The organism is Paraburkholderia sp. AV2 (assembly GCF_054968425.1).
Map to the genome: position 1 here is coordinate 1 of NZ_JBANLK010000007.1, position 55599 is coordinate 55599.

Below are 55599 nucleotides of genomic sequence, written 5' to 3' on the forward strand. Positions count from 1 at the left end.
CCCGCTGGTTCCGGCGGGCGGCGCGCCCAAAACCCCGCGTTTGCCGCGCAAAAAACAACCCCGCGGGGGGGCAGCGAGCTATTCGGGCCACCCCGGCGTTTTTTCATGAGAGGCGGGCGCCCGTTGCGCTTTACAGACCGCCCATGCACATGTACTTCACGACGACATAGTCGTCCACGCCATAGTGCGAGCCTTCGCGGCCGAGGCCCGATTGCTTCACGCCGCCGAACGGCGCGACTTCGTTCGAGATCAGGCCGGTGTTGATACCCACCATGCCGTATTCGAGCGCCTCGGCCACACGCCATACGCGGCCGATGTCGCGGCTATAGAAGTACGCGGCGAGACCGAACTCGGTATCATTCGCCATCCTGATGACTTCCTCGTCCGACGAGAAGCGGAACAGCGGGGCGAGCGGGCCGAACGTTTCGTCGCGCGCGACCTTCATGGCAGGCGTCACGCCCGTGAGAACGGTCGGCTCGAAGAAGCCGTGGCCGAGCGCGTGGCGCTTGCCGCCCGTCGCGATCTGGGCGCCTTTCGCGAGCGCGTCTTCGATGTGCGATTCCACCTTCAGCACGGCCGCTTCGTTGATGAGCGGGCCTTGCGTCACGCCCGGCTCGGTGCCGAGGCCGACCTTCAATTGCTCGACGGCGTCGCGCAGCTTCGCGGCGAACGCGTCGTACACCTTGTCGTGCACGTAGAAGCGGTTCGTGCAGACGCAGGTCTGGCCGCTGTTACGGTACTTCGAGGCGATGGCGCCCGCGACGGCCGCGTCGAGATCGGCATCTTCGAACACGATGAACGGCGCGTTGCCGCCCAGTTCGAGCGAAACCTTCTTGACGGTCGGCGCGCACTGGCCCATCAGCAGGCGGCCAACGGGCGTCGAGCCCGTGAACGAGAGCTTGCGCACGGTGGCATTGCTGGTCATTTCGCCGCCGATGGCCTTCGGGTCGCCGGTCACGACGCTGAACACGCCGGCGGGCACGCCCGCGCGCTGCGCGAGCACGGCCATCGCCAGTGCCGAGAACGGCGTCGCTTCGGCCGGCTTCACGACGATCGGGCAGCCCGCTGCGAGCGCCGGGCCTACCTTGCGCGTGATCATCGCGGCCGGGAAGTTCCATGGCGTGATCGCGGCGCAGACGCCCACCGGCTCCTTCGTGACGACGATGCGGCGGTCGCTCGCGACTGTCGGAATCGTGTCGCCATAGATGCGCTTGCCTTCTTCGGCGAACCATTCGAGGAAGGAGGCGGCGTAGCCGATTTCGCCCTTCGCTTCCGCGAGCGGCTTGCCCTGTTCGGTGGTGAGGATCAGCGCGAGGTCGTCCGCGTGTTCGAGCATCAGATCGTGCCACTTGCGCAGGATCGTGGCGCGCTCCTTCGCGGTCTTCGCGCGCCAGGCGGGCCAGGCGGCGTTGGCGGCCGCGATGGCGCGGCGCGTTTCGGCTGCGCCCATCTTCGGCACCGTGCCGATCAGCGCGCCGGTGGCGGGATTCGTCACGTCGAATGTGGCGCCGTCTTCGGCCCCTTGCCATTCGCCGGCGAGGAAGGCCTTGTTTTGCAGCAGCGATGCGTCTTTCAGGTTCATGGTTGAACTCCCGACAGCTTGCGATTTATTTGATCAGCCATGCGAACGATGTGCGTGTGGCCAAAACGGTGGACGGCACAGCGGCGCGCGCCGGTGTACCGTCCGTTTCCTTCAGCGAGGTTTCCGTTCGACGTGCTCAGGCGGCGACGCCCACGGCTTCCTTGACCGACTCTTCGAGGATCGCGAGCGCTTCGTCGAAGACGTTGTCCTGGATCGTCAGCGGGAACAGGAAGCGCACGACGTTCGAGTACACGCCGCACACGAGCAGCAGCAGGCCGCGTTCGAGCGCCGCCGTCTGCACGCGCTTCGTGAAGTCGGCGTCCGGCTCGTTCGAACCCGGCTTGCAGAACTCGACGGCGTTCATCGCGCCCGGGCCGCGCACGTCGGCGATCTGCGGCACTTCCCCCTTCATCGCGTCGAGCCTGGCCTTGAGCTTGTCGCCCAGCTTCGTGGCGCGCTCGCAGAGCTTTTCTTCGTCGATGATGTCGAGCACCGCGTGCGCCGACGCGACGGCCAGCGGGTTGCCCGCGTACGTGCCGCCGAGGCCGCCCGGCGCCGCCGCGTCCATGACTTCGGCGCGGCCGACCACGCCCGACAGCGGCATGCCGCCGGCCAGGCTCTTGGCGATCGTCATGAGGTCCGGCGTGACGTCGTAGTGCTCCATCGCGAACAGCTTGCCGGTGCGCGCAAAGCCCGTCTGCACTTCGTCGGCGATCAGCAGGATGCCGTGCGTGTCGCAGATCTGGCGCAGGCCGCGCACGAAGTCGGCGGGTGCCTGGTAGAAACCGCCTTCGCCCTGGACCGGTTCGAAGATGATCGCGGCAACGCGCTTCGGATCGATGTCGGCCTTGAACAGCGTTTCAATGGCCTTCAGCGAGTCGGCGGTCGTGATGCCGTGGACCGAGTTGGGGTACGGAGCGTGATAGACGTCCGCCGGGAACGGCCCGAAGTTCAGCTTGTACGGCGCGACCTTGCCCGTAAGCGCCATGCCCATCATCGTGCGGCCGTGGAAGCCGCCGGCGAAGGCGATCACGCCCGGACGGCCGGTCGAGGCGCGCGCGATCTTGACGGCGTTTTCGACGGCTTCGGCGCCGGTCGTGAAGAAAGCGGCCTTCTTGGCGAAGTTGCCCGGCGCGCGCTTCGCGACCTTCTCGGCCAGCGAGACGTACGACTCGTACGGCACGATCTGGTAGGCGGTGTGCGTGAAGCGGTCGAGCTGTTCCTTGATCGCGGCAACGATCTTCGGATGACGGTGGCCCGTGTTGCACACGGCGATGCCGGCCGCGAAGTCGATGAAGCGGCGGCCTTCCACGTCCCACAGTTCGGCGTTTTCGGCGCGCGCGGCGTAGAAGTTGCACATCACGCCCACGCCGCGCGGGGTGGCGGCGTCCTTGCGGCTTACCAGTTCAGCGTTTTTCACGATTCATCTCCTTCGCAGACGATTTCTGGGTATCGGTGGTGGGTATGCAGGCCGCCGTGAGGCGGGAAGCGGGCAACAGGCGGCCGATGAAGCGACTATACTCACATTTGGCTCCAAGTTTCAGAGCCATTCAATGAAATTCTTGGGAGCCAATTCGATGCGAGCGAGTGTCCTCTCCGACTGGCTGGCCCAACGGCTCGACCATGGAAGCACTCAGCCGGTGTACCGGCAGCTCCACCGGCTGCTGCAGCAGGCCATCCTTTCGCGCGAACTGCCGGCCGGGGCGCGCGTACCCTCGTCGCGGCTGCTGGCGGCGGAGCTGGGCATCGCGCGCAATACCGTTACCCAGGTCTACGAGCAGCTCGCCCTGGAAGGCTACGTGATCTCGACGACCGGGCGCGGGACCTATGTGGCCGACACGTCGCCGGACGAGATCGTCGGGGCGAATGAACCGGGTTCCGTAGGGTTGGATCGAATAAAGGGCGCGAGTGCGATGACGGGCGGCTTGCCCGGTTTCATCCAGGCTGCGCCGGGTGTCGTTTCGCCGGCTGCCGCGCGAACGGCGGCGCCTTCCACCGGCCTTGCCGCGTCCTTCGCCGGGCCCGCTACGCAGGGCGTCACGCGTGCGTCGCGCGAAGCGGCCCGGGCGCTGTCCGCGCGCGGCGCGCGGCTGATCGCGGACGCGGGCGTCTCGAAGCGCCAGGGCGGCGCGTTCATGCCGGGCGTGCCCGACGTCTCGCGCTTCCCGTCGCGCGTCTGGACCCGCCTGCACAACAAGTACTGGCGCAGCCTGCGTCCCGATCTGCTCACCTATGCGCCGGGCGGCGGGCTCGCGCTGCTGCGCCATGTCCTGGCCGACTATCTGCGCACGGCGCGCTCGGTGCGCTGTGCGCCGGAGCAGATCATCATCACGACCGGCATTCACCAGTCGGTCGACCTGGCCGTGCGCCTGCTGACCGATTCCGGCGACGTGATCTGGACCGAGGACCCTTGCTACTGGGGCCTGCGCAGCGTGTTGCAGGTGTCGGGGCTGAACCCGCGCCCGATCGCCGTGGACGGCGAAGGCATCAACCCGTCGGCCGGGGACTTCGCCGTGCCGCCGAAGCTGATACTCGTGACGCCCTCGCATCAGTACCCGCTCGGCATGGTGATGAGCCTCGCGCGCCGCCGCATGTTGCTGGAGTACGCGCGCCAGCACCAGTGCTGGATCATCGAGGACGACTACGACAGCGAGTTTCGCTACGGCAGCCGCCCGCTCGCGTCGCTGCAGGGCCTCGACACGGCGGGGCAGGTGATCTACGTGGGGAGCTTCGGCAAGACGCTGTTTCCGGGCTTGCGCGTGGGGTATCTGGTCGCGCCGGAGGGGCTCGCGGAAAGCTTCGCGACCGCGAGCGCGGAGCTTTACCGCGAGGGCCAGTTGCTGCAGCAGGCGGTGCTGGCTGAGTTCATCGCGGAAGGGCACTTCACGTCGCATATCCGCAAGATGCGCGGGCTTTATGGGCAGCGCCGCCAGGCGCTGCTGGACGCCGCCACGAGCCGCTATGGCGACGCGCTGCCCGCGATGGGCGGCGACGCCGGCCTGCACGTGGTCATGCAATTGCCCGAGGGCTGCGACGACCGCGCCGTGGCGGAGGCGGCGCTCGCGCGCAACATTGTCGTGCGGCCTTTGTCGGGCTATTACGCGGAGCGCGCGCGTGCCGCGTCGGGTCTGCTGATCGGCTATGCGTGCGTGCCTGACGAGGAGATCGCCCCGGCGTTCGACACGCTCGGCGAAGCGATCGACGCGACGCTGCCGCTGTTCGCCTGAGCTTTGCCTGAGGTCTGCCCACGCGGCGCATCGCCGAAGCCTGTAGTCATGCGAAGGAATTCCGGCATGTGACAGGCGCGTGACGCCGCGGATCTGTCATGCGCAATGCGTCCCCAAGGCGCTATATTGTGGGCGGCGTACGTGCCGCCGCTGTTCCTTTCGACAACCCTTCCATCATTGCCCACCGAGTGCATCGATGCGCCAGGCCCTGAGCTTTCTGCCCGACAGCTTTGCCGAGTACGAGGATCTCAAGGCGATCCTCGATGCGGGCAGCCGCTGGCTCTCGATACGCAGCGCGGGCGAGGTGGAAGTGCACGGCCGCTCGTTCGAGCTCTACGCCGCGAGCATCGGATCGAAGGATCCTTGCGCGCCCGCCATCGGCTTTTTCGGCGGCATACATGGGCTGGAGCGGATCGGCTCGCAACTCGTGCTCGACTACATGCGGGCGCTCGTGGGACGGCTGGCCTGGGACGAGTTGCTCATGCAGCAGCTCGAATCGATACGGCTCGTGATGGTGCCCATCCTGAATCCGGGCGGCATGTGGCTCGCCACGCGCGCGAACCCGAACGGCGTGGACCTGATGCGCAACGCGCCGCAGGACGCCGACGAGCGCGTCCCGTTCCTCGCGGGCGGCCAGCGCGTGGGCTCGTGGCTGCCGTGGTATCGGGGCAAGCGCGGCGCACCGATGGAAGTGGAGGCGGCGGCGCTCCTGAAGATCGTGGACGAAGAGCTGGCGTCGCGCACGCTCAGCTTCGCGCTCGATTGCCATTCGGGCTATGGCTGGAGCGACAGCATCTGGTTCCCGTACGCGCGCACGCGCAAGCTCATGCGCCATCTGCCCGAGATGTACCTGCTCAAGACGATGTTCGAGCGCGCGCATCCGCATCACGGCTATGCCTTCGAACCGCAGAGCCACCAGTATCTGCTGCATGGCGATCTCTGGGACTGTGCCTACGATCGCGCACCCGCGGAGAACGTATTTCTGCCGCTCACGCTCGAACTCGGCTCGTGGCTGTGGATCAAGAAGAACCCGCGCCAGATTTTCTCGCGCCAGGGCATGTTCAATCCCGTCATGCAGCATCGCACCGCGCGCGTGCTGCGGCGCCATGCGAATCTGTTCGAATTCCTTACGCGCGCCGCGTATTCCGCGCGGTGCTGGCTGCCCGAAGGCGCGCAGCGCCAACAACTGCTGCAAAGCGCGATCGGGCATTGGTACCGGCAGCCGGGCGCATGAGCGCGGGCCCCTGGATCCTGCTGCGCGGTCTCACGCGCGAGTCGCGCCACTGGGGCGCGTTTGTGCCGATGCTCGAAGCGGCCACGGGCGGCGTGCTGCCCATCGACCTGCCGGGCAATGGCACAGCAGCGCAGGTACGCTCGCCCGCCCGGGTGGAGGCATTCGTCGACGCGGTGCGTGCCGAGATCGAGCGGCACGGCGTGCGCGCGCCGTACCGCGTGCTGGCAATGTCGCTGGGCGGCATGGTGGCGACGGCCTGGGCGCTGCGTTATCCGGGCGAAATCGAACGGCTCGTGCTCGTGAACACGAGCATGCGGCCATACAGCCGCTTCTACGAGCGCCTGCGGCCGGCTGCCTGGCCGTCGCTCGTGCGCGTGGCGCTAGACTGGCGCGATGCCGAGGGGCCGGCCGAGGCCCTGATCCATGCGCGCACCTGCGAACGTCGCGATACGCATGCTGCCGATCTCGGCGCATGGCGCGCGATCCGCGCGGGCACACCGGTTAGCCGGGCGAACGCGCTGCGCCAGTTATGGGCCGCCGCGCGCTATGCGGCGCGAGGCGTGCCGCATGGCGCAGTACTCGTGGTGTCGGCACGCGGCGATCGTCTCGTGAACCCCGTGTGCTCGGCACGGCTCGCACGCGCGTGGAACGCGCAGCACGTGGCGCATCCGTGGGCAGGACACGATCTGCCGCACGACGATCCGCAATGGCTCGTGGCTGCGCTGCTCGCGCTGGAGGAGAAAGGGTTGCCGGGCACCGCGGTGGGCGCATCGCGACCCGTTGGCTCATAATAGGGCGCGTGATTCCGCTTTACTCAATTGCCTTATCCCGCCTTATCGCGAACGACTTCCGCCTATGAACGCAAGCACTTCCCAAACCGGCGCGGCGCCGCGCCTCACGAGCCTCTCGCATGGCGGCGGCTGCGGCTGCAAGATTGCGCCGGGCGTGCTCTCCGCGCTGCTCGCGCGCAGCACGCCGCTTACGGCCGCTTTCCCGAACCTGCTGGTGGGCACCGAGACGGCGGACGACGCCGCCGTCTACAAGCTCAACGACGAGCAGGCCATCGTCGCGACCACCGACTTCTTCATGCCGATCGTCGACGATCCCTACGACTTCGGCCGCATCGCCGCCACGAATGCCCTTTCGGACGTCTATGCAATGGGCGGCAAGCCGATCCTCGCGCTCGCGCTCGTGGGCATGCCGATCAACGTGCTGCCGCATGACGTGATCGCCCAGGTGCTACGCGGCGGCGAGGACGTTTGCGCTGCCGCGGGCATTCCGGTCGCGGGCGGTCATTCGATCGACTCGGTCGAGCCCATCTACGGCCTCGCGGCGCTTGGCGTCGTGCATCCGGATCGTGTGAAGCGCAACGCGTCGGCGCGTGCGGGCGACCGGCTCGTGCTCGGCAAGCCGCTAGGCGTGGGTGTGCTCTCCGCGGCGCTCAAGAAGGACCGGCTCGACGCTGCGGGCTATCAGGCCATGGTCGCCGCCGCGACGAAGCTCAACACGCCGGGCGCGAAGCTCGCCGCGCTCGACGGCGTTCATGCGATGACCGACGTGACCGGCTTCGGCCTGCTCGGCCATACGCTGGAGATCGCGCGCGGCGCCAGACTGACCGCGCGCGTGCGCTATGCCGACCTGCCGTTCCTGCCCGGCGTCGAGGCGCTTGCTGCCGACGGCGTGTTCACGGGCGCTTCGGGCCGCAACTGGGCGTCGTACGGCGAGAGCGTGACGCTGGGCGCGAGCCTGCCGCTCGTTGCGCAGGCGCTGTTGACCGACCCGCAAACCTCGGGTGGCCTGTTGATTTCGTGCGCGCCCGACTGCGTGAACGAGGTGCTCGCGATCATGCACGCGGACGGCTTTGCCGAGGCACGCGTGATTGGCGAAATGAGCGTGGAACCGGGCCCGGCCCGCGTCGAGATCGTATGAGTGCGGAGTCGCCGAAGGCGATTTTCTATGCGCTCGCGGCGAACGCCGGTATCGCGGTTTTCAAGTACGTGGCGGCGGCGTTTACCGGCTCCGGTTCGATGTTCGCGGAGGCGATCCACTCCACCGCCGACTGCGGCAACCAGTTGCTGCTGCTCTTCGGCCTGCGGCAGTCGCGCAAGCCGCCTTCGCCGCTCCACCCGATGGGCTCGGGTCGTGCGATCAACTTCTATTCGCTGCTCGTTGCGCTGCTGCTGTTTTTCGTGGGCGGCGCGTTTTCCGTGTACGAGGGCATCCATCGCCTGATCGTACGTGAGCCGTTGCAATACGTATTTGTGGCGCTCGCCGTGCTCGGCGTTTCCGTGATCCTGGAGGCGCTTTCGCTCTACGGCGCGCTGCGCGAGATCCGGACGGGAACCCCCACGAAATCGCTATGGCGCTGGGCGCGCGAGACGCGCGAATCCGACCTGCTCGTCGTGGCGGGAGAGGACATTGCCGCGCTCGCGGGCCTCGCCATCGCCTTCGCTGCGGTGCTGCTCACCGTCATTACGGGCAACCCGGTGTGGGACGCATGCGGATCGATCGGCGTGGGCGTGCTGCTCATGCTCATCGCGTGGTTCATCGCGCGCGAGGTGAAGTCGATGATCGTCGGCGAATCGGCGAGCCCCGAAAGACGACGCGAGATCGAAGCGTTTCTGCGCGGCCGGCCCGAGATACGCAGCATCATCAACCTGATTACCCTGCAATGGGGTAAGGACGTCGTCGTGGCCGTGCAGGCCGAGATGATCGACTACGCGCAAAGCCGCGCGATGGTCGAAGCGATCAACGTGATCGAGGCGGATCTGCAGGCGCGCTTTCCCGAAGTGCGCTGGGTGTTCTTCGAGCCGGACTTCGAGGACCGCTACGACCGGCGGACCTGAGACTGCCGTGCGTCGGTCGTTGGACTTCAGTGCCGGAACGGCGTCCAGACAGCCGTCGTCGTATCCCAGTAGTCGAGTTCCGAAGACGGCGCGGTCTTCGCGACCACATGCCTGTTCGCTTCGTTATCCTGAGTAATGCCCGCCGTACGCCAGCTTTCCGCCGTGCCTATGCCCTCGGCGAAGGCAGGCGCGCTCGCGGCCAGCGCGAGCACCGAGGCGGTTGCGAGAGTGCGTTTCATGATCTGCTCCTGTAGCGAGGGCCGCGAGCCGGTTGGAAGACAACCGGCCCGCGGCGACAGGAGCTAATGTAATTAAGCGCGTCGCGGCGATAAACGGCGCAAACGCGAAATGAATTGTCGAAAATCCGGAACAATCATCGCGCGCCTTTTTGCGTGCATTAGGCGACCCACTCTGAAACCACCGGCGTTTCATGACTCGGCGCCGATTCGCGGTCCTCGGGCGTGCGCATGGTGCAGGTCTTGTCGAGCGACGCGCGGCCGGAGAGGAGCGGGCAGCGGTCGAACACCTCGGCAATCCAGTCCACGAATACGCGCACTTTCGGTGACAGATGGCGGCTGTGCGGGTAGACGGCCGAGATGGGCATGGGCAGCGGCTTGAAGCCGGGCAGCACCTCCACGAGCTCGCCCGACTTCAGATACGGCAGCACCTGGTAGCGCGCGGGCTGGATCAGGCCGAAGCCTTCGACGCCGCAGGTGACGTACGCATCCGCGTCGTTGACCGACACCATGCTCTTGAGCTTGACCTCCACTTCCTTGCCCTCGACGAGGAACGCCCAGTCGATCACGCGCCCGGTGCGGCTCGAGAAGTAGTTCACCGCGCGGTGGCCTTCCAGGTCTTCGAGCGTGTGCGGAATGCCGTGCCGTTCGAGGTAGTCGGGCGACGCGCACGAGACGCCCTCGAAGAGGCCGATGCGCCGCGCCACGAGCGAGGAATCCTGCAACGCGCCCACGCGCACCACGCAGTCCACGCCTTCCTGCAGCAGATCGACGGGGCGGTCGGAAAGCCCCAGTTGCAGATCGATATCCGGGTAGCGCGTGTGGAATTCGCACAGCGCCGGGATTACGATCAGGCGCCCGATCGAGCCGGGCATGTCGATGCGCAGTTTGCCGTGCGGCTTGCGGTTGCCGTTCTGGAACGTTTGTTCGGTCTCCTCCACGTCGGCGATGATGCGCACGCAGCGTTCGTAATACGCGGCGCCGTCCGGCGTGAGCGAGAGGCGGCGCGTGGTGCGATGCATGAGCCGCACACCGAGAAACGCTTCGAGATTCTGGATGATCGTCGTGACCGAGGCGCGCGGCATGTTGAGCGTTTCGGCTGCGCGCGTGAAGCTGTTGGTGTCGACGACACGGGTGAACACCTGCATGGCCTGAAGGCGGTCCATTGCCACTCTCCGAAAGAGTTCGGCTGCACCGCGCGCTACGGGCAAAACCGCACCGCGCGCAAAAAGAAGAGACAGATTGTTCAGGTGCGCCGAATTGTGTTGCCGGATTATAGGCATTTATTTGAAAGTCTGCCGAACCCACAATTCGCACCATTCGAATCACTATCGCGCTTTGCGCCATTTCGACATGGATGCTTTCAAGCCTGCGCCGACACTGGGGGTCGCGTCCGACGACACGGCCGACAGCGTGCACGGCAGTGTGCCGTCGGCGTTTGCCACGCCGGCTTCGGCTGCCACGGCCAACGGCACGCGTGCGCTCCTCGCGACGGACGTGACGATCGAAGGCTACGCGCAGCAGATCGGCCTGCGTCTGTACCGTCCCGAGGGCGCACAGGGCCTGCCGGTCCTGCTCTATTTTCACGGCGGCGGCTTTGTGCGCGGCACGCTCGACGATGCCGACGAAGCCGCGCGCTACCTGGCTGTGCAATTGCCCGCGCTGGTGGTTTCGGTGGACTACTCGCTTGCGCCGCAGTTTCCGTTTCCCGCCGCGCCGGAAGATGCCCATCGCGCCGCGCTGTGGATCGTCACGCGCGCCCGGGCGTTTGGCGGCAACGCGAAGCGCGTGATCACGGCGGGGCACGACGCGGGTGGTCAGATCGCGAACGTGCTCGCGTTTATCGGGCGCGATCGCGGCGACGTGCGGTTCGTCGCACAGGCGTTGTTCGCGCCGATGCTCGACCCGAGCCTCACGCGGCTCGGCGACGAGCGGCGTCTTGGCTCGGACATCACGGCGGGCGAATGCGCCGCGTGTTATCGGGCCTATCTGCCCGAGGCCTCGCAGCGCATGCATCCGTACGCGGCGCCGCTCGAATCGTCGCGGCTCGCGGGGCTGCCGCCCACGCTCATCGTCACGGCGCAGAACGACGTGCTGCACATCGAGGCGGAAAAGTACGCGAGCCGGTTGATCGACGCGGGCGTGCGCACCCAGGTGGTGCGCTATCCCAGCGTCTCGCACGCGCAGATCGCGGCGTATCCCGCCGCGCTCGGCGAAGCGGTGCGTTTCTTCAAGTGCTGCTTTGAAGCCGGTGCACAACGATAACGAACATGGATTCACTCAATTTGGAGCTCGACATGTCACTGAAATCGCATTCCCGTACGCGTATCGCGATGGCGGCGCTAGCCGTCGTCGCGGTCGCGGGGCTCGGCACCCTCGTCGCCATGCGGCTCGACGTGCATTCCGCCGTCGCGGCCGAAGCGTCGCCCGCACCCGAGGTGGACGTTGCCGCCGTGGTCCAGCGCAATGTCACCGACTGGCAGGTCTACTCCGGGCGTCTCGCCGCCGTGGAGAAGGTCGATGTCCGCCCGCAGGTATCGGGTACGATCGTTTCCGTCGACTTTCGTGACGGCGCGCTCGTCAGGAAGGGCGACACGCTCTTCGTGATCGATCCGCGTCCGTATCAGGCCGCCGTCGATCAGGCCGCCGCGCAACTGGCCGCGGCCCAGGCGCGCAGCGGTTACGCACAGAGCGACTGGGAGCGCGCGCAGCGGCTCATTGGCGACAATGCGATCGCCAAACGCGACTACGACCAGAAGCAGAACGACGCGCGCGAGGCGAGCGCGAACGTGAAGGCCGCGCAGGCAGCGCTCGAGGCCGCACAGATCAACCTGGGCTACACGCGCGTCGTGGCGCCGGTGGCGGGGCGCGTGTCGCGGGCGGAAATTACCGTGGGCAACGTGGTGTCGGCCGGCGCGGACGCGCCGCCGCTCACGACGCTGGTGTCGGTCTCGCCAATCTACGCCGAATTCGACGCCGACGAGCAGACCTATCTCGACTACATCAGCCACATGAAGGATGGTTCGAAGGTGCCGGTGGATCTGGGCCTCGCGAACGAAAGCGGCTATTCGCGCCAGGGCACGATCGAGTCGGTGGACAACCGCCTCGACACGTCTTCGGGCACGATCCGCGTGCGTGCGCGCTTCGACAATGCCGATGGTGCGCTCGTGCCGGGCCTCTACGCGCGGGTGAAGGTGAGCGGGAGCGCACCGCACCCGGCGCTGCTCGTGGACGACGCCGCAATCGGCACCGACCAGGACAAGAAGTTCGTCTATGTGCTGGACCGCGACAATCACGTGACGTACCGCCCGGTGCAGCTCGGCGGCCTGCAAGGCAATCTGCGCGAAATCGCGGGCGGCTTGCAGCAGGGCGAGCGCGTGGTGGTGAACGGCACGCAGCGCGTGCGTCCGGGCGAAGTGGTGAGCGCGCACATGGTGCCGATGAACGGCGACGCCAATGGCGATGCGCTGGCTGCCGCGCCGCAGGGCGCGTCCGCGGCGGGCGAGACCCTGCAGTCGCAGGCCGGCACGAAGCACGACAAGACCTCCTGACGCCGGGCGGCGGGGGGGCGCGCTTGCCGGCGCAGCCCGCCCGTCCCCGCATGCCATTTAGTGCTACTAAGCGTCAATTCGAAGAGCGACCCATGAACATATCGAAATTTTTCATCGACCGGCCGATCTTCGCGGGCGTACTGTCCGTGCTGATCCTGCTGGCCGGGGTGATCGCCCTGTTCCAGCTACCGATTTCCGAGTATCCCGAGGTCGTGCCGCCTTCGGTGGTGGTGCATGCGCAGTATCCGGGCGCGAACCCGAAGGTGATCGCCGAAACCGTGGCGGCGCCGCTCGAAGAGCAGATCAACGGCGTCGAGGACATGCTCTACATGCAGTCGCAGGCGAACAGCGACGGCAACCTCACGCTCACGGTCACGTTCCGTCTCGGCACCGATCCGGACAAGGCCACGCAGCTCGTGCAGAACCGCGTGAACCAGGCGCTGCCGCGCTTGCCGGAGGATGTCCAGCGTCTTGGCATCACGACGATCAAGAGCTCGCCCACGCTCACGATGGTCGTGCACCTGATCTCGCCGAACAACCAGTACGACATGACCTACCTGCGCAACTACGCGCTCCTCAACGTGAAGGATCGTCTCGCGAATATCCGGGGCGTGGGCGAGGTGCAGTTGTGGGGCTCGGGCGACTACGCCATGCGCATCTGGCTCGATCCGCAGAAGGTGGCGCAGCGCAATCTCACCGCGCAGGATGTGGTCAACGCCATTCGCGAGCAGAACGTGCAGGTGGCGGCCGGCGTGATCGGCGCCTCGCCTAGCGTGCCGGGCACGCCGCTGCAGTTGAACGTCAACGCTCAGGGCCGTCTGCGCACCGAAGGCGAGTTCGGCAACATCATCGTCAAGACGAATCCGGATGGCGGCGTCACGTATCTGCGCGACATCGCGCGCATCGAACTCGCGGCCTCCGAATACGGGCTGCGCTCGCTGCTCGACAACAAGCCCGCCGTGGCGCTCGCGATCAACCAGGCGCCGGGTGCGAACTCGCTCGCGATCTCGGACCAGGTGCGCGCGGCCATGAAGGAGCTCAAGGAGGACATGCCGGCGGGCGTGGACTACCGCATCGTCTACGACCCCACGCAGTTCGTGCGCGCGAGTATCGAGGCGGTCGTGCACACGCTGCTCGAAGCGATCGCGCTCGTGGTGATCGTCGTGATCGTGTTTCTGCAGACCTGGCGCGCGTCGATCATTCCGCTCGTCGCCGTACCGGTGTCGATCGTCGGAACGTTTTCGCTGCTGCTGGCGTTCGGCTTCTCGATCAACGCGCTCTCGCTGTTCGGCATGGTGCTCGCCATCGGGATCGTGGTGGACGATGCGATCGTCGTGGTGGAGAACGTCGAGCGCAACATAGAGCGCGGGCTATCGGCGCGCGACGCCACCTACAAGGCCATGCAGGAGGTGAGCGGCCCGATCATCGCCATCGCGCTCACGCTCGTCGCCGTGTTCGTGCCGCTCGCGTTCATGAGCGGTCTCACCGGTCAGTTCTACAAGCAGTTCGCGATGACCATCGCCATTTCCACGGTGATTTCGGCGTTCAACTCGCTCACGCTCTCGCCCGCGCTTTCCGCGCTGCTGCTGCGCGGCCACGGTGCGAAGGAGGACTGGCTTACGCGCGGGATGAATCGTGTGCTGGGCGGCTTCTTCCGGCGCTTCAACAAGGTGTTCCATCGTGGCTCGGAGGAATACGGGCGCGGCGTGAACGGCGTGCTGCGCCACAAGGGCGCGATGCTGATGGTCTACGTCGTGCTGATCGGTGCGACCGTGCTGATGGCGCGCGTCGTGCCGGGGGGCTTCGTGCCCGCGCAGGACAAGGAGTATCTGATCGCGTTCGCGCAATTGCCGAACGGCGCGTCGCTCGATCGCACCGAAAACGTGATTCGCGACATGAGCGCCATCGCGCTCAAGCAGCCGGGTGTCGAAAGTGCCGTCGCGTTCCCGGGGCTCTCGGTGAACGGCTTCACGAACAGTTCGAGCGCGGGCATCGTGTTCGTCACGCTCAAGCCGTTCAAGGAGCGCCATGGCGAGGCACTGTCGGCGGGGGCGATCGCGGGCGCGCTGAACCAGCAGTACGCGCAGATCAAGGACTCCTTCATAGCGGTATTCCCGCCGCCGCCGGTGCTTGGTCTCGGCACGCTGGGCGGCTTCAAGATGCAGTTGGAGGACCACGGCGCCGTGGGCTACGAAGCGCTCAACCGCGCGACGCAGGACTTCATCAAGCGCGCCGCGACGACGCCGGAGCTTGGCCCGACGTTTTCGAGCTACCAGATCAACGTGCCGCAGCTCAACGTCGATCTGGACCGCACAAAGGCGAAGCAACTGGGTGTTTCGGTAACGGACGTGTTCGACACGATGCAGATCTATCTGGGCTCGCTCTACGTGAACGACTTCAACCGCTTCGGCCGCGTGTACCAGGTGCGCGTGCAGGCGGACGCGCCGTTCCGCCAGAACGCCGACGACATTCTGCAACTGAAGACGCGCAATGCCGCGGGCGAGATGGTGCCGCTCTCGTCGCTTGTGACGGTGACGCCTACGTACGGCCCCGAAATGGTGGTGCGCTACAACGGCTACACCGCCGCCGACGTCAACGGCGGCCCGGCGCCCGGCTACTCGTCGGGCCAGGCGCAGGCGGCGGCGGAACGCATCGCGGCCGAAGTGCTGCCGCGCGGCGTGAAGTTCGAATGGACCGACCTGACGTACCAGCAGATTCTCGCGGGCAACTCGGGCATCTGGGTGTTTCCGATCAGCGTGCTGCTCGTGTTTCTCGTGCTGGCCGCGCTCTACGAGAGCCTCACGCTGCCGCTCGCGGTGATCCTGATCGTGCCGATGAGCGTGCTGTGCGCGCTGACCGGTGTGTGGCTCACCCAGGGCGACAACAACATCTTCACGCAGATCGGTCTGATGGTGCTGGTGGGTCTCGCTTCGAAGAACGCCATCCTGATCGTGGAGTTCGCGCGCGAACTGGAGCACGACGGCCACTCGCCGCTCTCGGCCGCCATCGAGGCGAGCCGCCTGCGTCTGCGGCCGATCCTGATGACGTCGATCGCGTTCATCATGGGCGTCGTGCCGCTCGTGCTTTCGACAGGCGCGGGCTCGGAAATGCGGCATGCAATGGGTATCGCGGTGTTCTTCGGGATGCTCGGCGTGACCGCATTCGGCTTGCTGCTTACGCCGGTGTTTTATGTCGTACTGCGTACGATTGCGGGCGGCAAGATTCATGTCGCGCAGAAGGACAGCGCGCGCGCGGCGCTGCCGACCGTCGACGCTTGAGGGAGAAAAAGAACATGATGAATTACTCGCATTCAGGCAGCGCGACGTGGCTGCGCCGCACGCGTCTGGCCGCCGGCGTGGCGCTCTTCGCGTGGCTCGCGGCGTGTTCGGTCGAGCCGCCTTATCACGTACCGGACGCCGCTGTTCCGGCGGCGTTCAAGGAAGCGCAGCAACCCCCCGCGGGCCCGCACGACGTGGGCACGTGGACACCCGCGCAACCGGCCGACGGCGCGCACCGCGGCCAATGGTGGACCGTATTCGACGATCCCACGCTGAACGCCCTGGAAGAGCAGGCCCAGGCCGCGAACCAGGATCTCAAGGCCGCGGCGGCGCGCGTGCAGCAGGCGCGCGCGGTGACGCAGGCGGCGCGGGCGTCGTGGTTCCCGTCGATCGATGCGGGCTTCGGGCCGACTTATGAGCGTCTCTCGCCGGCCTCGCAGTATCTGCCGCAGAACGCCGACGTGCCCGCGCAGACGCTCTGGCGCGCACAGGGGACGGTCTCGTACGAGGCGGACCTGTTCGGCCGCGTGAGCTCGAACGTGAACGCCGCGCGAGCGGACGCGCAGCAGAGCGAGGCGCTGTTCCTTTCGGTACAGTTGGCCTTGCAGGCCGATGTCGCGCAGAACTACTTCCAGTTGCGCCAGTTCGATTCGGACGTCGATCTGTACCGCCGCACGGTCTCGCTGCGCGAGGATGCGCTCGCGCTCGTCCAGCGGCGCTTCAAGGAAGGCGACATCAGCGAGCTCGACGTTGCGCAGGCGCGCAACGAACTGGCGAGCGCGCGTGCGGATGCCGTGGGCGTCGCGCGCCAGCGCGCCGCTTCGGAACACAGCCTTGCGATTCTGCTGGGTAAGGCGCCGGCCGACTTCACGTTCCCCGAAACGCCGCTCGCGTCCGTCAACGTGCGCGTGCCGCCGGGCCTGCCCTCGACGCTGCTGGAGCGTCGCCCCGACATCGCCGCCGCCGAGCGTTCGATGGCCGCGGCCAATGCGCGCGTCGGGCTCGCGAAATCGGCGTTCTTTCCCAAGCTCGATATCACCGGCCAGTTCGGCTACGAGTCGGCGACGCTCGGCGACCTCTTCATGTGGTCGAGCCGCGCGTTCCTGCTCGGACCGTTCGCCGGTACGGCGCTCACGCTGCCGCTCTTCGACGGCGGCCGCCGCAAGGCCAATCTTGCTCAGGCGCGCGGAAAGTACGACGAGGATGTCGCGCAGTATCGCCAGCAGGTGCTCGTGGCGTTCCGCGAAGTGGAGGACAACCTCTCCGACCTGCGCCTGCTCGACGACCAGATTCACGAGCAGGACGAGGCCGTGAACGCCTCCGAGCGCTCGGCGCATCTCTCGAAGACGCAGTACGAAGAAGGCGAGGTGAGCTATCTGAACGTGATCGACAGCGAGCGTTCGGTGCTGGTCGCGCAACTGCAGGCGAGCCACCTGCAGGGCGACCAGGCGGTGGCGACGGTCAACCTGATCCGCGCGCTGGGCGGCGGCTGGGGCGACATCAAGGCCGACGATCCCAAGCGCGACGGCGGCGCACCGCCTCCCGCACCGCTGGCGTCGCGCCAGGGCTGAAGCGCTTGTACACTTGAGGGACCGATCGCGCGGCGCGTGCCGCGCGGCTTCTTTTCCTCGAGGATCGAACCGTTGGAGTTCCGCCTACCCACCACCGCGACGGCGCCGTTTTGCCCGTCGGAAGTGCAGGGCAGCGTCGCCGTTTCGTCGGCCGCGCCATTCTGGAAGAAGTTCTGGCAGTTCGCGGGCCCCGGCCTGCTGGTTTCCATCGGCTACATGGATCCCGGCAACTGGGCCACCGACATCGAGGCCGGCTCGCGCTATGGCTACAGCCTGCTGTTCGTCGTGGTGCTGTCGAGCCTCGCGGCCATCGCGCTGCAGTGTCTCTCGATGCGGCTTGGCATCGTGACCGGGCACGATCTGGCCGAGCTCTCCCGCACGCGCTACTCGAAACCCGTCGCGATGGGGCAGTGGGTGCTCGCGGAGCTTTCGATCATCGCGTGCGATCTCGCCGAAGTGCTGGGCGGCGCGCTTGCGTTTCATCTGCTGCTGGGCTGCTCGCTGATGGCGGGCGTGGCGCTCACCGCGTTCGACACGCTCATCGTGCTCGGCTTGAAGGGCAAGAACTTCCGCACGCTCGAAGCGATCATGGCCGGGCTCATCGCGACCATCGGCGTGGGCTACGTGATCGAGCTCGCGCTCGTGAAGCCGCACTGGCCCTCGGTGTTCGCGGGCGTGGTGCCGTCGTGGCACGCGATCTCGACGCAGGAGCCGCTTTATCTGGCGATCGGCATCCTCGGCGCCACGGTCATGCCGCACAACCTCTATCTGCATTCGTCGATCGTGCAGACGCGCGCCGTGAAGCGCGACCCCGCGAGCATCGCGCAGGCCATCGGCCTTTCGCGTCTCGACACCATCGCTTCGCTCGTCGTCGCGCTGCTCATCAACGCCGCCATCCTGATTCTCGCCGCGGCCGCCTTCAATGCCACGGGCCACAACCAGGTGACCGAGATCGAAGACGCCTACAAGCTGCTCGCGCCCATTGTCGGCACGGGCGCGGCGGCGGTGCTTTTCGCGGTCACGCTGCTCGCGTCGGGCCAGAGTTCGACGTTCACGGGCACGGTAGCCGGACAGGTCATCATGGAAGGCTTCCTGCAGATGAAGATTCCGTGCTACCAGCGCCGGCTCATCACGCGCGTGCTCGCGCTGATCCCGGCGTTCGCGGGCGTGGCGCTGCTCGGCAACGGGGCGGTGGGCAAGCTGCTCGTCGCAAGCCAGGTGGTGTTGAGTCTGCAACTGCCGTTCGCGCTCTGGCCGCTCATCCGCATGACCGACGACCGCGCGCTGATGGGCGCGTTCGCCAACCGGCTGCCCACGCGCATCCTGGCGTGGGTGCTCTTCGTCGTGATCACGGTCGCGAACCTGTGGCTCGTCTGGCAGACGTTCAGTGGAAATTGAAGCGGCGGGATGGAAACAGCGGGATTGAAGCGGGCGGAAAGGCAACCAGCAGCGGAAGGGAAAGCGCTTTACCGTCCGGCGGAGTGGGTACGCCGGACGGCTTCGCGTCTTGGTCTCACGTCCGGGTGATCCCGGATCTGCTCTCCTCGCTAGGCAGCCTCGGCGATGCCATCCGGCGTTACGACTTCCGGAAGGTCGCTTTCGGTCTGCGTTGCGCCCCGTCGCGCCGCAGCGGCCTTTTTCGTCTTGCCGGCGCGCGAAGGCGGCTGGCATGCGCCGCACACGACGTTGTGCTGCAGGTCGTGGCGGTGCGCGACGAATTTGCCGCCGCAGCGGCAGCAAGGCGTCAGCTGCAGAATATCGGCATCGAAAAACCGCACCAGGGTCCAGGCACGCGTGAGGTCCAGCACGGGCTCGACCTCGCTGTGGCGGCAGTGTTCCACGTACAGCCGGAACCCCTTGGTAAGCGCGTCGAGATGCGAGCAACGCGCTTCGTTCTTGAGGAACAGGTACGTGTTGTAGAACAGCGAAGCGTGAATGTTCGCCAGCCACGTCATGTACCAGTCCGCCGAGAACGGCAGCATCCCCTTCGGCGGCGATACGCCGCGAATCTCGCGATAGAGGCGGATCATGCGGTCGCGCGACAGGGAAAGCTCGCTTTCGAGCACCTGCATGCGCGCGCCCAGCTCGATCAACGCGATCGCGCGGAAAACTTCCTGGGCGTCTTCGGTGAGGCTGCGCCGCGTGGTCATGACGTCGTCCTCAGGCGAATTGGCCGGCGGGTTGTCCTGCAAGCAGGATGGCCGCGTGAGTGGTCGCCACGTCGGTATGCTTCGTGGTCTGCGTAAGCGCGGACAACATCGCATGATCGTCGAAGCGGAAAAAACAAAGGAGCTGGTCGGAAGCGGCCAACCTGACGATCTGCGCGAGCGACAGTCCGCCAAGCAGATCGGCCAGTTCCGACGACAGGCCCAGCCGGAACATGCCGACGGGCTTGTCCTCACGCAACATGCGTTGCGCAAGCATCAGGTACGACAAATTAATTTCGCGGATAGATTCCAGCGTCTCGCTGCTACGGTCCATTTCTCTCTTCCGAAGCCCCGAATTATTAACCCCCCGGCGTTTTCCGCCGTTGTATTTGTCTGGTCTGTTTGCCGGCCCTCGCTCGTGTGTGTTCGGCGGAGCCTGACTGTTTGATACAAGGTGTTACAACTCGTAACACCTTGGGCCGAATTGTATGAGGGCTTATCTCGGAAATCAATCCCTGTCATAAAAAAATAATGAGGGAGCCATGTGCAATTTCGGTAATTTTTTCTTGTACTTGTTCTGCATCAAATTGCGGCTTCTCACAAACCCAAATTGGGCCGGGATTCGGCGCGAAACCTTGTCAATTGGTGGAGTTTAGGGGTACTCGATGCATGCGCAACGAATTGCGCCGCGCTGGATCCGGGCGCATGACGTAAATAAACTTTTTGAAAGGATTTACGAGGTGAGGTAAGAAATGCCGGATGCAGAATTAATAAGTCGGAAGATTTAAATGTAACTGGAGATCCGACCCTCTGATACAGATTCCCCGCGATGGGGACCGGCTCAGGCGGCGTCGTGGAAGGCTAGCCCCAAAGTGTGACGCTGCCCTGCGCGAATCCGGCTCACGCCGTGGCGCAACGTTGCGCGTGCCGCGCCACGCACGCCTTGCAGCGGGCGATGGTGGACTGCGAACAGCACGGCGTCTCCCTTTTCGAGCGGCACCACTTCCACGCGCGACTGGCGCCGCGCCCGCTGCTCGGTCAAGACGAACTCGCCGCCGCTGAAGTCGGCGCCCGGCGTGCTCAGCAGGACCGTTGCCTGGACCGGGAAGACGTGCTCGCCGTAGAGATCCTGATGCAGGCAGTTGTAATCGCCGGGGCCGTATCGCAGCAGCAGCGGCGTGGGGCGCTGCTGGCCCGCCGCGCGGCAGCGCTCGGCGAACCCGGCGTGGGTTGGCGGAAAGCGGGTGTCGAACCCGAGCCAGTCGGCCCAGCGGTTGGCCAATGCGACGAGGCGCGCGTACAGCAGGCCGCGCAATTCGGCTACCGGATCGGGCAGCGGGTAGGCGAAGTACTTGTACTCGCCGCGGCCAAAACCGTAGCGCGCCATGACGATCCGGCTGCGAAACGGCGCCTCGCGGTCGTAGAGCGCGGCTAGCGCGTCGCACTCCGTGTCGTCCAGCAGCTTGGGGATCAGCGTGTAGCCGCGTTCGGTGAGTTCCTCTTCCATGACGTCCCAGGGCAGGGCGTCGAGGCGCGACGCAAGGGTGGGGTCCGGCTGGACGGGCGGGCGCAGGGCGGCGAGAGACATGTCGGCTCCGGGGCAGGGTGGGTAAGGCGGCATGGCGCTAGTGTCGCGCTCACGCCGTGCTGCGCGCACTCCGGGTCTTGCTCTGCCATTCGCGGGACGGGCCTGCCCGGCTCATCGCTCAGCCGGATGTCGATGCGCGCAGCGCCGCGGCGGTTTGCGGATCGGCCGGAAAGAACGCCTCGATGGCGAGTTCCGAAAGCGTGATATCGACGGGGGTGCCGAACACGGTCGTCGTGCTGTAGAACGACAGGTCGCCCAGCGATGTGCGCACGCGCAGCGGCACGGCAATATGGTGGCCGGGCGCTTCGGCGGCGTCCTGCGGGTCCGGTGTGCCGGGAGGCGGCGGGTAGGCCGCCAGTTCGTCGTGGAGCGACACTAGCGCCGGGTCGGCGCTCGCGTCGATCTGGCGTTGCAGCCGCGTGAGCAGATGGGCGCGCCACGCCTGCCAGTTGAGGATGCGCGGCGCAATGCCCTCGGGGTGCAGCGAGAGGCGCAGCGCATTCGCGGGCGCGGCGAGCAGTGCCGGGGAGGCATGGCCGATCAGCGGCGCGAGCGCGCGATTGCTGGCCACGATGTTCCAGTGACGGTCCACGGCCACGGCCGGATAGGGTTCGTGCCCATGCAGCACCAGCTCTACCGCCTCGCGGGCCGCCGCCAGTTGCGGATCGTCGAGCCCGCGCTCGCGGTAGAGCGGCGCATAGCCTGCCGCGATCAGGAGCGCGTTGCGTTCGCGCAGCGGCACGTCGAGCCGCTCGGCGAGATGCATGACCATCTCGCGGCTCGGCTGCGAGCGGCCCGACTCCACGAAGCTCAGGTGGCGGGCCGAAATGCCGGCTTCGACGGCGAGCAGCAACTGGCTCATGCGCCGGCGCTGGCGCCAGTCGCGCAACAGATCGCCGACACTGCGGCGGCCGAGGGCCGCGGACGGCGCCGCGACGAAAGGGGCGAGCGTGTTCATGTCGTGGATTCCAGGTGCGCAATGCCCGCGCGGCGAGGAGGGATAAGGCCAAATATGGCGCGTGCAAATCGCCTAGAATATAACTCTCGATGTGTGTGGCGGCGTGGCGAGGAGAGATTGCCATGAGGGAAACCGTAGCTGCTTATCTGCTGGGCCCAGTCGTGATGCTGGTGGTGTGCGTCGCCATGTGGGCCGTGGCGCGCCGTACGCGGGGCGAGCTCGAGGAGCGCTTTGCCCGGTGGATCGACGCCCATCGCGGCCATGGCATGCGCCACAAGCATTGAGCGTGCCAGGCCGAGACCTTGAGCACGAGGCGGCGAAGCGCAACGCGCGGTCAGCCGCAATGTCTCGCCCATTTCCCCGGTTACTGTGGCTCCTGGCGGTTTTGCCGCGTGCGCAAAATACCTGGGAGTACGAATGATTGCGCAGGCAGTCATGACCACGACGGCCGACGGCCTGTTGACTGGATTGGAGCCGATTGGCATGGCAGCGGGCATCGCGCCGGCGCTTTCGCCCGCGCGGCCCATCGGCGCGCGGGCGCATGCGTGAAGGGATGTGGCGGGAATTGTCTGCGGTGGGCGGGAACTGCGCGCGGATGCGAAGGTCATTCCGTCATCGCATACCGGAGCCCTTCATGACACGACCCGCTGATTCCCTGATCGTCTTCATCGCCCGTCTCGCGCTCTCGATCCTGTTTCTCTGGGGCGGCTGCATGAAGCTGCTGGGTTATGCGGGCTTCGTGGCATGGCTGCATACGAGGGGCGTGCCCTATGCGGCTTTTGCCGCGCCGGTGGCCGTGGCGGTCGAACTGATCGGCGGCTTCGCGATCGTGTTTGGCGTGCGCACGCGTGCAGTGGCTTTCCTGCTGGCCGTGTACGCTATTGCCACTGCGGTCGTCGGCCACGACTTCTGGAACATTACCGACGCTGCATTGCAGCAGGATGCTGCCGTGCACTTCTGGAAGAACGTGGCGATTGCGGGCGGCCTGCTGCTGCTGGGCGTGACGGGGGCGGGACGCGCTTCCGTCGACGGCCTGCGCGCGCCGCGGGGCTCGCTGCGCGGCTGAGGCCGCCGGCGCCGGACTTCCACAGAGCGAACAAGGAGCGGGCCTTGATACAGAACTTCGACTTCAACGTGAACGGCAAGACCGAGCAGCTATGCGCGAGTCTTGCCGAAGACGGCTCGAATCGCGTGCTGATTAGCTACGCGGCTACGGCGAGGACGCTCGTGATCCTCGACGCCTCCGGCCTGCTCGGAGCGCTCAAGGCCGAACTCGAGGAGCCCGACCGTTTGATTGCCCATGCCATCCGCAAGGCCGAGAACGAGGGGCTGATCGAACGCGCGGTGGCGAGCGGAGAAATTCAGGAAGCGTCGCTTTAGGCCTCGTTTCGGCGATTCGGTACGAGTCGGCGCGCGCTGCTCCGATTTCGCTTCGCCGCTATCCATCGAGCCGCGACGTTTCGAGCCGCGGCGTTTTCTCCATCCGCGCCGGCGGATGCGCTGCCTCGGCTCTCACGAACCACGCCAGCCCCGCCGCGGCCAGCAGCAGCGCCGTCGAGACGAGCGTTTCGGCGTGCAGGCCGGCCACGACCTGGACGGCTCCGCCGCTGCCCGTCAGGGCGCCGAATGCCGCCACCCCCACCGCGCCGCCTGCCTGCCGCGCCGTGTTGAGGAATGCCGAGGCCGTGCCCGCGCGGGCCGGCTCGACGCTCGCGAGCACGGCGGTCGTCATGGCAGGCACGGCCAACCCCATCCCTAAGGGAATCAGCAGACACGCCGCCATCAGGGCGGCGAGCGCCGTCGTCGCGCCGATGAGGCCAAGCAGGGCATAGCCGCTGCCCGCCACGAGTGCGCCGACGATCATGGGCGCACGCGTGCCGAAGCGCGCGACGGCGTGGCCGCTGGCGATGTTCGAGAGCAGGAACCCGGCGGTGAGCGGCACGAATGCGAGCCCGGCCTGCAACGGCGTTTCGCCGCGCGCGTGCTGCAGGTAGAGCGCGAGCACGAAGACGGTGCCGTAGTAGGTGAGATTCACGCAGACGCCGAACAGCACGGCCGCGCTGAACGTGCGGTGGCGCAGCATGCCGAGCGGCAGCATGGGATCGGCGATGCGCGATTCGAGGAAGACGAACGCGCAGCCGGCGAGGAGCGCCAGGGCAAAGCCTCCCGCCACGGCCGGATGCGCGAAGCCGAGCGGCCGCCATTCGATGACCGCGCCCGTGAAGGCCGTGAGCGCGACGACGGCAAGCAGCTGGCCGCGGACGTCGAGGCTGCGCGGGGGCGCGCTGCGTTGCGGTTGTGGATCGGCGGCGTTGGCTGCGAGGGTCCGTCGCGGTGCGGGAATCCACGCCAGCGTTGCGGCGAGCCCGGCCGCGCAGAGCGGGAGATTGACCAGAAAGATGCTGCGCCAGCCGAACGCCGCGATCAGCAGCCCGCCCGCGACTGGCCCCGCCGCGATCGAAATCGCTCCCGCCGCCGTCCAGAAGCCCACGGCGCGGGCACGCAGCGAGCGGTCGTGGCGGCATGCCTCGTTGAGGAGCGCCAGCGAGTTCGGCAGCATCATGGCGGCGCCCGCGCCCTGCACGGCGCGGGCTGCGATCAGCATGGCCGGCTGGGCGGCGAGACCGCATGCGAGCGAGGCGAACGCGAACACCACGAGCCCGGCGGCGTACAGGCGCCGCGCGCCGTAGCGGTCGCCCAGCACGCCGCCGGAGAGCATTAGCACGGCGAAGGCGAGCGTATAGGCGTCGACGATCCACTGCAGGCGGGCGACGCTCGCGTGGAGATCGGCCGCGAGCCGCGCGAGCGCGATGTTGACGATGGTCACGTCGAGTTGCGTGACGACGAAGCCCACGCTGACGGTCGCGACAATACGCGCGAGCGCGGGCGTGAAGCGGACGAGAGGGCGGTGGTCGAGTTTCATGCGTCCTATGTTAGGACCCGGGTTGGCCGCGACGTTTCAGCGCGACGTGAAGCGTCGAATTCGGCGCGGGTCGGACCCGGCTGGCGATTCCGACTTTAGGAATCGTCTTATGGGCGCGTTTTGCACATCTCCACAGAATTGTGCCAACACCCATCCAACATCCCATACCGACCAACTCGACCCATACGGGGGCTCACTTATGCGGATCGCGATACTGCAGCGCGATGCGGCTCAACGGAGCCAGATCGAGCGCGTGCTCGCCCAGGGCGGTCACACCTGCCTGCCCTTCAGCGACGGCTTTGCGCTGACCAAAGCGCTTGCCGCGTCGACGGTCGACATGCTGGTGCTCGACTGGCAGGGCTCGCGGCTATCCGGCGCCGAAGTGCTCAGGACCGTGCGCGCGGTGAACGGCAGCCATATTCCGGTGCTGTTCGCGTCGGAGGACGCTTCGGACGACAGTATCGTGCGAGCCTTTTCCGTGGGCGCCGACGACTATGTCAGCCTGCCGGTTTGCGCGCCGGTGTTCGGGGCGCGCGTCAATGCGCTGCTGCGTCGCGCGTTTCCCGACCGTTTCGAGCATGCCTCGTTCGACGCGGGGCCCTACCACTTCGACATGCGGCACCAGTCGGTCACGGTAAACGGCAAGACGGTGCTGCTTTCCGGCACCCAGTACCGGCTCGCGTCGCTGTTCTTTGCCAACGTCGGCCGGCTGCTGTCACGCGACCATATTTATGCGATGGTCTGGGGCCGCGAGCTGCAGACCTTGACACGCACGATCGACAGCCATGTGTCCCGTCTGCGCGTGCTGCTGGAAATCGACGACGAGAGCGGCTACCGGTTGCAGCCCGTCTACAAGAGCGGCTACCGGCTGTTGCGCCTGCACGGCGGAGGGCGATCGCTCGCACGCGCCGCGGCCTGCGTTGCCGCATGAGCGCCGCAGATGCCACAGGCATAAAAAAGCCGGCGGTGCGTCTTGCGCACCGCCGGCTTTCTTTGGGATTCGGGCGGGGACGTCAGCGGGCGAGGCCCAGTCCCTGCAGCACGGCGTTGCCTTCCTGGGTCAGGCGGATCTGCGCGGCGCCCGCGGCTTCGGTTGGTACCGTTTCCACCAGCCCGGCTTCCTGAAGCGTCGGGATTTCCGGCTTGGCGTGCGCGTCGATCGGCGCGTGCAAGAGCAGCAGCAGCGTAGCCAGTTCGTGGTGGCTCAAAAGCCGGCGCAGCATCGTGCGTTTTGCGGGCTTCGCCGCAACGGCGCTCACGTTGTTCAATGCGTCCTGCTTCGTCGATTCGAGCCTGCTCACGGGCACCTCCTGCTGCGTTTCTCTTCTGGTCAGCGGATGATGCGGACCAAGACTTAAGCGATTCTTAAAACGGCCTCTCGAAAATGTGTCGCCGTGCTACACGACGTTACAGCGCGTGCCCGGATGTAACGCGCCGCCCTCTCAGGGGGCGCAGGTCTTGCTGGCGGCCTCGATCCAGAGATTGGACGCGTGGCGCTTGCCGGCGTAGAAGCGGTACGTCGTGGCCCCGTTGTCGGCGCGGATCTTGATTACGTTCGAGTCGCCGAAGTCGAGCATCTGGCCCTCCGGCAACGGCGTGGTCTGGAAGCTTGCGCCGTGCCGCGACGCCTCGACCGTCAGACAGGCGATCACGTCCTGGACCGACCGGTTGGTCGTCGTATCGATCACGGGCTGACCGGAATCCGGATTGCTCTGGAACCAGGCACAGGCGCCCAGTGCGAGCGAAAGGGCAAGCGGCAAGACAAGCTTCTTCATATCTCTCCTGTGGAAATGCGCGCGGCATGTCGCGTGGGGCTCGGGTGGCCCGAAAGGTGGCCGGAAAGCAGCCCGAAATTATATCGGCAGCATGCGGCGTGCCGGGTTCTGCCGCGTCCGGGTTTTTCGCTCCGACAGGTTGTGCGGGCACGAGTGTTGCGGCCTCGCGACTGTCAGATTGCGGGTGAGCAAGCAGTCACACAACTTCTTACTTTGCGAGATAGACTATCTGAGAGGTGCCGTTCCGTGATCTGGCGAGACGTCAGGGAGAATACACATGAACCGCCCGTCGATCCGCTTTCCTCTTCGTACTGTCGGCGCGGGCTCGCTTTTGCGATGGGTCAAGTGGGGATTCGTTGTCGGGTTCCTCATGGCCGTCGTCATCATTGCGCGCCTGATTCAGATCGAAATCGACACATCGCGTCTGCAGGCGCGATATCTCTCCGAACTCACGCGCGACATCGGCTACACGGTCGAGAGCGGCCCGAGCCAGCGCATCCGTTTTCCCACTACCCATGGCCCTTATGACGTGCGGCTCGGCTACGCCGAACTGCCCGCATTCGAGCAGCGTCTCGATGCCCGCGGCTTTGTTGTCGCGGAGCAGGCGCGTGATTCGGAGCGCATGCTTTCGCTGGCCGACGAAGGTCTCTTTCTCCCCTATGAAGAAAAGGATCAGGCGGGCGTCGTGCTGCGCGATGCCGACGGCACCATGCTGTTCCATACGCGCTACCCGCAGCGCGCGTACGAGAACTTCGCTGCCGTGCCGCCGCTCGTGCGCGATTCCCTGACGTTCATCGAAGACAAATACCTGCTCGCCGAAGATCAGCCGAACCGCAATCCGGCCATCGACTGGGGCCGCTTCAGTCACGCGCTCGTCGACCAGGGCGCGCGTCTCGTGAACCGTCATCAGCACATGCCGGGCGGCAGCACGCTCGCCACGCAGATCGAAAAATTCCGCCACTCGGACGGCGGCCGTACGGCGACGCCGCCCGAGAAGCTGAGGCAGATCGCGTCGGCTTCGGTGCGCGCCTACCTGAACGGCCCGCAGACCATGCCGGCGCGCCAGCAGATTCTCGTCCACTACCTGAATTCGGTGCCGCTTTCGGCGAAGCCGGGCGTCGGCGAGGTGAACGGTCTCGGCGACGGTCTCGCCGCCTGGTATGGCCGTGACTTCCGCGACGTCAATCGCATCCTGAGCCAGCCGGTCACGGCCGCCACGCTCGACGAGCAGGCGCTCGCGTTCCGCCAGGTGCTCTCGCTCCTGATCGCGCAGCGCGCGCCGTCGTACTTCCTGCAGCACGACAACGCCGCGCTCGCGAAGCTCACGGATAGCTATCTGCGTCTGCTGGCGAGCGGCGGCGTGATCACGCCCGCGCTGCGCGACGCCGCACTCGCGACGCAACTGACGTTCGACACTTCGCCGCCGCCGCCCATGAATGCGACGGCGTCGTATGCCGACCGCAAGGCCGTGCTCACGTTGCGCACGCAACTGATGCAGACGCTCGGCCTGAAGACGCTCTACGACGTCGACCGCCTCGACCTCACCGCCACCGCGACGCTCGACGACGGCGTGCAGCAAGCCGTGAGCCAGCGTTTGGCCGACGCGACGACGAAGGACGGCGCGCGGGCGGCGGGGCTCGTCGGCTTCGAGATGCTGCAGCCCTGGGACGACCCGTCGAAGATCGCGTACAGCTTCACGCTGTTCGAGCGGCGCAACGGCGAGGATCTCGTGCGCGTGCAGACGGATAGCGTGAACCAGCCGTTCGACATCAATTCGGGTGCGCGTCTGAATCTGGGCTCGACGGCGAAGCTGCGCACGCTGATCACCTACCTGCAGATCGTGAGCGACCTGCACGCGAAGTACGGCTCGCTCGACAAGAAGGCGTTGAGCGCGATCCAGCCCGATCCGAGCGACGCGCTCTCGCTCTGGGCGCTCGACTATCTGTCGAAGACGGACGACCGCTCGCTGCAGGCGATGCTCGAAGCGGCGGTGCAGCGCAAGTATTCGGCGAATCCGGGCGAGACGTTCTATACGGGCGGCGGTGCGCAGACCTTCAACAACTTCGAGTCGAGCGACAACGCGCAGATTCTCACGGTGCAGCGTGCATTCCAGCATTCGGTGAACCTGGTGTTCGTGCGGCTGATGCGCGATATCGTCCACTACGAGATGATCCAGACGTCGGGGCCGCCTTCGCAATGGCTCGATGATCCAAACGTGCGCCGCGCCTACCTCACGCGTTTCGCCGACGGCGAGAGCCAGGTGTACATGAAGCGCTTCTACACGCGCTACCAGGGCATGAGCATCGACGACGCCGTCGCGACCCTGTTGCAGCACACGCGCAAGGGTCCTGCGCGCATCGCGACGGTGCTGCGCAGTACCGTGCCGGACGGATCGCAGGCGTGGTTCAACGCGCAGATGCGCGCGCAACTGAAGGGCACGAAGTTCCAGTGGCTCGCCGACGATGACCTCGCGAAGTACTACGAAAAGTACGCGATTGACCGTTTCAACCTCAACGACCGCGGCTATATTGCGGGCGTGCATCCGCTGGAACTGTGGCTCGTGAACTATCTGCGCGAGCATCCCGACGCGACGCTCCCGCAGGTCCAGCAGGACAGCAGGGACGTGCGGCTCTACACGTACAGCTGGCTCTTCAAGACCCGCTACTACGCGACACAGAACCGCCGCATCCGCCGCATGATCGAACTGCACGCCTATGACGCGATCGGCAAGTCGTGGCGCGAGCTCGGCTATCCGTTCGACAACATCACGCCGTCGTACGGAGCGGCCATCGGTGCGTCGGGCGACCGGCCCGCGGCGCTGGCCCAGTTGATCGGCCTCGTGGCGAGCGACGGGCAGAAGCTGCCGACGCATAGCTTCGAATCGCTCGACTTCGCGCGCGGCACGCCTTACGAAACGCGCTTCGTGCACGCGGACGTGAAGCCGCAGCCGCTGATCTCGCCGGAAATCACGCAAGTCGTGCGCGAGCTGCTGGACTCAGTGGTGCAAGGAGGCACGGCGAAGCGTCTTGCCGACGGCATGACCTTCGCCGACGGGCATACGCTGCCCGTGTACGGCAAGACCGGCACCGGCGACCAGCGCTTCAATGTCTATGCGTCGGGCGCGCGGCTGATCGAGTCGCGCAAGGTGAACCGCTGCGCGACGTTCGTGTTCGTGATCGGCGACCGCTTCTACGGCACGATCACGGCCTGGGTCCACGAGCCGTATGCGGCGCGCTATACGTTCACGAGCGCGATGGCGGTGCAATTGCTCAAGTCGATGGCGCCGGCGCTGCAGCCTTTGCTCGACCAGCAGGCTGCGCCGGCGTCGGCCGGCGCGGCGCAGTCCACGGCGAGCGTGGTAAAGGGCGGGGCAAAGAGCGGGCCGATGCAGGTGACGCTGTCTGGCTCGCAGCCGGTTACGCTGCGTCAGATATCCTGGCAGGTGATCTCGGGCGATGCGGACCGGTAGTTACGCGCGCGCTGGATAGCGGGCGAAAGAGAGGCGCCGAAGGGCGCCTCTCTTGCATTGCGAAACTCAGTACGCGCCGGCAGGCGGCGGGGGCGGCGAGCCCGGGGGCGGAGGCGGCAGATAGCGCTGCGCTTGCTGCGGCGGTTGTGTCGTCACCATACGGCCCTGAACGGGAATACGGTTGCCGTTCGCATACATGCACTGCATATACGCGTAGTCGTAGCGGCGTTGCACGTCGTAGGCCGAGCCCTGGGCGCCGCCCATGCCAACCGCGCTGCCGGCGAGCAGGCCCGCGCCCGCGCCGATCGCCGCGCCCTGGCCGCCGCCGAACGCCGCGCCCGCGGCGGCGCCGAGCGCCGTGCCCAGCACGGCGCTGCCGACCGCGCTATTGGTCGCCGCCTGGTTGCTGCCTTCGCCGCCCACCTGCTGGTAGGCGAAGCCGCGGCAGTTGGCGTCGTCGGCGCGGAACTGGTCGAAGGTCTTGCCGCTGCCCGGCAGCGCCATCACGCTCGGCCCCTGCGGAACGACGGCACACGCGCTCAGCAAACCCGCCGTGGCGAGGAGCGCAAGATAAGTGGTCTTCATGTGCAGCTCGATATCGTCAAAAGGTTCAGTTTCCGGGTGCTGTTTGCGCGGGAACCGCGCGCCAGCCCGACGAGCACTGCTTCACGTAGGGATAGTAGGTTTTGGTGGCGTCGCAGTAGTACCACGTGTCGTCGCCGCCGCCGCCGCCCGGCCCGCCCGGGTCTTGCGAATAGGACGGGTCGGGCGCGCCTCCCTGAGGCTGGCCCTGCTCGACATAGTCCGGCGCTTGGGGCGGCGGTGCGACCACCACGGGTGCCGGTGCGTAGTAGTACGGCATGGGAGCGACAGGGTAATACCATGGGCCGCCGACGCCGACATAGACGCCGACATGCGACGCATGCGCTGCGCCGCTCGCGCACGCGATGGCAGTCGCGGCGGCCCCGAGTAACAGTTTCGACCTTCTCACAACGATCTCTCCAGAACGACAGGCGATGTGCGGACGCACACGCCATTCGATTATCGAACGCTATGACAACCCCGGTGCCAATGCAATTACCTGAATCGCACTGTTTTTTCGAGTTGTTACAAGAAGCGGGCGGGCCGGTTCGATTTCGGGTGATTGGGGCCGTATCGGCACGCAACCTCGCGCATTGTGGCGTAATCGGCGGCTATGGGGCGTTCTGAAAGGAAATGGCCGGTAACACTCCGGGGCCGGAGCGGTGCGCCGTCACATTTTTACGAACCGTGAAAATTTCTTGGCTCAGGCTTCGAGCGCGAGTGTCGCGAACGTGGCGAGCCAGTGTTCGCCCATGTAGTCGCCCGCCACGTGATCGAGCGCGGCGTCCAGGTGCGTCTGCGCCGCTTCGCGCAGCACGGCGGCGCGTGCATCGCCCTCGGGCAGCGCGCGCGCCAGCGTGCGCTGGCACCATGCGCGGCTCAGGTTGAGGCCGTCGAGGTGGGCGATCTTGCCGTCGGTGCGGTCGGTGACGGTGGCGGGCGTAAAGAGCGCCGCGGGCGCTCGCACAGCGAGGTCGGGCAGGAAGCCGCCGAACCATTCGACGAATGCGTCGCGGGGCAACACGCGGCTCATCAACACGGCTTCCATCAGCGCGGGCGAGAGGAACTCGTCGCCCGACGGCTCCCACGCCTGGCATCCCGCATCCGCTTCGTGCCAGCGCCGCGCCGTGTCCGCGATGCGCTTCGCGAGCGTGTCGCGCCCCGTCTGGCGTGCGAAATCGAGCGCGAGCGTCAACGCGAATGCGGTGTTGAAGTGCGTGCCCACGCGCAGCGGGTACGTCGCCTTCGGCAGAAATGCCTCGAAACGTTCGACGAAGGCCTCCGTGAGCGGCGCGAGCGCGCGTGCCCAGCGCGCGGCCTCGGGCGTCGACATCGCGTCGAGCTGGCCCGCGAGCGCCAGCAGCCAGCCCCAGCCGTACGGGCGCTCGAAGCCATGGTTGTGCGGCAGGTCCAGATACGCGCGTTCGCCCGCCATCTTCTCCTGAGTGAAATGCTCGTCGATCACGGCGACGATGCGCGGCGCTTCGGGCAGGTCCGGAAAACGCGCGAGCAGACGCGAAACGAGCCAGTAGCCGTGCACGCAGGAATGCCAGTCGTAGCTGCCATAGAACACCGGGTGCAAGGCGCGCGGCTCCTGCACGTCCTGCGGGCCGGCGAGCGAGTGCGTGAGCTTGTTCGGATATTCGCGCGTGAGATGCGCGAGGGCGAGCGAGGCGAAGCGGGAGGCGTGAGCGGCGGTGAGCGTATCGGACATGGCGGAACGTGACGGCGGAAACGGAGCCGTCAGCGTACCGCAGATTCCGCCGGGGGCGCCTGGCCGGAGGCGCGGTCAGTCTTGCGGGCCGTGCGCTCGCGCTCGAGCTTGCGCACGGCGTCGCCCACCTCCTGACTGAACTGCGCGAGCGCCGCCAGTTCGAGATCCGGCGGCTGCAGCGCGGGCCACAGCACGTCGACGAGCCGCTGTGCCGTAGCGTCGATGTCGGTCCGCCGGCGGCCCAACGTTGCGTCCCAGAGCACGTGCTCCATCGGCCCGAATACGAGCGATCGCAGGAGCCGCAGCGGCATGTCGGTGCGGATCTGGCCGCTTTCCTGGCCGCGCGCCAGCACACGCATGAGGGGCGCCGTGTAGCGGCGCTGCATTTCGACCAGCGCTTCGCTGAGGTCGTGATGGCGCGTGCGGCCCTCGGAAAGCACGAGCTCGCAGATGCCGGTGCCGCTTTCGAGCATCAGCCGCAGATGCATGCGCACGATGAATGCAAACTGCTGGCGCACGGTGCCGTCCAGCGGCATGCCGGCCTCGATCGCCTCGATCGATTCGTCGTACCAGTCGCCGATCACGCGCGCGCACAACTCCCGCTTGCCGCGGAAATAGCTGAACACCGTCGCCTCGGAAATACCGAGCCGCTGCGCGATTTCCGCCGTGGTCGCGCGCTCGTAGCCCTTTTCGGAGAACACGTCGCGGCCTGCCTGAAGGATCTCCTTCACGCGCTGCTGGGACTTGCGTCCCGCGGGTTGCCGGCGGGAGGCGGGCAGGGCGGCTCGGGTGGCGGCTGGCATTCTGAGTCTGGATCAGTTATCAGGTTTCGATACGTTCATTATCGGTGAAATCTCACACTGATAATCAGGCAATATAGGCGATTCAGGAAATTTGAGCCTTACTCAACATTCCCTATTGACGTATACGTAAATGTGGCGTGAAATGGGCGTCGATGGGGCGAAGGACCTCGCCCGCGCCTGTTTGGAGGAGACACTCATGAGCAACGTACCCGGACTGCAGTTTCCCCTTGGCGAAGAAGTCGAGATGCTGCGCGACAGCCTTGCCACGTTCGCGGCGAGGGAGATCGCGCCGCGCGCGGCCGAAATCGACCGTACCGACCAGTTCCCCATGGACCTGTGGCGCAAGTTCGGCGACCTGGGCGTGCTGGGCATGACGGTTTCGGAGGAGTACGGCGGCGCGAACATGGGCTATACGGCACACATGGTCGCGATGGAGGAGATCTCGCGCGCTTCGGCGTCGGTCGGTCTTTCTTATGGCGCGCACTCCAACCTCTGCGTGAACCAGATCCACCGCAACGGCACCGAGGCGCAGAAGCGCAAGTACCTGCCGAAGCTCGTTTCCGGCGAGCACGTGGGCGCGCTCGCGATGAGCGAGCCGAACGCCGGCTCGGACGTGGTCAGCATGAAGCTGCGCGCCGAAAAGAAGGGCAACCGCTACGTGCTGAACGGCACGAAGATGTGGATCACGAACGGTCCGGACTGCGACACGCTGGTCGTCTATGCGAAGACCGATCCCGAAGCGGGGGCCCGCGGCATGACGGCGTTCCTTGTCGAGAAGGGCATGAAGGGCTTCTCCGTGGCGCAGAAGCTCGACAAGCTCGGCATGCGCGGCTCGCATACGGGCGAACTCGTGTTCCAGGACGTCGAGGTGCCCGAAGAGAATATCCTCGGCCAGCTCAACGGCGGCGTGAAGGTGCTGATGAGCGGCCTCGACTACGAGCGCGCCGTGCTCGCGGGCGGTCCCACCGGCATCATGGCTGCCGTGATGGACGCGGTGGTGCCGTATATCCACGACCGCAAGCAGTTCGGCCAGGCTATCGGCGAGTTCCAGCTCATCCAGGGCAAGATGGCCGACCTCTACACCACGTTCCAGGCGTGTCGCGCGTATCTTTACGCCGTGGGCCGCCAGCTCGACACGCTCGGCAAGGAGCACGTGCGCCAGGTGCGCAAGGACTGCGCGGGCGTGATTCTCTACACCGCCGAAAAGGCGACGTGGATGGCCGGGGAGGCGATCCAGATCCTCGGCGGCAATGGCTATATCAACGAGTATCCCGTGGGCCGGCTCTGGCGCGACGCGAAGCTCTACGAAATCGGCGCGGGCACGAGCGAGATCCGGCGCATGCTGATTGGCCGCGAGCTGTTCGCGGAAACGATGTAACTGCGCCGTCCGTCACGGTCAAGAAAGAAGGAAGCACGCGATGCCGATCATCGAATCGAAGCTGAACCCGCGCTCGGACGACTTCAAGGCCAACGCCGCCGCGCTGGAAGCCCTGGTCGCGGACCTGCGCGAGAAGATCCAGAAGCTTTCGCTGGGCGGCGGCGAGGCCGCGCGCGACAAGCACGTCTCGCGCGGCAAGCTGCTGCCGCGCGATCGCATCGCACAACTGCTCGACCCCGGCACGCCATTTCTCGAATTCTCGCAGCTCGCGGCCTATGGCATGTACAACGACGATGCGCCGGGCGCAGGCGTCATCACCGGCATTGGCCGCATTGCGGGCCAGGAATGCGTGATCGTCTGCAACGACGCGACCGTGAAGGGCGGCACGTACTACCCGGTGACGGTCAAGAAGCACGTGCGCGCGCAGGAGATCGCGCAGGAAAACCGCCTGCCGTGCGTCTATCTCGTCGACTCGGGCGGCGCGAACCTGCCTAACCAGGACGACGTGTTTCCGGACCGCGATCACTTCGGCCGCATCTTCTACAACCAGGCGAACCTCTCTTCGCAGGACATTCCGCAGATCGCCGTGGTGATGGGCTCGTGCACGGCGGGCGGCGCGTACGTGCCCGCCATGAGCGACGAGTCGATCATCGTGAAGAACCAGGGGACGATTTTCCTGGGGGGGCCGCCGCTCGTGAAGGCGGCGACCGGTGAGGAGGTGAGCGCCGAAGACCTGGGTGGCGGCGATGTTCACACGCGTCTTTCGGGCGTGGCCGATCATCTCGCGCAGAACGACCCGCATGCGCTCGCAATCGCGCGCAGCATCGTCGGCAACCTGAACCGCGTGAAGACGCCACCCGTCGCGCTGCGCGAGCCGCTGCCGCCGCGTTACGACGCGAAGAGTCTCTACGGCGTGATTCCTGTCGATACGAGGAAGCCCTTCGATGTGCGTGAAGTGATTGCGCGCATTGTCGACGACTCGGCATTCGACGAATTCAAGTCGCGCTACGGCACGACGCTCGTCACGGGCTTCGCGCATATCTGGGGGCATCCGGTCGGGATCGTCGCGAACAACGGCATCCTGTTCTCGGAGTCGGCGCTCAAGGGCACGCATTTCATCGAGCTTTGCTGCCAGCGCAAGATTCCGCTCGTGTTCCTGCAGAACATCACCGGTTTCATGGTGGGCCGCAAGTACGAGAACGAAGGCATTGCGCGCAACGGCGCGAAGATGGTGACGGCCGTGGCGACGGCGAAGGTGCCGAAGTTCACGGTGATCATCGGCGGCTCGTTTGGCGCGGGCAACTACGGCATGTGCGGTCGCGCTTACTCGCCGCGCTTCCTGTGGATGTGGCCGAATGCGCGCATTTCGGTGATGGGCGGCGAGCAGGCCGCGTCGGTCCTCGCCACGGTGCGTCGCGACGGTATCGAGGGCAAGGGCGGCACATGGAGCGCAGAGGAAGAGGAAGCGTTCAAGCAGCCGATCCGCGATCAGTACGAGCGCCAGGGCCATCCCTATTACGCGAGCGCACGTCTGTGGGACGACGGCGTGATCGACCCCGCGCAGACGCGCGACGTGCTCGGTCTTGGCCTGTCCGCGGCGATGAACGCGCCGATCGAGGACACGCGCTTCGGCGTGTTCCGCATGTAAGGTGGTAAATGAGCGCGAACCTCACGAGGAGACCCTGACGATGCAATACGAAACGCTGCTGGTCGAGGTGGCGGGTCACGTGGCGACCGTCACGCTGAACCGCCCGGACGTGCGCAACGCGTTCAACGAAACCATGATCGCCGATCTGACGGCGGCGTTCGTCGCGCTCGGCGCGCGCGACGACGTGCGCGCCGTCGTGCTGGCTGGTAACGGCAAGGCGTTTTGCGCGGGCGCGGATCTGAACTGGATGCGCAAGATGGCGGGCTACTCCGACGAGGAAAATCGCGCCGATGCGATGCGTCTCGCGCAGATGCTTTCCGCCATCTATCGCTGCCCGAAGCCGGTGGTCGCGCACGTGCACGGCGATGCCTACGCGGGCGGCATGGGTCTCGTCTGCGCGGCCGATATCGTGGTCGCCGCGCAAACGGCGAACTTCTGTCTTTCGGAGGCGCGCCTCGGCCTGATGCCCGCCACCATCGCGCCCTACGTGATCCGTGCGCTCGGCGAGCAGGCGTCGCGCCGCTACTTCGTGACGGCGGAAGCATTCGATTGCGCGACTGCCCAACGGCTTGGCCTCGTGAGCGAAGCGGTCGCCGCGGAGGGGCTCGACGCCGCTGTGCAGCGCATCGTCGAAACGCTCGTGGCGAACAGCCCGAACGCCGTGCGCGAGTGCAAGCAGCTCGTGCAGGACATTGCCGGACAGACGATCGACGAGGCGCTCATCGCGGATACGGCAAACCGCATCGCGCGCATCCGCGCGAGCGAGGAAGGCCGCGACGGCGTGTCCTCGTTCCTCGAAAAGCGCGCGCCGCGCTGGCGTGCGCAGCCGTCCGCCCAATAGCGAGAAAAACATGTTCAACAAGATCCTGATCGCCAACCGGGGCGAGATTGCGTGCCGCGTCGCGGCGACCTGCCGCCGGCTCGGCGTGAAGAGCGTGACCGTTTTTTCGGACGCCGACGCGAACGCGAAGCACGTCGCCGCTTGCGACGAAGCCGTGCATATCGGCGAAGCCGCCGCGGCGCAGAGCTATCTGCGCATCGAGCGCATCATTGCGGCGGCGCGTGCGACGGGCGCAGAGGCGATTCATCCCGGTTACGGATTTCTTTCGGAAAACGAAGATTTCGCGCGCGCATGCGACGAAGCGGGCATCGTGTTCATCGGGCCGCCGGTCGAGGCGATTGCCGCAATGGGCTCGAAGGCGGCGGCCAAGGCGCTGATGCACGCGGCGGCGGTGCCGCTCGTGCCCGGCTACCACGGCGACGATCAGGACGCCGCGCTCCTGCAGCGCGAGGCCGACGCCATGGGCTACCCGGTGCTGCTCAAGGCGAGCGCGGGCGGCGGCGGCAAGGGCATGCGCGTGGTGGAGCGCAGCGAGGACTTCGCGGCGGCGCTGGCGTCGTGCAAGCGCGAAGCGGCGAGCAGTTTCGGCAACGACCGCGTGCTGATAGAAAAGTATCTGACGCGGCCGCGCCACGTCGAAGTGCAGGTGTTTGCGGACCGGCACGGCGGTGCCGTGTATCTGTTCGACCGCGACTGCTCGGTGCAGCGGCGCCACCAGAAGGTGCTGGAAGAGGCGCCGGCGCCGGGGCTCGACGAAAGCGTGCGGCGCGCGATGGGCGAGGCCGCGGTGGCGGCGGCGCGCGCCGTGCAGTACGTGGGCGCGGGCACGGTCGAGTTCATCATGACGGGCGCGGACTTCTACTTCATGGAGATGAACACGCGCCTGCAGGTCGAGCACCCGGTGACGGAGATGGTCACGGGCCTCGATCTAGTCGAGTGGCAATTGCGCGTGGCGGCTGGCGAGCCGCTGCCGCTCGAACAGTCGCAGCTCGTCGTCAAGGGCCATGCGCTCGAAGCGCGGATCTACGCCGAGAACCCCTCGCGCGGCTTCCTGCCTTCCACGGGCACGCTCAAGCATCTGCGCATGCCGGAAGGCGTGGAATTCACGATCGGTACGGCGCTCCAGCGCGCGCCGGTGCGCATCGACAGTGGCGTGCGCGAAGGCGACACGATCACGCCGTTCTACGACCCCATGATCGCAAAGCTGATCGTGCACGGCGCGACGCGCGAGGACGCGCTGGCACGCATGCAACGCGCGCTGGAAGCGTGCGAGGTGGTCGGGCCGCATACGAATGTCGAGTTTCTGCACCGACTCGTGACGTGCGAGCCGTTCGCTGGCGCCGACCTCGATACCGGTCTGATCGAGCGTCATCACGACGCCCTGTTCGCACCGCGCCACAAGCCGCTTCGCGAGGCGCTCGCGCTGGCCTGCGCCGCGCTGCTCGCGCGCGAGGCGGATCGTGCCCGCGACGTATCGCCGTGGACCGCGCTGTCGCACTGGCGCTTGAACGGCGGCTACACGCAGTCGCACACCTGGCGCGACGTCGAGACCGATACGGCGTTTTCGACGACGTACGTGCAGGACGGCAACACACGGAGGCTCGCGTGCCCGGGCGGGCTGGAGTCCTGGACGTGGTGGCGCGGCGCGGGCGCCGACGAATACGGTACGACAATCGGCAATACGCGTGTAACGGGGCGCGTATTCATCGACGGCGACGTGTTCCATGTGTTCTGTCTCGGCACGGCAGTGGTGCTCGAATGGCAGAACCTGCTGGCCCACGCGGCCGATACGGAGCACGGCGAAGGCCGCCTCACCGCGCCGATGCCCGGCAAGGTGATCGCGGTGCTGGTCGAGCCTGGCGCGGTGGTGGAGAAGGGCGCGCCGCTCATCGTCATGGAGGCGATGAAGATGGAGCACACGATCGGCGCGCCTTCCGCGGGGAAAGTGACCGAAGTGTTGTACGGCGTGGGCGACCAGGTGGCCGACGGCGCGCAACTGCTGGTGCTCGAAGCCGGCTAACCTTCTTATCCCGCGTCTTTCGGCACGGGCGGCGCGAATCGCAGTGCCATCGCGATGCGATTCCACGCATTGATGTTCGCGACGGCGGCAGTGAGAAATGCCATTTGCGTGCCCGGGAACTGACGCTCGACTTGTGCGTAGAGCGCATCGCTCACGCCTTCGTGGGGCTTCGCGGTCAGCGCTTCGGTCCAGGCCAGCGCCGCGCGTTCGCGCTCGGTGTAATGCTCCGGCACTTCGTGCCACGTGGCGACCAGATCGAGTTTTACGCGGGGCACCTGAGCATCGCGGGCGATATTCAGGTGGTACTGTAGGCAGAACGCGCAGCCGTTGATCTGGGAAGCGCGAACCTTGAGCAGTTCGGTGAGCGGCTTTTCGAGCCCGGCCGCATCCACGGCCTTGCTCATCGCCACCAGCCCGGCGACGACCGGGGCGGCATCGCGCGAAAACGCTTCATACGTGATGCGATTGGACATGACGGATTCCTCCAGAGTGTCCGGTGATAATATCAGAGCACGAACATATTATTCGAACACTGACATCATGCGCAATAAAACGAAGCGTATACAAGATATCGAGACTCGGAACACACCGGACATTCCTGCGCCCGGCGAGGGCAAGCGCGGCGAGTCCGGATACATCGGCTATCTGCTGCGGCAGGCCGGGGCGGCGCACCGGTTGCGCATGGAGCGCGCGCTTGCCGATCTCGGCGTGACGCCGCCTCAGTTCGTGGTATTGACGATGCTCGCGGCCTATCCGGGCATTTCGGGCGCCGATGTCGCACGGCTGGCGGCGCTCACGCCGCAAACGGTCAGCGTGATCGTGGCGAACCTCGAGCGCAGCGGCGCCATCGAGCGGCGGCCGCATGCCGTGCACGGACGGATTCAGCAGATCGACGTAACGGCGCAGGGCGAGGCGCTGCTCAAGCAATGCCGCACGCGCGTGCGCAGGGTGGAGGCTGGCATGGTCGAGGGCTTCGCGCCGGCCGAAGAACGCGTGATTCGCCGCTGGCTCGCGAACGTCGCGCGCGAAGCGTGAGCATTACTGCGCGTGGGCAAGACTGCAGGCGTGATCGAGCAGGCCTTCGGCGGTGCCGGTGCCGCCCTCCACGTCGCGTCCGCTGTTGACGATGAGCCAGCCATCGCGTGCGGCGTCGGGGCCGGCGCCCGTCACGAGAATCGTCTGGGCGCCCATCGTCTGTTGCGCTCCGAGACCGCGCTCGACCACGCGGAACGGATTATCGCTATCGCGCAGGCTCGTCACACGCGTCACGCGATAGCGGCTGCCGTCCAGCGTGATCCAGCTCCACTGGCCCGGCGGATCGCTGCGATGCGGTGCCAGGGCATTGGCGATATCGGTGCGCATGCAGTCCACATGAATGTGCAACTGGTTCTGCGAACGCTGTGCCGACGAGTTGATTTCGAGCCCAAGCTGGTTGGCGGCGAGCGTCGTGCCGAGTTTCGCGTCGACATACCGGCCCGCATCCCATGCGCCCACCCAGTATTCCGGCGCGCCGCCGTAGAGGATCCCGGGGCTTTCGATGCCCGGCACGCGATCGGTTGGGATCAGCAGATATTGCGCGCGGCCCGCGATGTCCTTGAGCACCGCGTAGCGCTTCTGGAAGTCGACCGTGGTGCAAGGCGCGGGCGTGCCCTGGTCGCGCTGATTCGGCACGCACTGGCCGCCCACCACTTTCCAGAGGCCATTCGGGTCGAACGTGGAAAGGTGGACGCAGCCGCTCAAGGCGACGAGTGCGGTGGCGCTGGCAGCGAGGAGGGCAGTCCGGAGCAGGGCGGTAAGGCGCATCGGCGTGTTGGCGTGTCGCAAGGGAGGCGTCGGGGCAGCGTCGTGCGGGGATGCGCCGCGCGGGTGGGCTGCAGCGGGCAGTTTAGCCGAACGCGCGCGGCAGCCGTATGAACGACAGGTCGCGCTGGCCGGATCGACCGCGCGACGGGCGCTTGCCTATTTACGTCGAGGATGAAAAGTGAGCGGTTGCTCGCTCGCGGCGCCATCGGTCCCGGCCTCATCCGTTGGTCCGCACGTTCCACACGTCCCGCACCCATCGCCGCAATTCCCCGTCGCGCCCTTGGGCTGGACGAACCGCCCAAGCCGACGAGCAAGCGCCGCGCGCTGAGGCCGCAGCAGCGACGCGGCCCACGCCGCCTGCACGCGCGCCGCCATTTTCGGCGCGAGCCTGCGCAGCGTGTAGAGCGCGCTCGCCGTCACGAGCACCGCGATCACCGCATACTGCGCGACGAGCCCGGCGCTCATGCGAGGTGCCTCGCGATCTGATACGTGACGAACGCGGCCACATAAGCCACGACGAACATATAGCCGAAGGAAATCGTCACGGCGCGCCACGAACGCGTCTCGCGGCGGATTACCGCGAGCGTCGACATGCATTGCGGCGCGAACGCGAACCACACCATCAGCGAAAGCGCACTCGCGAGCGAGAAGTTATGGGCGAGCGTGTTGCCGAGGCTAAGGACATCGGCGTCGCCCGTCGCCACGGAATAGACCGTGGCGAGCGCGGCCACGGCCGTTTCGCGCGCAGCGAATGCCGGAATCAGCGCCAGGCTGATCTGCCAGTTGAATCCGAGCGGTGCGAACGGATATTGCAGCGCGCGGCCGATATAGCCCGCGAACGTGTAGTCGATGGCCGGGCCCGTTGCGCCCGTGGGCGGGGACGGGAACGTGGAGATGAACCACATCAGCACGGTCAGCGCGAGGATGATGCCCGTGAGCCGCTTGAGAAAGATCGCGCCGCGCTCCCACAGGCCGATCGCGACGTCGCGCGGGCGCGGCAGGCGATACGAGGGCAGTTCCATGAGCAGGGCGTGCTCGCTGCGGTCGCGCCGCACATGCTTCATTACCCAGCCTACGGCCATTGCGCCCACAATCCCGGCGACGTAGAGCGCGAACAGCACGAGCCCCTGCAGGTTGAACACGCCGAGGATCATGCGGTGCGGAATGAACGCGCCGATCAGCAGCGCATAGACGGGCAGGCGCGCCGAGCAGGTCATGAGCGGCGCGACGAGCATCGTGGCGAGACGGTCGCGAGGATCGGCGATGCTGCGCGTGCCCATCACGCCAGGAATCGCGCAGGCGAAGCTCGAAAGCAGCGGAATGAACGAGCGTCCGGTCAGCCCCACGGACACCATCATGCGATCGAGCAGAAAGGCCGCGCGCGGCAGGTAGCCCGACTCCTCCAGCACGAGGATGAAGAAGAACAGCACGAGAATCTCGGGCAGGAAGCCGAGCACGGTGCCCACGCCGCCGAATAGCGCGTCGGTGACGAGGCTTTTCAGCGGCCCGTCGGGCAGCACGTTGCCGGCCAGCGTGCCGAGCGCGGTGAAGCCGTCGCCGATCGCGTCGGTGAGCGGCTTGCCGAGCGAATAGACGGCCTGGAACACGAGGAACATCACGAGCGCGAGGATCACCGGGCCGAAGACCGGGTGCAGCGTCCAGCGGTCGATCGCGTCGTCGCGCGCGTCGGTGGCGTGCGGCATCGTCACCGCCGCCGCGAGGATAGCGCGCACGGTCTCGTGCAGGTCGCCGCCTGCGCCCGGATCGGCAACTTCCTGGCTGGCGGCGGCCGCCACGGTCGCGGCCGCTGTCGTGGTGTCGGTACGGTCGATCAGTTCGATCAGCGCCTGCGCGCCGCCGCGCTGCACGGCCACCGTCTCGACCACGGGCACGCCAAGACGGCGCGAAAGCTCCGGCACGTTCACGACGACGCCGCGGCGTTTCGCAGCGTCCATCATGTTCAGCGCAAGCACGACCGGCCGGCCGAGGCGTTTGACTTCCAGCACGAAGCGCAGGTGCAGGCGCAGATTCGTTGCGTCCGCAACGCAAACCACGAGATCGGGCACCGCTTCGCCTGGATAGCGGCCGAGCAGCACGTCGTGCGTGACGCGTTCGTCGGGGCTCGTGGAGGCGAAGCTATAGGCGCCGGGCAGGTCGAGCAGGCGGATCTTGCGGCCCGAGGGGGTGACGAAGCGGCCCTCCTTGCGCTCGACGGTGACGCCCGCGTAATTGGCCACCTTCTGGCGCGCGCCGGTGAGCAGGTTGAAGAGCGCGGTCTTGCCGCAGTTGGGATTGCCGACGAGGGCGATACGCAGCGGCGCCTGGCTCACGATGCCCACCCCTCCAGAACGCTCACGCGCTGGGCTTCTGCGCGGCGCAGCGCGAAACGCGTCGAGCCGATCTGCACGAGCAGGGGGTCGGCGCTCCAGGGCGCGCGGGCGACCACGCGCACGGGCTCGCCGGGTACGAAACCCAGGTCGCGTAGACGTTGGGCGATGGGGTCGCGCTCATGCGCGTCTTCGATGCGCTCGACGTAGGCAGTCGCGTCTTTCGACAGGTCGCTCAGAAGCATGGGGCAAGGTACGAATTGGAATGCGAACCGTTCTCATTATACGGAAAGGCGCGGGATCATGTTGCGTCGGCAAGCGCCCAAATGCCGCAGCGCTGCGTGAGATCAACAGGCCGGATCCCCATCCTGTTGCCGATTCCGTTGCGAACCGCTACGTTCATGCAACGGATCGTCGTCGGCCATCAACTGTTATTCTCAACGCGTCTGGCAGGCTCGCATGGCTCCAACGGCAACGATATTCTGTACGGCGTCTTAAGGAGAACAGAAATGGCTGAGACCAAAAAAGCGGCAAAGGTGAAAGAAGCAGGCGGCAAGGCCGATGCCGGAGAGCGGCTGAGCGACAAGGCGTACATGAAGGAGCTGCGCCCCTTGCAGGTCGAACTGGTCAAGCTGCAGGAATGGGTCGAGCATACCGGGGCCAAAGTCTGCATCGTGATGGAAGGTCGCGACGGCGCAGGCAAGGGCGGTACGATCAACGCGATCACCGAGCGCGTGAGTCCTCGCGTCTTTCGAGTGGTTGCGCTGCCGAAGCCGACCGATCGCGAGAAGAGCCAGATGTATTTCCAGCGCTATCTGCCGCACCTGCCCGCCGCGGGCGAGGTCATGATCTTCGATCGTAGCTGGTACAACCGCGCGGGCGTCGAGCGCGTCATGGGCTTCTGCACGGAAGAGCAGGTGGAGGAGTTCATGGCGACCACGCCGCTCATCGAGCGGGCCATGATCCATTCGGGCATCATCCTCCTCAAGTATTGGCTCGAAGTCAGTCCCGACGAGCAGACCCGGCGCCTCGAAGACCGCATCGAAGACGGGCGCAAGGTCTGGAAACTCTCGCCCATGGATCTCGAGTCGTATCGCCGCTGGGACGACTATTCGCGGGCGCGCGACGACATGTTCAAGAGGACCGACACGGACTTTGCGCCGTGGCATATCGCGCACTCGGACGACAAGAACCGGGTCCGGCTCAATGTCATCAGCCATCTGCTCAGCAAGATTCCCTACGAGCCCGTGCCGCGCGACAAGGTGAAACTGCCGAAACGGCAGAAGAGCGCTTATAGCGGGACCGACTACACGGCCCACGTCGTGCCCGAGAAGTATTGACGGCACGCTCCGGCGTTGGGGGCGCGCCGCGCCTCAGATCACCGGCGCGGGCAGCGTACCCAGAATCTGTTCGAACGCGAGCCCGATCGCCAGCAGCCGCCGGTCGCTGCCAAGCGGGCCGTCGAGTTCGAGCCCCACCGGCAGCCGTCCATACGCGAGGCCGGCGGGCAGCGCGAGGCCCGGAATCCCGGCGTTGCTGCCCGGATCGGTATTGCGCAGGTAGGCGCCCATTTCGTCGACAGGCGCCGCGCCGTCGATCGAAACGCGCGACGAACCGTTGAGTTCGTCGATGGGCACCGCGGCAAGCCGCGTGGTGGGGAACAGCAGCGCGTCGAGGCCGCAGGCCGAGAAGGTCTGCGCGTAAAGCTGCTGCAGGCGCGGGCGCCAGATCGTGAGCGCCGTCTGATAGTCGCCGCCTCGTGCGTCGGCGAGAATCGCGTCGTAGGCCGCGCGCACGTCTGGGCTCGCGATGCGCGCGGCCACGTCGGCCACGTTTTGCACCGGCGCCTGGTTCGTCACGAGCCACGCGTGCAGGTCCTCGATCGGCTCGTGCAGGGCGATGGCAAGACTCACCCGATCGTTGATCGACAGCAGCTCGTTCATCTCGACGGGCACGAGCGTCACGCCCGCCGCTTCGAGCTTCGCCGCGGCTTCGCGCAGGGCGTCTTCCAGCGCGATTTCGAGTCCCTCCCAGAGCGGCGCCGGCAGCCCGATGCGCAGGTTCGAGACCGAGGCCTGCGCCAGCGGGCCGTGTCCCGTGATGACACTGTCGAGCAGCGCGACGTCGGCGACGGTGCGCGCCATCGGTCCGACCGTGTCGCGCGTGTGGCTGATCGGAACGACGGCTTGCGGGTCGTGATAGCGCCGGTGCGTGCCGCCGTCGCCCACCGAGGGGCGCAGTCCCACGATGCCGCACAGCGCGGCGGGGATGCGCGTGGAGCCGCCGGTGTCGGTGCCGAGCCCCGCGGGTGCGATGCGCGCGGCGATCGCGGCGGCGGTGCCGCCCGACGAGCCGCCGGGGATGCGTTCGGGATCGTAAGGATTGCGAACGGGCCCGGCGCTCGGGTTCAGGTTCGTGCTCGTGATGCCGAACGCCAGTTCGTGCATGTTGGCCTTGCCGAGCAGGACAGCGCCCGCGTCGACGAGCCGCTGTACCGAAGGCGCGTGCCGCGCCGGCAGGAAGCCTTCGAGCGCGGGCGTGCCGGCGGCCGTCTGCAGGCCGCGTGTGTTGATGTTGTCCTTCACGACGACGGGCAGCCCCGCGAGCGGCAGGCGTGCCCGCTCGTTCGGTCCCAGCGCGTCGATGCGGCGCGCCGCGGCGAGCGCACCCTCGACGTCGAGCACGGTGAGCGCGTTCAGATTCGAGAGCGCGTGAGCGCGCGCGAGCAGCGTCGCCGTGTAATCGGCAGCCTTGAGCTTGCCGGCCCGGATCGCCTCGACGGCTTGCGTCGAGGTGAGTTCGACCTGCTTGTCGACAGACCATGTCATGCGGTCGTTCTCCTTGAGCGGCGGCGGGGCCAGCGCTCAGCGCTTCATGAAGCGCAGCGCGAATCGCGCGAGCGCGGGCACGAACATCGGGCGCAGCAGGCGCGAATCGTAGCCGCTCATCCGTTCGTCGTTTTCTTTCAGGCACAGCTCCAGCATCTCGCGCGGCCCGAGCGCGGCGCCAATCGTCTCGCGGTTCGCGGGCAGGAAGTTCGAGTCGTGCGCGACACCGTCCGCGTCGATGCCGCGTGCGATCGCAAGCCGCTCCCAGACGAGCAGGAACGAGATCACCGCTACGCGCACAGCATGCCATGGCCGGCGCCACCACGGCATGTTCTTGCGGTACCAGGCAACCCAGTTTGCGAAGAACAGGATGTGACGGGCTTCTTCCTGGATCACGGGCTCGAAGGTTTCCACCAGTTCGGCCGGGAAGTAGCCCGAGCGCTCTGCCGCGCGGAACAGGCCGAACGCGAAGAAGCTGTCGATGCACTCGCTATAGCCCGTGAACATCCACGCCCATTCGGGCTTCGGCGGGGCGGGGTAGGCGGGTTCGGGCGCGAGGGCGATGCCGTAGGCCCGCACCAGGTGCGAGAGCACGACCTTGTGGCGCGCTTCCTCGTCGGCGTCCATCTGCAGCGCTTCGCGCAACAATGGCTCGCGCACGGTATCGGCATAGGTCTTCACGCGGATCGACGCGCGGCCCTCGGTCTGCACGGCCATGTCCCAGATGGGGAGCGAGGTGAGGCGCTGGAGCGCGTCGGGCGCGAGTCTCGGCCAGTCGAGCACGGCGGGGCGATACGGATCGTGCGTATCGAGCAGCATTTTGCAGAACATCTTGCGATGCTCTTCCGATCCGATCCTGACGGGCCCTGGCGCGTCATAGGTCCAGCGTCGCAGCGCGGCGTCCTGGTCGGCGGCGAAGGAGCCGTCTTCGTCCTGATGCGTCAGGGTTTCGGACATGGAGCGTGATCGGTGGCGGTGATGTGGCTCCTATTCTGTCACAACGGTAAGGAAACCTGGCGCGATCACGCGCAGCGGCGTTGTTCGTCGATCCACATGCGCGCCCAGCGGAATGCGTAGGCGAGTGCGTGCTCTTCGTCGAAGAAGTAGTCGAGCGCGTCGAACGAGTGCGTCTGGCCCGGCTGCGTGCCGATGGTCAGGTTGGCGGCGAAGAGGCCGTTCGGCTGTTGCTGAGCCGCCGTGGCGACTTCGTAGCCCTTGTAGCGGATGAGTGCGTTCATGGCGTTGTGCGTTGTGATCTCTGCGGGTCTGGCCTGGTCTGGCGATGGCGCGCAACGCAGGAGGCGCAGGCACGGGGCTAGCGTAGGCGCCGGCACGTGCGGACGGAACCAATCTTTCGTCGCAAGCAAATCACCAGTGGCCTGGAACGGTCAGCAGGAGAATCGGGATGAGGCGAGTTGCGAGTCCGGCTTCAATGTGGACCCGCCATGCGGAGGCTGTCTGTGGGATGGCGCACGAGCAGGACCGCCCGGCGTCTGGCGACTCAGACCGCGAGGCTGAGCCGTTTTTCGTTGCGCGCTTCGTTTGCCGCGCCGCTTGTTGCCGCGCTTGTTGCACTGTTTGCCGCCGCGCCCGTCGCGACGCGATGCGCATTGAAGGCCAGCGCGAATTGCGCGGCCTGCAGGCCGACTGTCGAGAGCTGCTCGACGATCTTGGGATCCGAGCAATGCTGCGCGCTCTCGAAGCGCGTTTCGAGCGTGTTGATCCCCGCGCCGAACGGCGTTGGCCAGCCGCGCAGCGCATGCACGATCGAGCGCAGCGAGGTCAGCACCGAGCCCGCGGCTTGCCAGCCGTAGGCGGTCACGATGCAGCCCACGGCGCGGCCGTCGAGGTAGGGGCGCGCGTCGGCGCGCAGTTCTTCGAGCGTGTCGAGCGCATTCTTCACGAGACCCGATACGCCGCCGTGGTAGCCGGGTGTCGCGATGATGACGGCGTCGGCCGCGCGGACTGCTTCGATCAGTTCGAGCTGCTCGTCGGTGCGCGTCTCGTTTTCGGGCGCATAGTGCGGCAGGCTGTGCAGGAAGGCGCCGCCGAAGAGGCGGGTGCGTGCGCCGGCATGCTCGGCGCCGCGCAAGGCGAAGCCGAGCGCGCGCTCAGTCGATGAAGCGGCGCGCGTCGTGCCGCCGATGCCGACGACGAGCGGACGGCGCGGGGTATCGGAAAGGCTCAAGGACATCTCCCTGGATGGCATGAACGGGCTCTGGATGCGAGGCACGCGGGCCGGCGCGCCTCTAGCCCGGATAACAAAGGCCGATGCGCCATCTTAGTCAGCGCGCCGGGCGCCACGAACCGACTTTTTGTTCTAACGATATATCCGGACGGGTATGCGCTGCCCCATGAGCTGCTTTGCAGCGGGGCTCGCCATATGGATATGCGAAAACATTGGTTGGGCCGTGCGAGGGTGAGTGGCTAAGATCAAACCGTCTCCTCCATGACATCTCCTTGACATGGGATTCGGCCCCGCACCGCATGGTGACCGGGGCCGTTTTTTTCGCGAGACGATTTTGGCGCGGCCGCGCCCGGATTACTGCGCGCCGGGCTTGAGCGCCGTGGGATGGGAAGACTGGGCGGGTACCCGGTAGCTCACCTGGAGCACGTTGCCGTCGGGGCCGATCTGCGGCGGGATTTCCGGCATCCGGTTTTCGTGCGGTGCCGTGTTGCCGGGCGTGACCGGAACGACGGGCGCGCTCGCGCGCACGGCCGGTTCGGCGACCTTGCGCGTGGTGAGGCTATCGGCCGAGGCAAGCTTGTGTTTCGTGCCGTGGTGCGAATGAGCGGTCTTGCCTGGCGTACCGGGGTGCGCCCCGGGCGCGCGCGCTTCTGGCGGATTCCAGATTTCGATGTAGTGCTCCCCCGCGAGCGCGGAGGATGCGAGGACGCACAGCAAGGTCCCCGTCATGATGAATCGCACGTCGTCTTCTCCGTGTTGATGACCTGTCCGGAACGGCGCGGCGGGCAAGTTGCACGCGTGGCCGCAGCCCGATGGCAGGCTGCACGCACTGTACATCCGTACAGCCGCTAATGCAAACGTTTGGAGGGGGCGGGCGAGGTGGTGTTGCGCGGAGGTATCGCGGGCGCGGTGTGAGGGGATGCTGTGGGCCGGGACGGTTCTCGTCACTGTCCCGCAGACGGAATCCCGTGCGATGCTTGACCGGGTTGGTCAGGCGTTCTGGCCCTCGATGGCGGGGCCGTGCAGGCCGAGCCAGCGCCCATAGCTGCGCGGCGAAAAGGCGAGCGTGAGCACGATCATTGCCGCGATGGAAACGGCGAGCATCAGCCACGCGGCGGTGAAGCTGCCGGTCAGATCACGGACGCGGCCTGCCACGATCGGCGCGAGGGCGGCGATCACGAAGCCCACACCCTGCACGAACGCGACGAGCCGCGCGGCGACGCGGTGATCGGCGCTATGGTCGAGCGCGGTGACGAGCGTGACCGAGAACGTGCCGCCGAGCCCCGCACCCGCCGCGGCGACCCACAGGAGGGGCGCCGCCTCGGGCCGCGTGGCGAGCCCGACCACGCCGACGAACTGGGCGCAGAGCCCGGCGATGAGCCACGGCCGCCGGTCGGTGAAGGTGGCTGCCGCAACCGGCAGCAGCAGGGCGCTGATGGCCTGGAAGACGGTCATGGCGGCGAGCAGCGAACCGCTCGCGGCGACGCTGGCTCCATGCTGCTGGTAGTACGCGGGCAGCCACGCGACGAGACTCGTGTAGCCGCCGTTGACGAGGCCGAAATGCAGGCCGAGGCTCCACGCGCGGCGCTTGCGCCAGAGCGGGACGTGGGGCGTTGCGGGCGCACCGGTGGAGGTGCTTGACGCCGCGGTCTCGCTGCGCGAACGGCGATTGAGCGCCCCCCAGATTGCTAGCGCGGCGAGCGCGGGGAGGGCCCATACGGCGAGCGCCGCGTGCCAGGAGGCCCACAGGCGCGCCACCCAGGGGCTGAGGCTCGCGCCGAGGCCGCCGCCGCCCATGATCGACGCCGAAAACAGTCCCATCGCGAGCGGCACGCGCTGCGCGAAGCGCTGTTTCATGACGGCGGGCAAGAGCGCCTGGATGACGGCGACGCCGGCTCCGGCAACGGCGGCGGAGAGCATGAGCGTGGCGCCGCCCGACGTGACGGCGCGCGCGCCGCAGGCCAGCGCGATGGCGGCAAGCCCGAGTGCGACGCCGCGCGCTTCGCCGATGCGCCGCGCGAGCCAGCCGGTGCCGAACGCGCCGAGCCCCATCGCGACGACCGGCAGGCTGGTGAGCAGCGATGCGCCGGAGAAGCTGAGCCCGGTTGCGCCGCGGATGGTCGTCATGAGCGGGCTGAGCGAGGTGAGCAGCGGGCGCAGATTGAGGCCGATCGCGACGATGGTCGCGTACCAGGCGAAGGGGGTCGCCGCGCTGGCGGTGGATGCGGAGGCGGAACGAGACGTCACGTGGTCAACCTTTGTAAAGCATTTTGGTTAACCATAATAGCAAAATATGGTTAACCTGTTTGCTATGCCCGGCATAGGCGGAATGATCGATGAGGGGCCATGGCGCAGGTTTCGCGGCTGCGCGTGCGTCGCTACAATGCGAGCCTGAACCCGCTACCGCGTATTGCTTCATGGTCACCCGATCCCGTCCAGCCGCCCCCTCACCCGTTCCCGAAACCGACGAGCCCGCCGACGTCGAGGCGCTCGTCTACACGTCGATCTCGTCGGCCTTGTTGCAGGGCAGGCTGGCGCCGGGGCAGCAATTGGTCGAGCGCGAACTCGCCGCCGCCCTCGGGTGCACGCGCGGCGCGCTGCGCAAGGTGCTTGCGCGGCTCGGCCACGAAGGCAAGCTCGTGCTGGAGCCCAATCGCGGGGCATTCGTGCCGTCGCCTTCGGAGGAAGACGTGCACGCCGTTTATCGCGCGCGGCAGGTGGTGGAGGCCGGTGTTGTCGTGAGCCTGTGCGGGGCGCTGGATGCGACGGCGCGGCGGCGCCTCGCCGCGCACGTGCGCAGCGAGAGAAAGGCCTATAAGGAAGCGCGCGTGGACGAGGCCGTGCGGCTGGCCGGCCAGTTTCACCTGCTGTTGACCGAGCTTGCGGGCGGCGCGGCGCTCGTCGGCGTACTCGCGCCGCTCGTTGCGAAGACCGAGCTGTACAAGGCGTTGTTCGATCCGTCGAAAGCGTCGCTGTGCGCGCCCGAGGAACACGAGCAGATCATCGCCGCGCTGGAGGACGGCGAGCCGGGCACGGCGCTCGATGCCATGCGCCGGCATCTTGCCGAGCTGGAAGCGCGGGTGCTTGAGCAGGTGCGCCTGCGCGCCGGCCGCGACCTGAAGGCCGTGTTCGCGCCTCGTTGACCGCTGTCGATCCATCGGCTAGTGCGCCGCGCCATGTCCGGCTCGCGCCTTCGGGCCGTTCTGCCCACCCGGCGATCGTTGCTAAACTAGCGCGATTGCGCGAGGACCGCTTGCGCCATCCAGGAGGGGAACGCCATGGTGCGATATCGGCATTACAAGGGCGGCATATACGAACTGGTTTGCGAGGCGACGCTCGAAGCCGATCCGTCGGTCACGATGATCGTGTATCGCGCGGCGAACGGCACGATCTGGACACGGCCCGCTTCGGTCTTCTTCGAACTCGTCGAGCATGAAGGCTCGCTCGTACCTCGTTTTGCACCCGTCAACTGATCCCCGAACCTCATCGGCAAGGAATAACCAGATATGCGTCTCCTGATTGCGCTCATCGTGCCCTGGCTGCTGTTCTTTACGATCGGCCGTCCGGTCGCGGGCATTGTCTGCCTGATCCTGCAGATCACGCTGATCGGCTGGATTCCCGCCGCCATCTGGGCCGTCTATGCGCTGAGCCAGTTTCGCACCGACCAGAAGATCGACGCTGCGCTCGGCAAGCGTTGATAACCGCCATCCCGATGAAAGCAGCCGTTACACGCCTAACGACAATTCACAATTCAGCGAGAACTTAATACCGCGCCTCTTTTCTTACAGAAAAGAAAGGAGGGCGTGCGATGTTCAGGTTTATTCTCGCGGCGGGCGCGGCTGCGCTGCTGGGCGGATGTGCGGTGGCGCCGGGTTATGGTTATGGCTACGGTTACGGCCAGCCCTATGCTTCCGGCTACTACGACTCTGCGCCGGCTTATGTGCCGGGTTATGCGCCGGCCTACGGCGGCGTCAATATCGGCATCTGGAATGGCGGTGGTGGCTACGACCGCCATGGCGACGGCTGGCATGGCCGGGGCGAGGGCTATGGTGGCCCGCGGTGGTCGGGCGGACATGATGGTGACCACGGCGGTGGCGGGCACGGTGGTGGTGGCGGGCACGGCGGCGGGGGGCACGGAGGGGGCGGACACGGCGGCGGTTCACATTGAACGCCGCCCAAAAGCAATCAGGCCCGCCTCTCTTGCGAGAAAAGCGGGCCCGATGCGTCTGACCGCGTGCAGGCGCACGCGTCAGGCGGAATTACTGGCCGGACTGCGACGTGCCGTTCGTCGACGGACCGTAAGCCGTTGCGGCGTTTTGCGCATTGACCTTGGCTTCGGCAGCCTGGATGTTTTCCGGGTAGTGCATCCAGTCGTTCGGATCGTAGCCGGCGGCGCGCAACTGCGTGAGCTGGGCCTTCACTTCGGCGCGGGTAACCGGTTGTTGCTGCTGTTCCTGGGCAAACGAGGCTACCGGGACTGCGAGAACGGCGGCCACCAGGGCTGCCTTGAGAAGCGACTTCATGACGTACCTCCAATATCTTGTCTGGGGGGCGTGCGCTTAAGCGTCGCGCCCATGACGGCAATGTAGGCGTTTGCATGGTTAGGGTAAATACCTAAAAAACGAATTCACTATTCTCCTGGGAACAACAATCGTGCGCCCTATTGTTCATACGAAACAGTAATCGATGCGCCTCGTGCCGGCCACGGCGAGCACTGGCGGGGTTTGCCGGAGAGCGGGCGATTGTTGCCGATTTCGCGCAGAGTGGGCGACTGGCCGGCAGGCGGGGTTGACGATAAAAGGGCTGGAAGAAGATCGAGGTTTGCCGGTCACGCTACAGAGGCGTCGGGTGCGTCGAGCACCAGGTCGGTTAGTGCGACCGCCACACACGTCAGCACATAGCCCTCGGCCTTCTCTTCCCGGCTTAGCCCCGGCCATTCGATCGTGAAGCGCACTTCGCCGCTAGTCACGCGGCACAGGCAGGTGCGGCAAGTGCCATTGCGGCACATGCGCGGTAAACGAATGCCGGCGAAGCCCGCCGCCTCCAGCAGCGTGAGTTCCGGCGGCGCTTCGAACGTCACGCCGAGCGGTTCGACGAGCACGTGCGGCACCCGAGGATCGGCACTCACGAGATCGATACTCCCAGGAGGTGCCCCGCGCCCGCGGTGAATGCCGCGGCGACGAGCCCGATCGCGATCTGCCGGAACGCCGAAAACGCTGCGCTGCGGCCATTGAAGAGCGACGTGAAGACGCCTACGGCCGCGAGGCCAAGGGCGCTCAGCAGCACGGACTGCACGATGGCGGCCTCGCCGTGCGCCCAGAGGAATGCCGCCGTGGGAAAGGCGGCGCCGAGCGCAAAGAGGCAGAACGACACTGCCGCCGCCGACCACGGATTGCCGCCGAGTTCCTTCGGGTCGATGCCGAGTTCTTCGCGCGCAAGCGTATCGAGCGCCTGGTCGCGGTCGCGCATGATCTGGGCAGCGACGCGCCGCGCTTCGTCGGCCTCGATGCCCTTGGCCTGATAGATCAGCGCGAGTTCGTGGCGTTCGGCATCCGGGGTGTGTTCCAGTTCGTCGGCTTCCTTCGCGAGCTGGGTGCGCGCGAGCTCGCGTGCGTTCGTGACCGAAAGCCATTCGCCGAGCGCCATCGAGCAGGCGCCCGCCACGAGTCCCGCAAGGCCCGTGAGCAGGATCGCGCGGTTGGCGCTGCCCGCGCCGGCCACGCCCATGATCAGGCAGAAGTTCGAGACGAGGCCGTCGTTGGCGCCCAGCACGGCCGCGCGCAGATCGTTGCCCGAGGCCGCGCCCTTGTGCCACGACTCCGCGGCGGCGATCTGCTCGCCTCGGGATTGGCCGCGCCCGGCTTTGGCCGCCACGATCGCCTCGACGATCGCCGCGTGCTGCTGCTCCTGGGCGGAGAGCTTTTCGGCGCCGGGTTCGTGCGCGTAGCGGTCGCGGTCCGCGTTTTCCGTGGCGGCGACGGTAGGCAGCACGAGCGACGAGCCGAAGAAGCGTGTGAGTGCCTGCAGAAGCCTTGTTTTCGCGCTGCGCCGGTGCGGCCGCAGGCGAACCCCGTTTGCCGCGAGCTTTTCGCGCCAGACGTTCGCGTGCTCGCGCTCGGAGGCGGCGAGTTCCGCGAAGACCTGGCTGCGCCCGGCATCGCGCTCGGCGTGGGCGAGCGTGTCGTAGACGGCGGCGCTGTCGAGTTCGTCGGCGAGATGGCGACGGTAGCGTTTGAGTTCCTGGGCAGTGGCCATGAGGCGCGGACGTGGCGGCGGTCCGCCAAGCTTAACCTGGCCCGCACCCGGCGGGCTCGCGTGGGATCAGCGTTGCCGCCGCAGATGCCGGTAGACCGTGTTGCGCGCGAGCCCCAGTTCGCGCGCGGCTGCGGAGACGTTGCCGCGATGCCGCGCGAGCGCCTCTTCGACGAGCGCAGCCTGACAGTCTTCGAGCCGCGAGGGACGCGGCGCATCCGGCGTGCCGGACACGTGCGCAGTGACTTCGGCGGGGGACGCCGCGCAGTCGGATAGCAGGTCTTCGGGCAGATGGTCGAGATCGATGGCGGCTTCGCCTTCGGCCAGGATCGCCGCGGTGCGCAGCACGTTGGCAAGCTGGCGCAGGTTGCCCGGCCAGCGGCAGCGTCCGAACAGGGCGTGCACGGCAGGCGTGAGCCGCGCCGGCGCGTCGCGCACTTCGCGCCGCACCGTTTCGAGCATGCGTTCGACGAGCGTGTCGAGATCGCTGCGTTCGGCGAGCGGCGGCAGCGTCACGGCGAGCCCGTTGATGCGGTAGTAGAGGTCCTCGCGGAAGGTGCCTTCGGCGATCATCGCGCGCAGATCGCGGTGCGTCGCGCAGACGACGCGCAGGTCCACCGGCACCGCGCGGGTCCCGCCGAGCGGCACGACCGCGCGCTCCTGGAGCACGCGCATGAGCCGCACCTGCTGGGCGAGCGGCATGTCGCCGATTTCGTCGAGAAAGAGCGTGCCGCCGTCCGCCTGCACGATCTTGCCGGGATTGCCGCGCCGCTTTGCGCCTGTGAAAGCGCCGTCTTCGTAGCCGAAGAGTTCGGCTTCGATCAGCGAGT

Annotated in this window: 55 protein-coding genes (1 of these 55 only partly in view); 25 read left to right on the forward strand and 30 right to left on the reverse strand. The window is 66.8% G+C overall.

What is annotated here, in order from left to right; genetic code table 11:
- Nucleotides 1–130: 130 nt before the first annotated feature.
- Complete coding sequence (gabD, locus tag V8683_RS07320) at nucleotides 131–1582, reverse strand: NADP-dependent succinate-semialdehyde dehydrogenase (RefSeq protein ID WP_411192105.1); 1452 nt, start codon at nucleotides 1580–1582, stop codon at nucleotides 131–133.
- A gap of 136 nt (nucleotides 1583–1718) precedes the next feature.
- Nucleotides 1719–3002, reverse strand: a complete 1284-nt coding sequence (locus V8683_RS07325) for a 4-aminobutyrate--2-oxoglutarate transaminase (protein WP_411192106.1) — start codon at nucleotides 3000–3002, stop codon at nucleotides 1719–1721.
- Nucleotides 3003–3159: 157 nt separating this feature from the next.
- Between V8683_RS07325 and pdxR the strand changes: the two genes are divergently transcribed.
- From pdxR to V8683_RS07350, 5 genes are all read left to right on the forward strand, one after another.
- A complete protein-coding gene (gene pdxR / locus V8683_RS07330; protein ID WP_411192107.1) occupies nucleotides 3160–4809 on the forward strand; it encodes a MocR-like pyridoxine biosynthesis transcription factor PdxR in 1650 nt (549 codons plus the stop codon).
- Nucleotides 4810–5005: 196 nt separating this feature from the next.
- Nucleotides 5006–6043: a M14 family zinc carboxypeptidase gene (locus V8683_RS07335; protein WP_411192108.1), complete on the forward strand. Its 1038-nt coding sequence runs from the start codon at nucleotides 5006–5008 to the stop codon at nucleotides 6041–6043.
- On the forward strand, nucleotides 6040–6834 hold the full coding sequence (locus tag V8683_RS07340) for an alpha/beta fold hydrolase (protein ID WP_411192109.1): 795 nt from the start codon (nucleotides 6040–6042) through the stop codon (nucleotides 6832–6834). Before V8683_RS07335 ends, V8683_RS07340 begins: the two co-directional genes overlap by 4 nt.
- A gap of 64 nt (nucleotides 6835–6898) precedes the next feature.
- Nucleotides 6899–7972: a selenide, water dikinase SelD gene (selD, locus tag V8683_RS07345; RefSeq protein WP_411192110.1), complete on the forward strand. Its 1074-nt coding sequence runs from the start codon at nucleotides 6899–6901 to the stop codon at nucleotides 7970–7972.
- On the forward strand, nucleotides 7969–8889 hold the full coding sequence (locus V8683_RS07350) for a cation diffusion facilitator family transporter (RefSeq protein ID WP_411192111.1): 921 nt from the start codon (nucleotides 7969–7971) through the stop codon (nucleotides 8887–8889). Before selD ends, V8683_RS07350 begins: the two co-directional genes overlap by 4 nt.
- 26 nt (nucleotides 8890–8915) lie before the next feature.
- Here the strand turns inward: V8683_RS07350 and V8683_RS07355 are convergent, their stop codons facing one another.
- Both V8683_RS07355 and V8683_RS07360 read right to left on the reverse strand, forming a co-directional pair.
- Nucleotides 8916–9128: a hypothetical protein gene (locus V8683_RS07355; protein WP_411192112.1), complete on the reverse strand. Its 213-nt coding sequence runs from the start codon at nucleotides 9126–9128 to the stop codon at nucleotides 8916–8918.
- 158 nt (nucleotides 9129–9286) lie between these two features.
- Entirely contained in the window at nucleotides 9287–10291 is a 1005-nt protein-coding gene (locus V8683_RS07360) for a LysR family transcriptional regulator (protein WP_411192113.1), read from the reverse strand.
- 247 nt (nucleotides 10292–10538) lie between these two features.
- On the opposite strand from V8683_RS07360, the gene V8683_RS07365 reads away from it, so the two are divergent.
- The 5 genes from V8683_RS07365 (at nucleotide 10539) to V8683_RS07385 (ending at nucleotide 18923) form a co-directional block, all read left to right on the forward strand.
- The gene (locus V8683_RS07365; RefSeq protein WP_411192538.1) at nucleotides 10539–11390 is read left to right on the forward strand and encodes an alpha/beta hydrolase; all 852 of its coding nucleotides are present in this window, start codon (nucleotides 10539–10541) and stop codon (nucleotides 11388–11390) included.
- Nucleotides 11391–11422: 32 nt separating this feature from the next.
- Nucleotides 11423–12676, forward strand: a complete 1254-nt coding sequence (locus tag V8683_RS07370) for an efflux RND transporter periplasmic adaptor subunit (RefSeq protein ID WP_411192114.1) — start codon at nucleotides 11423–11425, stop codon at nucleotides 12674–12676.
- Nucleotides 12677–12768: 92 nt separating this feature from the next.
- A complete protein-coding gene (locus V8683_RS07375; protein WP_411192115.1) occupies nucleotides 12769–15954 on the forward strand; it encodes an efflux RND transporter permease subunit in 3186 nt (1061 codons plus the stop codon).
- Between the two features lie 14 nt (nucleotides 15955–15968).
- The gene (locus V8683_RS07380) at nucleotides 15969–17525 is read left to right on the forward strand and encodes an efflux transporter outer membrane subunit (protein WP_411192116.1); all 1557 of its coding nucleotides are present in this window, start codon (nucleotides 15969–15971) and stop codon (nucleotides 17523–17525) included.
- 72 nt (nucleotides 17526–17597) lie between these two features.
- Nucleotides 17598–18923: an Nramp family divalent metal transporter gene (locus V8683_RS07385; protein WP_411192117.1), complete on the forward strand. Its 1326-nt coding sequence runs from the start codon at nucleotides 17598–17600 to the stop codon at nucleotides 18921–18923.
- A 149-nt stretch (nucleotides 18924–19072) separates the two neighbouring features.
- Here the strand turns inward: V8683_RS07385 and flhC are convergent, their stop codons facing one another.
- The 4 genes from flhC to V8683_RS07405 form a co-directional block, all read right to left on the reverse strand.
- Complete coding sequence (flhC, locus tag V8683_RS07390; RefSeq protein ID WP_411192118.1) at nucleotides 19073–19675, reverse strand: flagellar transcriptional regulator FlhC; 603 nt, start codon at nucleotides 19673–19675, stop codon at nucleotides 19073–19075.
- Nucleotides 19676–19685: 10 nt separating this feature from the next.
- A complete protein-coding gene (flhD, locus tag V8683_RS07395) occupies nucleotides 19686–20006 on the reverse strand; it encodes a flagellar transcriptional regulator FlhD (RefSeq protein ID WP_027795060.1) in 321 nt (106 codons plus the stop codon).
- Nucleotides 20007–20513: 507 nt separating this feature from the next.
- Nucleotides 20514–21260 carry a 2OG-Fe(II) oxygenase gene (locus V8683_RS07400; RefSeq protein WP_411192119.1) on the reverse strand — a complete coding sequence of 249 codons (747 nt, stop codon included), beginning with the start codon at nucleotides 21258–21260 and terminating at the stop codon, nucleotides 20514–20516.
- Nucleotides 21261–21378: 118 nt separating this feature from the next.
- Nucleotides 21379–22218, reverse strand: coding sequence for a helix-turn-helix domain-containing protein (locus V8683_RS07405; RefSeq protein WP_411192120.1), 840 nt, complete (start codon nucleotides 22216–22218; stop codon nucleotides 21379–21381).
- A 122-nt stretch (nucleotides 22219–22340) separates the two neighbouring features.
- Between V8683_RS07405 and V8683_RS07410 the strand changes: the two genes are divergently transcribed.
- The 3 genes from V8683_RS07410 (at nucleotide 22341) to V8683_RS07420 (ending at nucleotide 23598) form a co-directional block, all read left to right on the forward strand.
- A complete protein-coding gene (locus V8683_RS07410; RefSeq protein WP_411192121.1) occupies nucleotides 22341–22502 on the forward strand; it encodes a hypothetical protein in 162 nt (53 codons plus the stop codon).
- A 350-nt stretch (nucleotides 22503–22852) separates the two neighbouring features.
- Nucleotides 22853–23284, forward strand: a complete 432-nt coding sequence (locus V8683_RS07415) for a DoxX family protein (RefSeq protein ID WP_411192123.1) — start codon at nucleotides 22853–22855, stop codon at nucleotides 23282–23284.
- A gap of 44 nt (nucleotides 23285–23328) precedes the next feature.
- Nucleotides 23329–23598 carry a hypothetical protein gene (locus V8683_RS07420; protein WP_411192124.1) on the forward strand — a complete coding sequence of 90 codons (270 nt, stop codon included), beginning with the start codon at nucleotides 23329–23331 and terminating at the stop codon, nucleotides 23596–23598.
- Between the two features lie 58 nt (nucleotides 23599–23656).
- Here the strand turns inward: V8683_RS07420 and V8683_RS07425 are convergent, their stop codons facing one another.
- Nucleotides 23657–25141: an MFS transporter gene (locus V8683_RS07425; RefSeq protein ID WP_411192125.1), complete on the reverse strand. Its 1485-nt coding sequence runs from the start codon at nucleotides 25139–25141 to the stop codon at nucleotides 23657–23659.
- Between the two features lie 199 nt (nucleotides 25142–25340).
- Between V8683_RS07425 and V8683_RS07430 the strand changes: the two genes are divergently transcribed.
- Nucleotides 25341–26072 (forward strand): response regulator transcription factor, encoded by a 732-nt coding sequence (locus V8683_RS07430; RefSeq protein WP_411192126.1) that lies wholly within the window; start codon nucleotides 25341–25343, stop codon nucleotides 26070–26072.
- Nucleotides 26073–26154: 82 nt separating this feature from the next.
- Here the strand turns inward: V8683_RS07430 and V8683_RS07435 are convergent, their stop codons facing one another.
- Complete coding sequence (locus V8683_RS07435) at nucleotides 26155–26364, reverse strand: hypothetical protein (RefSeq protein ID WP_411192539.1); 210 nt, start codon at nucleotides 26362–26364, stop codon at nucleotides 26155–26157.
- A 219-nt stretch (nucleotides 26365–26583) separates the two neighbouring features.
- Nucleotides 26584–26916 (reverse strand): hypothetical protein, encoded by a 333-nt coding sequence (locus V8683_RS07440; RefSeq protein WP_411192127.1) that lies wholly within the window; start codon nucleotides 26914–26916, stop codon nucleotides 26584–26586.
- Nucleotides 26917–27193: 277 nt separating this feature from the next.
- Between V8683_RS07440 and V8683_RS07445 the strand changes: the two genes are divergently transcribed.
- Nucleotides 27194–30385 carry a transglycosylase domain-containing protein gene (locus tag V8683_RS07445; RefSeq protein ID WP_411192128.1) on the forward strand — a complete coding sequence of 1064 codons (3192 nt, stop codon included), beginning with the start codon at nucleotides 27194–27196 and terminating at the stop codon, nucleotides 30383–30385.
- A gap of 66 nt (nucleotides 30386–30451) precedes the next feature.
- Here V8683_RS07445 and V8683_RS07450 read toward each other — a convergent pair whose 3' ends face one another.
- The 4 genes from V8683_RS07450 to V8683_RS07465 all read right to left on the reverse strand — a co-directional run bounded on the left by V8683_RS07450 (nucleotide 30452) and on the right by V8683_RS07465 (nucleotide 33484).
- Nucleotides 30452–30970, reverse strand: coding sequence for a YMGG-like glycine zipper-containing protein (locus V8683_RS07450; protein WP_411192129.1), 519 nt, complete (start codon nucleotides 30968–30970; stop codon nucleotides 30452–30454).
- Nucleotides 30971–30995: 25 nt separating this feature from the next.
- Nucleotides 30996–31376 (reverse strand): hypothetical protein, encoded by a 381-nt coding sequence (locus tag V8683_RS07455; protein ID WP_411192130.1) that lies wholly within the window; start codon nucleotides 31374–31376, stop codon nucleotides 30996–30998.
- A 294-nt stretch (nucleotides 31377–31670) separates the two neighbouring features.
- Nucleotides 31671–32681 carry a DUF2891 domain-containing protein gene (locus V8683_RS07460; protein WP_411192131.1) on the reverse strand — a complete coding sequence of 337 codons (1011 nt, stop codon included), beginning with the start codon at nucleotides 32679–32681 and terminating at the stop codon, nucleotides 31671–31673.
- A gap of 29 nt (nucleotides 32682–32710) precedes the next feature.
- Nucleotides 32711–33484 carry a TetR/AcrR family transcriptional regulator gene (locus tag V8683_RS07465; protein WP_411192132.1) on the reverse strand — a complete coding sequence of 258 codons (774 nt, stop codon included), beginning with the start codon at nucleotides 33482–33484 and terminating at the stop codon, nucleotides 32711–32713.
- Between the two features lie 196 nt (nucleotides 33485–33680).
- Here V8683_RS07465 and V8683_RS07470 point away from each other — a divergent pair, with 196 nt between their 5' ends.
- The 4 genes from V8683_RS07470 to V8683_RS07485 are packed head-to-tail and all read left to right on the forward strand — an operon-like array spanning nucleotide 33681 to nucleotide 39371.
- Entirely contained in the window at nucleotides 33681–34862 is a 1182-nt protein-coding gene (locus V8683_RS07470; protein ID WP_411192133.1) for an isovaleryl-CoA dehydrogenase, read from the forward strand.
- A gap of 40 nt (nucleotides 34863–34902) precedes the next feature.
- Nucleotides 34903–36510: a carboxyl transferase domain-containing protein gene (locus V8683_RS07475; RefSeq protein ID WP_411192134.1), complete on the forward strand. Its 1608-nt coding sequence runs from the start codon at nucleotides 34903–34905 to the stop codon at nucleotides 36508–36510.
- A 40-nt stretch (nucleotides 36511–36550) separates the two neighbouring features.
- The gene (locus V8683_RS07480; RefSeq protein WP_411192135.1) at nucleotides 36551–37351 is read left to right on the forward strand and encodes an enoyl-CoA hydratase/isomerase family protein; all 801 of its coding nucleotides are present in this window, start codon (nucleotides 36551–36553) and stop codon (nucleotides 37349–37351) included.
- Between the two features lie 10 nt (nucleotides 37352–37361).
- Nucleotides 37362–39371, forward strand: a complete 2010-nt coding sequence (locus tag V8683_RS07485) for an acetyl/propionyl/methylcrotonyl-CoA carboxylase subunit alpha (RefSeq protein ID WP_411192136.1) — start codon at nucleotides 37362–37364, stop codon at nucleotides 39369–39371.
- A gap of 5 nt (nucleotides 39372–39376) precedes the next feature.
- Here V8683_RS07485 and V8683_RS07490 read toward each other — a convergent pair whose 3' ends face one another.
- Complete coding sequence (locus tag V8683_RS07490) at nucleotides 39377–39844, reverse strand: carboxymuconolactone decarboxylase family protein (protein ID WP_411192137.1); 468 nt, start codon at nucleotides 39842–39844, stop codon at nucleotides 39377–39379.
- A gap of 67 nt (nucleotides 39845–39911) precedes the next feature.
- On the opposite strand from V8683_RS07490, the gene V8683_RS07495 reads away from it, so the two are divergent.
- Nucleotides 39912–40406: a MarR family winged helix-turn-helix transcriptional regulator gene (locus V8683_RS07495; protein ID WP_411192138.1), complete on the forward strand. Its 495-nt coding sequence runs from the start codon at nucleotides 39912–39914 to the stop codon at nucleotides 40404–40406.
- 3 nt (nucleotides 40407–40409) lie between these two features.
- Here the strand turns inward: V8683_RS07495 and V8683_RS07500 are convergent, their stop codons facing one another.
- From V8683_RS07500 to V8683_RS07515, 4 genes are all read right to left on the reverse strand, one after another.
- Complete coding sequence (locus V8683_RS07500; RefSeq protein WP_411192139.1) at nucleotides 40410–41174, reverse strand: CDP-diacylglycerol diphosphatase; 765 nt, start codon at nucleotides 41172–41174, stop codon at nucleotides 40410–40412.
- Between the two features lie 156 nt (nucleotides 41175–41330).
- Nucleotides 41331–41639 (reverse strand): DUF6587 family protein, encoded by a 309-nt coding sequence (locus V8683_RS07505; protein ID WP_411192140.1) that lies wholly within the window; start codon nucleotides 41637–41639, stop codon nucleotides 41331–41333.
- Nucleotides 41636–43504 (reverse strand): ferrous iron transporter B, encoded by a 1869-nt coding sequence (gene feoB / locus V8683_RS07510; protein WP_411192141.1) that lies wholly within the window; start codon nucleotides 43502–43504, stop codon nucleotides 41636–41638. The genes V8683_RS07505 and feoB overlap by 4 nt, the downstream gene beginning before the upstream one ends.
- Nucleotides 43501–43746, reverse strand: a complete 246-nt coding sequence (locus V8683_RS07515; protein ID WP_411192142.1) for a FeoA family protein — start codon at nucleotides 43744–43746, stop codon at nucleotides 43501–43503. The genes feoB and V8683_RS07515 overlap by 4 nt, the downstream gene beginning before the upstream one ends.
- 264 nt (nucleotides 43747–44010) lie before the next feature.
- On the opposite strand from V8683_RS07515, the gene ppk2 reads away from it, so the two are divergent.
- Nucleotides 44011–44841, forward strand: a complete 831-nt coding sequence (ppk2, locus tag V8683_RS07520) for a polyphosphate kinase 2 (RefSeq protein WP_411192143.1) — start codon at nucleotides 44011–44013, stop codon at nucleotides 44839–44841.
- A 33-nt stretch (nucleotides 44842–44874) separates the two neighbouring features.
- Here ppk2 and iaaH read toward each other — a convergent pair whose 3' ends face one another.
- From iaaH to V8683_RS07550, 6 genes are all read right to left on the reverse strand, one after another.
- Nucleotides 44875–46329 (reverse strand): indoleacetamide hydrolase, encoded by a 1455-nt coding sequence (gene iaaH / locus V8683_RS07525; RefSeq protein WP_411192144.1) that lies wholly within the window; start codon nucleotides 46327–46329, stop codon nucleotides 44875–44877.
- Between the two features lie 36 nt (nucleotides 46330–46365).
- A complete protein-coding gene (locus tag V8683_RS07530) occupies nucleotides 46366–47286 on the reverse strand; it encodes a ferritin-like domain-containing protein (protein ID WP_411192145.1) in 921 nt (306 codons plus the stop codon).
- Between the two features lie 65 nt (nucleotides 47287–47351).
- Nucleotides 47352–47567, reverse strand: a complete 216-nt coding sequence (locus tag V8683_RS07535; RefSeq protein ID WP_411192146.1) for a transcriptional regulator — start codon at nucleotides 47565–47567, stop codon at nucleotides 47352–47354.
- A gap of 263 nt (nucleotides 47568–47830) precedes the next feature.
- On the reverse strand, nucleotides 47831–48523 hold the full coding sequence (locus tag V8683_RS07540) for an NADPH-dependent FMN reductase (RefSeq protein ID WP_411192540.1): 693 nt from the start codon (nucleotides 48521–48523) through the stop codon (nucleotides 47831–47833).
- A 348-nt stretch (nucleotides 48524–48871) separates the two neighbouring features.
- Nucleotides 48872–49258, reverse strand: a complete 387-nt coding sequence (locus V8683_RS07545) for a hypothetical protein (RefSeq protein WP_411192147.1) — start codon at nucleotides 49256–49258, stop codon at nucleotides 48872–48874.
- A gap of 249 nt (nucleotides 49259–49507) precedes the next feature.
- Nucleotides 49508–50764, reverse strand: a complete 1257-nt coding sequence (locus tag V8683_RS07550) for a cyanate transporter (RefSeq protein WP_411192148.1) — start codon at nucleotides 50762–50764, stop codon at nucleotides 49508–49510.
- Nucleotides 50765–50934: 170 nt separating this feature from the next.
- On the opposite strand from V8683_RS07550, the gene V8683_RS07555 reads away from it, so the two are divergent.
- The 4 genes from V8683_RS07555 (at nucleotide 50935) to V8683_RS07570 (ending at nucleotide 52685) form a co-directional block, all read left to right on the forward strand.
- Nucleotides 50935–51660, forward strand: a complete 726-nt coding sequence (locus V8683_RS07555) for a GntR family transcriptional regulator (protein ID WP_411192149.1) — start codon at nucleotides 50935–50937, stop codon at nucleotides 51658–51660.
- A 135-nt stretch (nucleotides 51661–51795) separates the two neighbouring features.
- Nucleotides 51796–51990, forward strand: coding sequence for a DUF1653 domain-containing protein (locus V8683_RS07560; protein ID WP_027795091.1), 195 nt, complete (start codon nucleotides 51796–51798; stop codon nucleotides 51988–51990).
- A 33-nt stretch (nucleotides 51991–52023) separates the two neighbouring features.
- Nucleotides 52024–52215, forward strand: coding sequence for a YqaE/Pmp3 family membrane protein (locus V8683_RS07565; protein WP_411192150.1), 192 nt, complete (start codon nucleotides 52024–52026; stop codon nucleotides 52213–52215).
- Nucleotides 52216–52325: 110 nt separating this feature from the next.
- On the forward strand, nucleotides 52326–52685 hold the full coding sequence (locus V8683_RS07570) for a hypothetical protein (protein WP_411192151.1): 360 nt from the start codon (nucleotides 52326–52328) through the stop codon (nucleotides 52683–52685).
- Between the two features lie 91 nt (nucleotides 52686–52776).
- On the opposite strand, the gene V8683_RS07575 is transcribed toward V8683_RS07570, so the two are convergent.
- The 4 genes from V8683_RS07575 to V8683_RS07590 all read right to left on the reverse strand — a co-directional run.
- Nucleotides 52777–53040 carry a DUF4148 domain-containing protein gene (locus V8683_RS07575; RefSeq protein ID WP_411192152.1) on the reverse strand — a complete coding sequence of 88 codons (264 nt, stop codon included), beginning with the start codon at nucleotides 53038–53040 and terminating at the stop codon, nucleotides 52777–52779.
- 305 nt (nucleotides 53041–53345) lie between these two features.
- Nucleotides 53346–53645 carry a 2Fe-2S iron-sulfur cluster-binding protein gene (locus tag V8683_RS07580; protein ID WP_411192153.1) on the reverse strand — a complete coding sequence of 100 codons (300 nt, stop codon included), beginning with the start codon at nucleotides 53643–53645 and terminating at the stop codon, nucleotides 53346–53348.
- Nucleotides 53642–54772: a VIT1/CCC1 transporter family protein gene (locus V8683_RS07585; protein WP_411192154.1), complete on the reverse strand. Its 1131-nt coding sequence runs from the start codon at nucleotides 54770–54772 to the stop codon at nucleotides 53642–53644. Before V8683_RS07585 ends, V8683_RS07580 begins: the two co-directional genes overlap by 4 nt.
- A gap of 66 nt (nucleotides 54773–54838) precedes the next feature.
- Nucleotides 54839–55599 carry the 3' end of a sigma-54-dependent Fis family transcriptional regulator gene (locus V8683_RS07590; RefSeq protein WP_411192155.1) on the reverse strand. 1174 nt of this gene lie beyond the right edge of the window, so only the last 761 of its 1935 coding nucleotides appear in the window; its start codon lies off the right edge, out of view; it ends in the stop codon at nucleotides 54839–54841.

Bases quoted from the DNA above. Each gene is read 5' to 3' on its own strand.
- gabD (WP_411192105.1), bottom strand. From the start codon at position 1,582: ATGAACCTGAAAGACGCATCGCTGCTGCAAAACAAGGCCTTCCTCGCC.
- pdxR (WP_411192107.1), top strand. From the start codon at position 3,160: ATGCGAGCGAGTGTCCTCTCCGACTGGCTGGCCCAACGGCTCGACCAT.
- V8683_RS07335 (WP_411192108.1), top strand. From the start codon at position 5,006: ATGCGCCAGGCCCTGAGCTTTCTGCCCGACAGCTTTGCCGAGTACGAG.
- V8683_RS07340 (WP_411192109.1), top strand. From the start codon at position 6,040: ATGAGCGCGGGCCCCTGGATCCTGCTGCGCGGTCTCACGCGCGAGTCG.
- selD (WP_411192110.1), top strand. From the start codon at position 6,899: ATGAACGCAAGCACTTCCCAAACCGGCGCGGCGCCGCGCCTCACGAGC.
- V8683_RS07350 (WP_411192111.1), top strand. From the start codon at position 7,969: ATGAGTGCGGAGTCGCCGAAGGCGATTTTCTATGCGCTCGCGGCGAAC.
- V8683_RS07355 (WP_411192112.1), bottom strand. From the start codon at position 9,128: ATGAAACGCACTCTCGCAACCGCCTCGGTGCTCGCGCTGGCCGCGAGC.
- V8683_RS07360 (WP_411192113.1), bottom strand. From the start codon at position 10,291: ATGGACCGCCTTCAGGCCATGCAGGTGTTCACCCGTGTCGTCGACACC.
- V8683_RS07370 (WP_411192114.1), top strand. From the start codon at position 11,423: ATGTCACTGAAATCGCATTCCCGTACGCGTATCGCGATGGCGGCGCTA.
- V8683_RS07375 (WP_411192115.1), top strand. From the start codon at position 12,769: ATGAACATATCGAAATTTTTCATCGACCGGCCGATCTTCGCGGGCGTA.
- V8683_RS07380 (WP_411192116.1), top strand. From the start codon at position 15,969: ATGATGAATTACTCGCATTCAGGCAGCGCGACGTGGCTGCGCCGCACG.
- flhC (WP_411192118.1), bottom strand. From the start codon at position 19,675: ATGACCACGCGGCGCAGCCTCACCGAAGACGCCCAGGAAGTTTTCCGC.
- flhD (WP_027795060.1), bottom strand. From the start codon at position 20,006: ATGGACCGTAGCAGCGAGACGCTGGAATCTATCCGCGAAATTAATTTG.
- V8683_RS07400 (WP_411192119.1), bottom strand. From the start codon at position 21,260: ATGTCTCTCGCCGCCCTGCGCCCGCCCGTCCAGCCGGACCCCACCCTT.
- V8683_RS07405 (WP_411192120.1), bottom strand. From the start codon at position 22,218: ATGAACACGCTCGCCCCTTTCGTCGCGGCGCCGTCCGCGGCCCTCGGC.
- V8683_RS07410 (WP_411192121.1), top strand. From the start codon at position 22,341: ATGAGGGAAACCGTAGCTGCTTATCTGCTGGGCCCAGTCGTGATGCTG.
- V8683_RS07415 (WP_411192123.1), top strand. From the start codon at position 22,853: ATGACACGACCCGCTGATTCCCTGATCGTCTTCATCGCCCGTCTCGCG.
- V8683_RS07425 (WP_411192125.1), bottom strand. From the start codon at position 25,141: ATGAAACTCGACCACCGCCCTCTCGTCCGCTTCACGCCCGCGCTCGCG.
- V8683_RS07430 (WP_411192126.1), top strand. From the start codon at position 25,341: ATGCGGATCGCGATACTGCAGCGCGATGCGGCTCAACGGAGCCAGATC.
- V8683_RS07435 (WP_411192539.1), bottom strand. From the start codon at position 26,364: ATGCTGCGCCGGCTTTTGAGCCACCACGAACTGGCTACGCTGCTGCTG.
- V8683_RS07440 (WP_411192127.1), bottom strand. From the start codon at position 26,916: ATGAAGAAGCTTGTCTTGCCGCTTGCCCTTTCGCTCGCACTGGGCGCC.
- V8683_RS07445 (WP_411192128.1), top strand. From the start codon at position 27,194: ATGAACCGCCCGTCGATCCGCTTTCCTCTTCGTACTGTCGGCGCGGGC.
- V8683_RS07450 (WP_411192129.1), bottom strand. From the start codon at position 30,970: ATGAAGACCACTTATCTTGCGCTCCTCGCCACGGCGGGTTTGCTGAGC.
- V8683_RS07460 (WP_411192131.1), bottom strand. From the start codon at position 32,681: ATGTCCGATACGCTCACCGCCGCTCACGCCTCCCGCTTCGCCTCGCTC.
- V8683_RS07465 (WP_411192132.1), bottom strand. From the start codon at position 33,484: ATGCCAGCCGCCACCCGAGCCGCCCTGCCCGCCTCCCGCCGGCAACCC.
- V8683_RS07470 (WP_411192133.1), top strand. From the start codon at position 33,681: ATGAGCAACGTACCCGGACTGCAGTTTCCCCTTGGCGAAGAAGTCGAG.
- V8683_RS07475 (WP_411192134.1), top strand. From the start codon at position 34,903: ATGCCGATCATCGAATCGAAGCTGAACCCGCGCTCGGACGACTTCAAG.
- V8683_RS07480 (WP_411192135.1), top strand. From the start codon at position 36,551: ATGCAATACGAAACGCTGCTGGTCGAGGTGGCGGGTCACGTGGCGACC.
- V8683_RS07485 (WP_411192136.1), top strand. From the start codon at position 37,362: ATGTTCAACAAGATCCTGATCGCCAACCGGGGCGAGATTGCGTGCCGC.
- V8683_RS07490 (WP_411192137.1), bottom strand. From the start codon at position 39,844: ATGTCCAATCGCATCACGTATGAAGCGTTTTCGCGCGATGCCGCCCCG.
- V8683_RS07495 (WP_411192138.1), top strand. From the start codon at position 39,912: ATGCGCAATAAAACGAAGCGTATACAAGATATCGAGACTCGGAACACA.
- V8683_RS07500 (WP_411192139.1), bottom strand. From the start codon at position 41,174: ATGCGCCTTACCGCCCTGCTCCGGACTGCCCTCCTCGCTGCCAGCGCC.
- V8683_RS07505 (WP_411192140.1), bottom strand. From the start codon at position 41,639: ATGAGCGCCGGGCTCGTCGCGCAGTATGCGGTGATCGCGGTGCTCGTG.
- V8683_RS07515 (WP_411192142.1), bottom strand. From the start codon at position 43,746: ATGCTTCTGAGCGACCTGTCGAAAGACGCGACTGCCTACGTCGAGCGC.
- ppk2 (WP_411192143.1), top strand. From the start codon at position 44,011: ATGGCTGAGACCAAAAAAGCGGCAAAGGTGAAAGAAGCAGGCGGCAAG.
- iaaH (WP_411192144.1), bottom strand. From the start codon at position 46,329: ATGACATGGTCTGTCGACAAGCAGGTCGAACTCACCTCGACGCAAGCC.
- V8683_RS07530 (WP_411192145.1), bottom strand. From the start codon at position 47,286: ATGTCCGAAACCCTGACGCATCAGGACGAAGACGGCTCCTTCGCCGCC.
- V8683_RS07535 (WP_411192146.1), bottom strand. From the start codon at position 47,567: ATGAACGCACTCATCCGCTACAAGGGCTACGAAGTCGCCACGGCGGCT.
- V8683_RS07540 (WP_411192540.1), bottom strand. From the start codon at position 48,523: ATGTCCTTGAGCCTTTCCGATACCCCGCGCCGTCCGCTCGTCGTCGGC.
- V8683_RS07555 (WP_411192149.1), top strand. From the start codon at position 50,935: ATGGTCACCCGATCCCGTCCAGCCGCCCCCTCACCCGTTCCCGAAACC.
- V8683_RS07560 (WP_027795091.1), top strand. From the start codon at position 51,796: ATGGTGCGATATCGGCATTACAAGGGCGGCATATACGAACTGGTTTGC.
- V8683_RS07565 (WP_411192150.1), top strand. From the start codon at position 52,024: ATGCGTCTCCTGATTGCGCTCATCGTGCCCTGGCTGCTGTTCTTTACG.
- V8683_RS07570 (WP_411192151.1), top strand. From the start codon at position 52,326: ATGTTCAGGTTTATTCTCGCGGCGGGCGCGGCTGCGCTGCTGGGCGGA.
- V8683_RS07575 (WP_411192152.1), bottom strand. From the start codon at position 53,040: ATGAAGTCGCTTCTCAAGGCAGCCCTGGTGGCCGCCGTTCTCGCAGTC.
- V8683_RS07585 (WP_411192154.1), bottom strand. From the start codon at position 54,772: ATGGCCACTGCCCAGGAACTCAAACGCTACCGTCGCCATCTCGCCGAC.